Below are 57,671 nucleotides of genomic sequence, written 5' to 3'. Positions count from 1 at the left end.
CAAAAAGATCATGTTTTTACACAAGTAAACGGTCGATCAAAGAATGAGATTTTACAATACATTTCCGAGAAAGCTGAAGACCTTCACATTACAAACGATCAGTCAGGGTTATTAACAGATTTGTTGAAACGCGAAGACGAAGTCTCAACAGGACTTCAGCAAGGTTTTGCGATTCCTCATACAAAAAGCTCTGCTGTTCAAACGGCTTCACTTCTCTTTTTAGAACTTGAACAACCCATAGAATGGGGAAGCTTCGACGATTTGCCAACAAGCTATTTATTTACACTGCTCGTTCCACTAGAAGAGGCCAATGTCACACACCTCAAATTACTGTCTGGCATTGCCACAAGTTTAATGGAGCCTGCTTTCATCGAAAAGATTCAACCTGGTCAAACAGCAGACTATTATTACGAAGTCATTGAACAACAATTGAAAGAGGGGATTACACAATGAAAATTGTCGGTGTCACTTCATGCCCAGCAGGGTTAGCTCATACACCAATGGCAGCAAAAGCATTAGAGAATGCGGGTAAACAGCTTGGACACGAGATTAAAATCGAACAACAAGGAATTATGGGACAGGTGAATGGCATTACAGCAGAGGAAGCCAAGCAGGCAGACCTTTGCATCATCGCCTCCAATCAGCACATTAACGACGCTGAACGCTTCTCAGGTATTCCTACTGTACGTGTCGAAATCGGACGCGCCTTAAAAAATGCCGAGCAAATCATCACAAAAGCCGTTGCGCTGGTTGAAAAGAAAAAATCTGAATCCCAATAAACAGGAGCAATGCCATATAGAAAGGAGCAAAGCAGAATGAAAGCAAAATTAAAAGTCATTGAAGGCCACCTCATGACCGGTATTTCTTATATTCTTCCGGTGATCATCGGAGCTTCACTTATCGTTGGTTTAGCCAAACTAGTCGGGTTAGGTTTTGGTGTGTCAGATTTAAACGCCTATAAAGATGCAGGCGGCATTTTACATGGTGCCTATTTGATGGAACAGGTTGGCTGGACAGGCATTGGCTTAATGAACGTACTGCTCGCTGGCTTTATTGCCTATTCGATTGCGGATAAATCTGGTCTTGCGGCCGGCTTTATCGGTGGAGCTCTTGCCAGCTCAACAAATGCTGGTTTTATCGGCGCCGTCATTGCAGGTTTCTTTGCCGGATATGTCGCTCTCTTTGTGAAAAGAAAAATTCAAATTCAAGGCTCCGCAGCTGGACTCGTCCCTCTGCTCATCTTACCGCTCATTACTGTTGGCTTAACCGGACTTCTCATGTCCGTTCTGCTGGGCGGTCCATTAGGGGCTTTGAACACCGCATTAATTGAATGGATCAAAGGCATGGTCGCAGATGGAACAAGTACACTCGCACTTGCTCTCATTCTAGGTGCAATGATTGGCTTTGATCTTGGCGGCCCAGTGAATAAGTCAGCTTGGATGGCTGGTAACGCGCTCTTCCTATCAGGTGTCTATCTTCCTGCCATTCTCGTCAATATCGCGATTGTCATTCCGCCGCTTGGATACGGGCTTGCGACATTGATTCGAAAACGCAACTTCTCTCCTACGTTTAGAGAAGCCGGACGAGGCGGTCTTGTGATGGGGATTATCGGGATTACAGAAGGAGCCATTCCTTTTACACTCGTCAATCCTTTGAAATTGATTCCGCTGAATGTCGTCGCTTGTGCTGCTGGAAGCGGGGTCGCTGCCTTATTAGGTGTCCATGACATCATGCCGCCAATTGGCGGACTATACGGATTCTTCTCAGTAGGAAACTGGTGGGCGTATTTAATCGGCGCGCTAACTGGCGCACTTGTTATTGGAATTGGCGCCAACCTACTTGTGAACTTCTCTGAGAAAAAAGAACCCCAAAAGCCAGAACATGATCAGAAGCAGAAAGAAGAAGATGATTTTGACCTTGTGCTAGAAGGATAATTTGAACAAAGAAAGGTGTCGTTACACAATGACTGTCAATGTACATGTGATTCCACATACTCACTGGGACCGGGAATGGTATTTCACCACCTCCCGCTCCCGTATCTACTTAATGAAAAGCGTAATGGACATATTGGACACCCTCGAAACAGATGAACGATTCCATTACTTCATGCTCGATGCACAAGCATCCTTGCTAGATGATTACTTGAAATGGCGCCCAGAGGATGAGGATCGAATTAAACAGCTCGTCACAGCAAAACGCCTCATCATCGGTCCGTGGTATACACAAACGGATCAGCTCGTGATTTCTGGGGAATCGATTGTACGAAACCTGCAATATGGGATTGAGCGCTGTCAGCAGTTCGGACATGTCATGAAGGTCGGTTATGTCCCTGATTCCTTCGGTCAATCTGCACAAATGCCTCAAATTTATCAAGGCTTTGGTATTGTCGACACAGCCTTTTGGCGCGGCGTTTCTGATCATATGACGAATCACACAGAATTTAATTGGCGCGGGGCTGATGGCAGTGAAGTTTTTGCAGTGAATCTGCCATTTGGCTACTACTACGGAGGAAATATTCCTGAAAAGGATGAAGACCTGCAAGCCTTTCTTTCTGAAAAAATCGGGGCGCTGCAAGCAAAAGCCACGACAAAGAATGTCTATTTCCCAAATGGCTTTGACCAGGCGCCTATTCGCAAAAACCTGCCTGACTTATTAGAAAAAGCCAATGAAATAGACGAGCACCACTATCAAATCAGCAGTTTAGAAGACTACATTGCAGCAGTGAAAAAAGAGCGAACTTCTTTTGAGACATTAGAAGGAGAGCTCATTCATGCCAAGCATATGCGAATTCATAAGTCCATTTTTTCAACAAGAGCAGATTTGAAAATCTTAAACAATCAAATTGAAAACTATCTTGTCAATGTGATGGAGCCGATCCTTACAATCAGCTATTCACTTGGACACGATTATCCGCATGACACGGTGCGTGATATTTGGTACCTCATGTTTGAAAATGCAGCGCATGATAGCATTGGCGGCTGTAATAGTGATACGACGAATCAAGATGTCTTTTTCCGCTATAAACAGGCAAAGGAAATCGCCGAGAATCTTGTGGACTTACACATGCGTCTCATCGCCATCCGGCTGCAAACTGAGCAAGAAATCACGTTCACTTTATTTAATACACTGCCTTCAAAGCGCTCTGAAGTCATTGAAGTCGAAACCTTTATCACAGAACGTCCATTTACGCTAAAAGACGCTGATGGACGAACTCTTCACTACACAGTCAAAAGCAAAACCGATGTGACAGATTATGTCTTAGCACAGCAGATTTCACTTAACCCAAGCAAAGAGGTGTACATGCCAAAGCAAGTCTGGAAAGCTGTTTTACTCATTGAAGCAGTCGACTTGCCATCCGTTGGTTATACACAAGTCAGCATGGTGTTCGATGAATCTAGTGAATCCATTTGGGAAAAAACAGAAGGTCGTGTCATTGAAAATACGTTTTACCGCATTGTAGCAAATGACAATGGGTCATTAGAAATTACGGATAAACAGACTGGACGAACGTTCTCTGAGCAAATGATCTTTGAAGACAACGGAGATGATGGGGATTCTTATAACTATTCACCACCGCGTGAGGATCTTTATGTATCATCTAAAGATATCTCATCAGCAGACATCACCGTATCTAAAAGCAGTTTACAGGAAGAGCTCACCATCAAGCTTCAATTGACTGTCCCATATGATTTAGAGGAACGTTCGAAGCAAAAGGTGACGACTTCCCTCCCGATCACAGCGAAGGTGGCTTTAAATAAAGATGAAGCGGTCATCCGTTTTCATGTAAATGTGGACAACCATGCGCTAGACCACCGTCTACGGGTACTCTTTGATACAGGTATTGCATCAAACGTATCACTCAGCGATCAACAGTTTGGCACCATCGAACGTCCAACGGAGCTGACGCAAGAGCTAGAATGGTGGAACAATGAACATTGGGAAGAAAAACCGATTACCATTGAACCCATGCAATCATTTGTTGCACTTCGCGATGAAGCATATGGTGTCTCTCTTTTGACGGATTGCGTCAGAGAATACCAAATCACAGGCGAAGACTACACAACCATTGCTTACACACTCTTCCGCTGTTTCGGAAAAATGGGGAAAGAAAACCTTCTTTATCGTCCTGGCCGGGCTTCTGGAGAAAAAATCGTGGAAACACCTGACGCCCAGCTTCAAGGATCGCTATCATTCTCCTTTGGCATGCACTATAGCCAAGAAGCAGTGAATGAAGGACACTTGGCTCAGCTTGCTAAACGTTACACCACCCCGGTTCAGTGCTACGAGCGGGCAGACTTTTTAAACGGTCGTTTAATTTTCTCTTTCCGAGATGAAAAAGAAGACTTACAATCTACTTATAGCCTGCTTGACATTGAAACAGACGGGGCCGTTCTAAGCGCTTTGAAAAAAGAAGAGCATGGAACAGGCATTGTCATTCGTCTCTTCAATCCATATTTAACACGTCAAACAGCCGCTTCAATCAATAGTTCATCTCTACAACATGGAGAAACAGCGAATTTAGGCGAAACACCTGAAGGACATATACTGAAAGCACAACATGGATCATTACACATTGAACCGCTCACACCTTGTCAGGTACAAACCTACATTGTAAAGAAAAAATGAACATGTAGGGGCGGGATCCATTTGGATTCCGCCTCTCTTTAATGGAGGGCATTGATCATGCGAATTGGAGGCATTGAAGCAGGCGGTACAAAATTTGTCTGCGGCTACGGAACAACAGACGGAACGATTGAACATATGACTTCCTTTGCAACAGGGAATCCAGAAGAAACATGCCGGCAAGTGATCGAATACTTTACAGAGCATCCAGTCGATGCGATTGGCATAGGCGCATTCGGGCCTGTCGATGTAAAAGAGCACAGCCCCAGCTATGGAACGATTCTCGAAACACCCAAAACAGCTTGGCGCCAATTTCCATTACTCTCAACCTTAAAACAAGCACTCGGTCTCCCTATGAAGCTTGATACGGATGTGAACTGTGCGGCGCTCGGTGAAGCTCGTTTTTCAACAGAAACAGACAGACCAAATTCCTTGGTCTACATCACGGTTGGGACGGGAATCGGCGGCGGTGCCTATATTGAAAACCGCCTCATTCACGGACTGCTTCATCCAGAAATGGGACATATCACCGTTCAGCGCCACCCTCATGACACCTATGGGGGCTGCTGCCCGATCCACCATGATTGTTTAGAGGGACTAGCATCTGGACCTGCCATAGAAGGCCGCTATCATACATTGGCACAAATGCTGCCAGAGGAGCATCCAGCCTGGTCACTTCAAGCTTATTATCTCGGGCAAATGACCGCAAATTTATTACTCACCCTTTCACCAGAACGCATTATTTTTGGTGGAGGTGTCATGAAACAGCCGGCCTTGCTGCCGCTCATCCTTGAAGAAACAGACAAGCGGCTTCATGGTTACTTACAATTACCAAAGCCATTAAATGAAATCGTCACAAAGCCTTCCTTTGACGGATTATCTGGTTTAATGGGAGCCATCGCCCTTGGAGCTGATGCCTTAAAGGAACAAGGAGCGGCGCAATGATGATGACGGCAGATACTCGAACCTACCAGCTCATTCAGCGGCTATTTGAAACGAAAGGGTTCGTGAAGTTGGAGGAGCTCACTGCCTCTTTTCGCTTATCTGACCGCTCCATCCGCAATTTAATCAAAGAAGCAAACGAACTGTTAACACAAGCTGGAGCCATGATCAAGACCATCCGCGGGAAAGGGTATACGCTCTTAACAAGTGACCAAGACGCTTTCCTGCTTTGGCTTCATCAGCAAAAGCTTCCTGCCCGCTCTCTCGTACCCGTCATGCCAGAAGAGCGCATACGATTTATGATGAGAAAACTATTGCTTCAATCAGACTACTTAAAAATTGATCAATTAGCAGAAGAATTGTTCATCAGCCGTATGACGGTCAGCAGTGATTTAAAAAAAGGACGGGAGCTGTTAGCCCGTTACGGTATGACCCTTGTCTCAAAGCCTGGATTTGGCTTAAAAGTAGACGGAGACGAATTGCAAAAAAGGACGTGCTACGCAGACTTACTGCTTGAAGAAGAACCCGCCCTATCTCATATAACTGAGCGGGAACAGCTTCATTTCCCTGACATTTCACTTGAAACCATTCGCTCCATTGTTTTGACAAATCTATATCAAGAATCACTGCTCATTAAAGATATTGCCCTAAAGAATTTAGTGATTCACTTAGCGATTGCCATTCAGCAAACGCAAAAAAAACAGCGGATACCCGCCAGTACCACTCACCCACAAAGACCGCCAGTGTTAACAAGAATCGCTCAAAAGATCACTCATCAAATAAGCGACACGTTTCACGTCACCTTATCAGAGGATGAAACAGATTACTTGGTGATGCATCTCTTAGCGAATCAAACGTGGAAAGAAATCGATGAGCACCAAACGACCGAAGAAGTACGTCAGGCGGTGACACAATTTCTCCAGCACATTGAAAAAACAAGCGGTCATCGTTTTGTAGATGACGATATCCTGCGTCAAGATTTGATGCTGCATATGAAGCCATTATTAAATCGAATTCAATATGGCGTGTCTTTACAAAATCCGCTTTTGCATGAGATCAAAACATCTTACCCTTATCCGTTTGATTTGGCTGTCAGCGGACTCAATGCCTTACAGCTGGTGCGGACGCCAAATGAAGATGAGGCGGCATATGTTGCCTTACATATTGCTGCTTCATTTGAAAGAAGTCATCTTGACACCTCGCAAAAAAAGAGGGCCATTATTGTATGCGGGTCTGGACTAGGAACGGCACGGCTGCTTGAAATTAAATTGAAGGCGGCCTTTCAACATGAGCTTGAGATTGTTGAGCTTTATTCTTATCAGGATTACGCTTTTAGCACGACTTTGCCATGTGATGTGATTATTACAACCGTACCTCTCGCACCAAAGGGGAAACCAATCATTCAAGTGAATGCTTTTTTTGAACATCATGATGTCCAGCGTGTGAGTGAGGTCATTCACCTGTTAAACGGACACGGTTTCCCTTCGCAGGAGCTGATGGCTTTTTTCCAAGAACGATTGACCTTGTTGGATGTGAACCTTTCAAGCAAAGAAGAGGTATTAGATACGCTTTGCAGCCGGCTGGAGGCGCATCAGCTTGTTTCATCTTCTTTTCGTTCCTCCGTGCTGGAGCGGGAGCAAATGTCATCGACCTATCTTGGTAAGGGGATTGCAATGCCTCACCCGCTCATCACAAATGAAGGCACCTCCTGCGTGGCAATTGCACGATTGAAACAGCCGATTGATTGGCAGGGCGATCAAGTATCTCTTATTTTCTTGTTAGCCATTCAGAAAGATGACGCTGCTTGCATGAATCAATTTTTTGAACAAGCTGTCGATTTATTAGACAGTCCTGACCGCCTTCACTCCTTGAAACATGCAAAGACATTTGATGAGCTGATGCATGTCCTGTTTCAATAGCACATAAGGCCGCCCAAGTGAAATCGGGCGGCCTTTTATTCATCTATTCCTTACATACGAATCAATCGTATATGACATTTTTTCCTTCTTCCCTTAACTTTTTTAACGACGTCAGCATATGATTGATTTCTTCATCGGAATGTCTTTCCCACGCACCTAATTCTGCGACTATTTTCAAAGGAGATGTCGACCGGTAAGAACGGGTCGGGTTCCCCGGAAACCTTTGATCCGTCAAATTCGGATCATCTTCAAACTCGCCTGTCGGTTCCACAACATAAATTCTCTCTTTGGAATCAGATCGAGCTAATTCAGCTCCCCATTTGGCTGCGTTTAATGTTCCAGTAAAATAGATGTGGTTCGATTGTTTATCCTGATAATTGGACAAATGCAACGGTTCAAGCAGGTCCCCAATCTTCAATTCCGCTTTCGTCCCATGAAAAAACGGCCCAGGATCTAAAACATCTTTCTTGTCATTCATACAGCCACATCCCTTATCGTTTTTGACTTGCGTATAACAGTATACGGGCTGATGCGGGCGGAAAACAGTCTATAAATGAGATTAAATTCGGGGTATAATGATAGTAGAGAGTAAGGTGTGATTTGTAAAATCCAGCAAGTTGAAAAAACAGCAAGAATACATACAAAGCAGTCTTCTTGAAAGAGATAAAGAAACTAAAAAATTAATTGCAGCAACGGAGCAGGAGGAAAAGGAAGGAAGAAATTTTGGTGGCAGTTTTGGAAATATCGTATTGAAGGATATCTGATCAGGATTGAAGAAGATGAGGATAAAGTAGCCAAAGAGACGTTTTGATGTTTTATCTGGTTGGCGTGTTGGCACATAATCAATTAAATTCTTTAGGAAGGGTGTAATGAGATAATGAAAGATAGAGATAAGATTTGTCATATATATGCTCAAAAAAGTTGGCATATGGATTCTTATATTATTGGTAATCGTGAGGGTTTAATAGAATTAAAGAGTGCTATTGACCAAGCATTAAAAAGTAATGTTGGTCAAGCTGAATTGTTTCCATCAGATTTAGAGGATTATACAACTTACGTTGCTTTAGTTGATGATAAAGAAGAATTGGATTCACTTATTATGCCTTACACTGATGAGGATAATGATGATGAAAACTTGATACATCCAGTTGATATAGTTACAAGTCATGAAGAGAAAAAAACCCCTAAAAATTAGGGGTTTTTTAGTGTAATATTGTTTCTCCTGGACTTGCTTTGTATTTCTTTGGTACTGATGCTCTGAGAGCATGGTGTATTTTATCTTTTGGAGCTACATGAAAATGCCAATACCAAGTTGAGGTTTTTGGTATTAAAGGGATTTTTCCATTGTCTACAGCAAATACTCTTGTTGTTCTTTTCTTTCCTTTGTGTAGGACGACAACTAAACTTCTAAGTTGTCCTTTATCATTTCTTACATCCCATTTAATTTTGTAATTTTTACCAAATCCTTTTATCCGATTTTTTAGATATTTAAGTGCAGTTCTTGCGCCTTTTGATCTGATAGCCATTAAAGCAACTCTTCCTACGGTCATTGCGATAGGTATGAAGAATACTGGTAGTGCTTGTGTTGTTATTTCACTCTGATTACTTTTGGAGTCAAGTTGTTTCATTCGGTTTTCTAAAGCTAAAAATTCTTCATTGTTGAAATATTGATCGATCACTTTATTTTGTTCTGACTCTGTCATGTTTTCAAATTCTTTTTCTGTAAATGGAAGGTTTTCTATGTATTCCCCCATTTTCTTTTCAAGTTCGTCTAATTCTTTGTTAGCTTGTTCATTTTGTAGAACCGTCGGTGTTACTAATGCTTTTAACTCTTGTGAATTGATAGAGTGTGTTTCTGCTGATGCTTCTGATGAAAATGGAGTCCATATTGATATGACAAGAGCTAGGGTAATTAGGGTTAAAAGTGTTTTTTTGAACATTTTGATTATATTCCTCCTTTTGTATTAAATTCCAAAATAAAGGTTATCAAATCAAAATGAGTGTATCAATGGATTTAAGATAGATTTAAGGAAACTTCTATGGTAGACAAATGACACAAGCCGATAAAGTGAACGAACAAAGAAGCCAGTCACCCGCTAATAAGGTGACTGGCTTTTTTCTGTTACTTCCCGACGTTCTCTCCATTTTGCTCGATCAATGTTTCATACCAATAAGAGCTCTTTTTCCGAATTCTTTTGAGGTCTTTTAGGTCAAATTCATCACGGTTGACGTAGATAAAACCGTAACGTTTTGAGCAGCCTTGGTGTGTACTGATTAAGTCGATGGCTGACCATGGGCAGTACCCGAATACCTCAACACCGTCAGTGATCGCCCATTTGATTTGTTCAATATGTTTTTCTAAATAATCAATTCGATAATCATCCTGAATCGATCCATCCGCTTCTAACTTGTCAAAAGCGCCTAGCCCGTTTTCCGTAATAATAAGAGGTAGCTGATAGCGGTCGTAAATCTCACGCATCGTTGATCGGAAACCGGTAGGGTCAATCTCCCAGCCAAAGGCATTTTTACTTAAGAACGGGTTGTTCCCGCCTTTGTAGACGCCATCTTCACCAGATTTTAAATGCTGATCTCCACCGCGGGCAAATTCATCATTGCCATCTCCTTTACTCGCTTCAACCGTTTGAGATGTGTAGTAGTTAAAGGCAATGAAGTCTGGTTTTGCACTTTTCAAAATATCCATATCTCCCTCTTCAATCACAGGAAGAATGTCTTTTTCCTTCATGTATGCCCATGCAAGGTTGTTATAACGACCGAATACCGCCATATCAAGATACAGCCAGTTGCGGATCGCATTGTAATTAGCCGCAGCAATGACATCCTCAGGTTTTGGAGATGCCGGGTAAATAAGGGCGATGTTTGGCGCTGGTCCTATTTTCGCCTCAGGCAGCAAACGATGACAAAGCGTCATGGCTTTCGCCTGTGCCACAAGCATATGGTGGTTCTGCTGATATAGTTCTTTTTTCGGATTTTCTAAATTTGGATCCAGTGTACCTAGAGCTGATCCATGTAAGATCATCATGTTTTGTTCATTAATGGTCAGCCAATATTTTACCTTCTCACCATACTCCTGGAACAAAACCTCCGCATAACGTTCAAACGCATCGACTGTTGGACGATTTGACCAGCCGCCTTTCACTTGAAGCGCATGAGGTAAATCAAAGTGATACATCGTCACAATTGGTTCAATGTCATAGCGTCGCAATTCATCAATGAGAGAATGGTAGAAGTCAATTCCCTTTTGATTGATCTCCCCATCTCCATCTGGAATGATGCGTGTCCATGCAATGGAGAAACGATAAGCCTTCAAGCCCATTTCTGCAAACATCTTCACGTCCTCTTTATATCGATGATAGTGATCGCTGGCTACCTTAAAATCAGTTGTTCCTTCAGGATAGCTTTCTCTCATATCAATGACTGAAGGTCCCTTGCCATCCTCGTTCCATGCACCTTCTACTTGATAGGCGGAAGTAGATCCGCCCCAGAAAAAGTCTTTTGGAAATGGTGCTAGTGTTGAATATCTCATGATTATGTCCTCCCTTTTCTTAAACTAAGTGTAAAAATGATTGTCCTGGTGTCACTTGTTTTTCTTCTGTCTCAATGATATCGCTAAATTCACCGGAATTGGTAATAATCACAGGTGTTGTGACAGACAGTCCTGCTGCTTGAATGGCCTCAATATCAAACTCCGCAAGCAGTTCACCTTCTGTAATGGTTTGGCCCTGCTCAACCTTCGGCGTAAAATGACGGCCCCCAAGTTGTACAGTATCCAATCCAATATGAATGAGTACTTCTGCTCCGCTTTCAGAGGTGAGACCGTATGCATGTCCTGTTGGAAATACCGTTGTCACGACTCCAGTTACTGGTGCAAACAGCTTGCCTTCTGATGGAATAATGGCTGCGCCCTTACCTAAAGCGCCAGATGAGAAGGCCTTATCCTGCACCTCTTCTAGCTTGATGACTTCGCCAGATAAAGGACTTTTCACATGAGCTGCTTTGACACCATGTTCATTTTCAGATGCTGGTGCAGAACTAGCTGCAGGAGCATCTTCTTCATCCACAGGATCTTTGAATCCAATCAAATAGGTTAAGACGATTGAAAGGACAAATGAAACGGAAATTCCGATTAAGAACCCTGTAAATCCTTGACCATAGAAGATCGGAAGTGTCAGTAAACTCGGAAGACCTGACGCGATCGCAATACTTTGTGAATAACCGATAATGGCACCACCGACACCGGCAGAGATAACCGCTGCAATAAATGGTTTTTTCAAACGAAGTGTGACTCCGTATACAGCAGGCTCTGTAATTCCAAATACAGCAGAAACCGCTGTCGATCCAGCTAATGATTTCAGCTTTTTGTTCTTTGTTTTCAGCATAACACCGATGGAAGCACCGGCTTGTGAAAATACAGCTGGCGCAGTGGCCGGCTTAATATGATCTTTTCCATGAACCGCAATATTATTTAAAATGACTGGCACAAGCCCCCAATGGATACCGAAGATGACAAGAACCTGCCATGCCATCGCAATTAAAGCACCGGCAAGTGTAGGGCTAAAGGAGAATACTTTCAGCAGGACGGCTGCAATTCCGTTCCCTGCATACACACCAAATGGTCCAAATACGATCAGTGTCAGTGGAACGACCGTGACCAGTAAAATCAGTGGTGTAATAAAGTTTTTCACACTTTCATGAATGACTTTGTTAAAGAAACGTTCGATATATCCCATCACAAACACTGCCAAAATAATCGGGATAACCGTTGATGTATAAGACATTAAGACAACCGGAATGCCGAAGAACGACACATCTCCGCCGCCTTTTGTGAGCTCTTGAATAGTCGGGTAGATCAGTGCACCTGCAATCGTCACAGCGACAAATGGATTCGCTTTAAACTTCCTAGCAGAAGTGAATGCGAGCAGCAGCGGCAGGAAGTAGAACAAGCTGTCTGATGCGGCAAATAAAATTTGATACGACGTATCTTCAGGAGATAACCATTTTGCATTGATACAGATGCCTAGAAGTCCTTTTAAAATACCGGCACCCGCCATGACACCTAGAAGCGGTGTGAAAATTCCAGAAACAATGTCGACGAATTTTCCGAAAAGACTTGTACTTTCTTCACTTGATCTAGCAGATGAAGAAGTGGAATCCTCTAATAGATTCGTAAACTCTCCAATCTCTCGATATACCTCTGGTACGGTGTTGCCAATGACCACCTGAAACTGGCCGCCGCTTTCCATGACAGTCACCACACCATTTAATTTTTCAATGGCCGCTTTATCTGCTTTTGATCTGTCATTTAATGTGAAGCGAAGTCTTGTGGCACAGTGAACCAATGAATGAACATTTTTCTCTGTCCCGATATGTTTGATAATGTCTTCTGCTAATTGACGATGACTCATACAAAAACCCCCTTTTTTTCAAAAAAATACGTTTTTAGGCAAAATAAAAACCTAAACGGGCACCAAAAATAGTCGCAACTTGCTATTGCGCTTTTTCAGTGAACGTTTAGGTTTTGCCTGCCGAACAGTCACAATCCTCTAAGACGATCATTGTGAAACCGTATTCTTTTATGTTTATGAGCAAATAGTACCACTCACTTTTTATGATGTCAACGCTTTCTTTTAAAATTCTATCTTTATTTTTCTCGTTTGATGAGTCGATTCAAATGAATCGATAGATAGAGCATCTCCTCTGATGTTAGATCGCGATGATATGTTTGATACACATATTCCGCGATTTTCTTTGCGCATTCGTACGCCTTCGGATATTTCACTTTAATCAGCTGATATAAATCTTGATCTTCACTGACGAGTAACGTTTCGTTGATGAGACGCTGTACGAAAAAGCGTAAATGTGTGAGAAAACGATAAAAGTTGAGCGAGTCTTCATCAAATTCCATGTTCAAGTGATATTTCACAATGGTCAGTATGGCATTCACTTCTTTTGTGATATTGACCGTTGTATTCATGTCTTCATTGAGCTCTGCATTAATGATATGCATGGCAATAAAGCCCGCTTCATCTTCAGGCAGTTCAATATGAAGACGATCTTCAATCATCTCAAGGCATTCCTTCGCCACGAGAAATTCATCTTTGTATAAACGTTTAATCTCCCAAATCAGCGAATTCTCAATCAAGTGGTTTTTCTTTAATCGTTCGATGGCGTAATGAATATGGTCTGCCAGCGATACATGCAGACTTTCGTTTAATCTTCGGTTCAGCTTTGTATGTGCGTATTGGATCATTTCCTCGGTCACCTTGACGACATCATATGGAACCTCTTGAAGCAACATTTTCATCCGCTCATGTACGGAATGATCTTCTAGGCGGAACACTTTATCAATTAACGCCTCGTCCACCGGGTCGCCGGGACGTCTTTGAAAAGCGATGCCTCTGCCCATGACGACGATTTCTTTTCCTTGTTCATCTATCACACTAATGACATTATTGTTTAGAACCTTTTGAATCTGCATCTCCAAACACCTCCGTCTATAACCAGCCATCTACACTCAAAATATGCTCTCATCTTAACACAACTGTCAAATCACTTGGCGTTTTTATCTGACTTTTGAAATAGATTTAACGATATTTTCACTTCTTTCTTGCTGGTCTGATCCTCCCTCGGCCTGCATACAATACCCCGAGGAGGTGACCTTCGATGAAGGCTTTTTTCTGGTCAGCATCTTTTTTATTCATGTTCATTCTGACTCTCTTTATTCTAGGTATTGTTTTTTGGCTTAGTGGACAAGGCTTAGATCAGCTATGGAGATATGCGCTTATCTGTCTTGTGACAGCCACCGTTCTACACGGCGTTACCACTTGGCTAAAGCAACATGTCATGGATCATCCATCCAAATAAAAAGGCTGCCCTCAGTATTCAGGCAGCCCTTCCGTTATTCCTTAGATGAGGCGGCTTCTTTCTGAAAAGCACGCAGTTCATCGTTGATTTTTTTCGCATCTTCTAAAAACTCTGTTTCAAATCCACTTTTGAGTGCCCACATATAAAATAACAACGCCACAACTGCAATGAGCGCCATATCCCAGCCATAATGAATGACGTTATAACCGCCAAATTTATCACTGCCGAGACAGGAAATCGTCATCATCACAAGCAGATACACAACCATCCAAGCACCTGCTTTAAAGTGACGGCCAAAGCCCTTCCACTTCGCTTTTGCTTGATAGTAAAAATAGATTGGCAGACCGATGAGAATAATGAACAGCACCTGACCCGTCAGCGGCCATCTCGCCCAGTACAGTGTCAATGATGCAAAGACAAAACCAAGCGGGGCAATGATGCTGAGTCCTTTAATTCGCAGTGGACGATATAAATCTGTGCCCGTCTTTCTCAGCGTCATCACTGTCACAGGTCCTGTCAAATAGGAAATCAGGGTCGCCACAGAAATAATTTCAGCGAGAACCCCCCAGCCTCTAAACAAAAACAGAAAGATAAACGATACACCCAAATTAAAAAACATCGCTGGACGAGGCACACCGTAAATTGGGTGCAGACGGCCAAGTACACTCGGCATGTACTTGTTTTTTTCCATCCCATAAATCATACGAGACGTCGTCGCCGTATACGTAATCCCTGTGCCAGAAGGAGAAACGAACGCATCTGCATATAAAATAAGGACAAGCCAGTTAATCCCTAGCGCAATGGCAAGGTCAGCAAATGGCGAGTTGAAATTCAAATGCCCCCAGCCATTCACAATCATTGATGGATCGACAGCGCCAATAAAAGCGATTTGCAGCAGCACATAAATGACCGTTGCAATCAAAATCGATCCAACAATGGCGATTGGAATCGAACGCCCTGGATTTTTCGCTTCTCCTGCCATATTAATCGGGCTTTGGAAGCCATTAAAAGCAAACACAATCCCCGATGTTGCCACAGCTGTGAGCACACTCGCCCAGCCGTTCGGCGCAATACTTGTTCCAGAAGTAAAATTCTCACTATGAAAACCTACGAATAAGAGCGCACCAATTGTTAATCCTGGAATGACGATTTTAAAAATCGTAATGAATGTATTCGCCTTTGAAAACAACCCAACTGTCCAATAATTGAGCAGAAAATAAATCACCAGCAGCACACTTGCCACCATGAGCCCCTCAGTCGTCAAAACCCCTTTTGTGACCAAATGGCTTGTCCACTTTGCCCACTCCCAAGGCCATGAGCTCATGTATTGAACGGAGGCAACTGCCTCAACAGGAATCACTGAGACAATCGCGATCCAGTTCGCCCAAGCGGCGATAAATCCAATAAAAGAGCCATGTGAATATTGCGTATATTTGACCATTCCGCCTGCCTCTGGAAACATCGACCCGAGTTCACTATAAGACAATGCGATAAATAAAATAACAACCATCCCGATCAACCATGACAAAATAGCAGCAGGGCCGGCGATTTGAGCAGCCCGCCACGCACCAAAGAGCCATCCTGAACCAATGATTGAGCCAAGACCTACCATCATTAAAGCGAAAGTTCCCATCCTACGATGCAAATGATTCATGTTCATAACACCTTTCGATTAAAATACAGAGCATGTGTCGAGCAAGCGCCTTTCTTTTATAGCAGCTCACCTTTCATTCCATTGGCAAATACTTTCTGATCTGAACTTTTATCTTTGTTCATTTTTTGCCCGTTATATTATCTCTCAATTCTCCATTTTCTGAAATAGTCGAACATGCTTATTTCAAAAGAAAGCGCTTTTTCAACTGTTCAATCTATTAGACTGATTAACTACCTTTACCCTTATTTTGAAAAAAACAAAACAAAAAAGAAAGAGGAAATGACTTCCTCTTCCCTCTGAACACATATCATCCAAAGAAAAAAGGATAAAAGGGAAACCCTCTTATCCTTGTGAGATTGCTTGTTCTTTTTCAATGACAGCTAGTCTTTCTTGAACTTCTTCTTCAGATAAATTGTGCTGTTTCACATAAAGGTTACGTTCGCTTGTGCGGCATTCATGGCTGCAGCTGCGCATATATTTATGCTCGCTTTCTTCTGTTGCAATCATTTTGCGGTTACATGCAGGGTTCGCGCAGTTCACATAACGCTCGCAAGGTTCGCCAGTGAAGAAATCTTTTCCTACCACGACGTGCTCTGTTTGATTGACTGGAACCGTTAGGCGGTTATCAAACACATAACATTGACCGTCCCATAGCTTTCCTTGAACTTCTGGGTCTTTTCCGTACGTGACAATTCCACCGTCAAGCTGGGATACATCTTCAAAGCCTTCACGCTTTAACCATCCTGAGAATTTCTCACAGCGTACGCCGCCTGTGCAATACGTCAGAATTTTTTTCCCTTCAAGAATCTCTTTGTTGTCACGAATCCACTCAGGCAATTCACGGAATGTCTCAATGTCAGGGCGCACAGCACCTCTGAAGTGACCGACATCAAACTCATAATCATTACGTGCATCAATCACGACCGTATCAGGTGATTGCATTTGCTCGTAAAATTCAACTGGGCTGAGATGTTTTCCCGTTAATTCTAGCGGATTCACATCATCTTCAAGACTTAAATTCACCAATTCATTTCGATGACGGACGTGCATTTTCTTAAATGCATGACCATCTGCTTCGTCAATTTTAATTGGCATGGACGCAAAGCGTGGATCTTCTTTCAATGCTTGCATGTACTTGTCCGTCTGCTCAATGGTACCAGAAACGGTTCCGTTTATGCCTTCAGATGAAACAAGAATACGACCTAACAAACCAAGTTCCTTACAGAATGCTAGATGCTCTGCTGTAAACGTTTCTGGATCCTCAATGGGGACATATTGATAGTAAAGTAATACACGATATTGTTTTTCCATATATATAAACACCTCTTAAATTTAATCAAAACATACCATTTTATATCATACAGGAAATACATACCTTAAGGCAATGTCAGCAGTTAAATTCCATAAAACGGAAGGGTCTATGGTCTCATATTGTTCGATTATTTGACAGAACTTTCTGTAAAATGAGATGATTTAAGAACTATATGATTTCGTAAAGGAGCATAAGTCAATGATCCAGCCAGAAGAGATCGTCAGAAGCGGTCCTAACCAGTTTATTTCTCAAAAGGGGATTTATCATGAAATCGAGTCACTTGTTACTCCCTTTCAGTCACCAGCTATAGTGACAGGATATGACTCATATCAAGCCTTTTCACAGTACACAAAGCTTCCATCCGAGTGGCCTGTTGTTCAGCATAAAGGTTACAGTTCACCAAATGCGATCACACGAATTGCGGAAGAACTCAAGAGTTCAGACGTGATCATCGGGATCGGTGGTGGCACGATTTTAGATACAGCGAAGTCTGTTGCCGACGCTCTCCAAATTGAAGTGATCATGGTGCCGACGATTCCTGGGACATGTGCGGCTTCTACACCGCTCAGCGTCATTTATGATGACAAGGGAAATTTTATGAGGGTCGACTATCATAAGCGGTCCAGCTATCTCACGTTAATTGATCATACTTTTTTGCTTTCATCTCCTCTTTCCTATCTCCAAAGCGGAATTGGGGATACGCTGGCAAAATGGTATGAAGCGGAAGCCATTATTCGTAACACAAAAGGCACCTTGCCGCTCATGGTACATGCTGCATTAAAGCAGGCAGTGTACGTTCGTGACATTCTTCTGACTCATAGTGAAGAAGCCGTTAGCAGTTTAAAAACAGGCCAGCTTTCTCAAGCCTTTGCAGATGTAACAGATACGATCATTACGTTAGCCGGAACAGTCGGCGGCTATGGAGGACGTTATGGCAGAATGGCAGGAGCCCATGCCGTTCATAATGGATTAACATTTATTGATGAAACACATCATGTGTTACATGGACAAAAAGTGGCCTATGGCATTCTCGTCCAGCTTGCTGCAGAAAACCGTATGACGGAAGTAGAAGAATTACTTGAGCTCTATCAAACACTCGGATTACCTAGAACGATGCGTGATCTTGGCATCACATCTCAGCTAGAGGAAGCAGCACATACAGTGGCAAACCATGCTGCACGTAAAGATGAAACCTTTTGTTTGATTGGAGACTATACGAAAGAGCAAATTGTCGACGCCATTCAAATCATTGAGACCTATCAGCCTCAAAAAACGGTTTGAACATACGGGCAAATAAAAAGCACAGGCATCCCGCCTGTGCTTTCTTTCTATTAAAAATCGAAGTTATCTGGGTCTGGACCCGTGCGCTCATCTTCATTGAGCTGATCAATGACACTCATTTCATGGGCGGACAACTCGAAATCAAATACGTTTGTATTTTCGATGATTCGGCTCTTCGTCACAGATTTCGGAATGGTGATAATGCCATGCTGCAAATCCCAGCGAAGAATGACTTGCGCCACTGACTTCTCATGTTTTTTCGCAATATCTTGAAGCACCGGATGGTTAAGAAGTTTCCCGCTGCCTAATGGCGACCATGCTTCTACATGAATGCCTTTTGCCTTGCAGTAGTCACGTAAAGGCTCCTGCGTCAGCTTCGGATGCAGCTCAATTTGATTGACCATTGGTACCACTTCTGCCTCTTCTAATAAATCTTCTAAATGGTGCTGATGGAAGTTACACACGCCAATTGCCTTAACACGCCCATCCTTATACAGCTTCTCTAGCGCTTTCCACGTTTCTTTATATTTGCCTTCAACCGGCCAATGGATTAAATAAAGATCCAATATATCCAGACCTAGTTTGTTCATACTCGTTTCAAAGGCTTCAAGCGTTGACTCATATCCTTGATCACTATTCCAGACTTTTGTCGTAATGAACAGATCATCGCGAGAGATGCCTGATTGCTGAATGGCTTTGCCAACACCTTCTTCATTTTGATAGGCCGCTGCTGTATCTATACTGCGATAGCCCGCTTCAAGTGCGTCTTTGACTGCATTTACAGCCTCATCCCCATCTTTTACTTGCCATACACCAAAGCCAAGCTTCGGCATTTTCACTCCGTTTGCTAATGTGACTGTATCTGTTAATCCACTCATCAAACAAACCTCCGCTTCATTTTTGCTTACCATGCACTATACCCGAATGTGCGAAAGATCATGCATGAAGATAAACCATTCATAGACTGAATGATCTCAGATAGTTCTTTACTTTTTTAATTTATTAAAGTCTAGATAAGTCCAAAATACCCAAATTATGTGCAAAGAACGGAAAAACACCTGACGTCAAAATGTCAGGTGTTCCAAATTATTGACAAAGGGCTAAAATGAATTTGATTTTAGCCCTTTGTCTTTTTTTTTAGCGTGATAGAAAACCTTTGCAGCCCTAGGAAGGACGAGTACTGGCGCAGAGCGAATTTGACATTCGTGAGCACCAGCACGCAGGACTGACAAAGAATGCGAGGGTTTGTCTACACGCTGAAACCATTCATAGACTGAATGATCTTATTTGATGTATTGTCCCATATCGACTTGATTTGCATCAACGATTTGGTATTCACTGATTCGATTTTTTGTTTTAGAACCATCATATGTCTCTAAAAAGCTTTGGTCATAAAAAGTCAGACCATACATTTGCTTTTCGTTCTCGTACACTCTGATCCAATACGATTCTTTTGAGGCTTTTTTAGCCTCGTTTATTTTCTTTAATTGAATACCCGAAAATTTCTTCAGCAACTTTTGAATATCCTCTTTCTTGTCCACCACAACGCGCTCATCATCATGCTCAATTTGAATGGAAGTCACTTTATCTTTATCAATCGAGACCACATCATCAAAAGCATATGTTTTGGCATTGATCATAAAATAAAGACCTATTCCGATGAAAATAACGACTACTAAACCAATGATCCACTTCTTCAACCTAACTCCTCCTTCAATTCACGCCATCCCTATACAAACAGCGAGGTCCAATCATCCTCCTCAGAGAATACTTGAATCCCATGCTGTTTCAGCAAGGCAGACGTCACACCGTCCCCAGCCTTTGTCTTACCGTTAAATTCTCCCCGATAGATCATCCGGCTTCCGCAAGAAGGGCTGTACTCTTTTAACACGACGGATGTTGCGCCAAATGTCTGAGCCTGCTTAAGCGTGGCTTGTGCACCATTTACATACATCTCTGTCACATCTGTTCCATGAACATCAACAATAGAAGCCTGCCCCCGTAAGACATCATGACCATCTCCACCAATAATTTCTGCGGGAGGTCTTGGTGTAGAGAAACCGCCAAGCAGCTCAGGGCAAACTGTTACCGCCTTTCCTTCCTGCACAAGCTCCTCGATACGTTGATCTAATCGATGGCTGCCATTATAACGGACCTTTAATCCCGCAAGACAAGCGCTGACAACGATCATGTATGTTCCTCATTTCTATGTATTGAACGTTTTTTGCTGACTTTAAAATAAATCCATAAAGGCAAACAGAGTATCGTGTACATCAGAAAGGGCAGAGCACAATACAAAACAGCCGCCCACATGGACCCTTCAACTCCTGTGATCCCAAAAAAATAAACAAATAATAGCAAGCTGACAAACAATCCGACGAACGGCATGATAAATACATATTTTTTGAAATTTCCCATCATCTCTTCCACCAACACGGTTCCCTCCCTCAATCATCATCACGAACAACGTCAATATATGTTAATTTTACCATAAAAAAACCGAAAGCATCTAGTTTATAGAAAGCTTTCGGCCCGTTATTTATATCTTTTCCTTCCAAGCCTTTAAGAAGCGCTCAATAACCTGTAGTTCGTCTTCATTAAATTCATGGAGGAATTCTAAATAGGAGGAGACTGCCTGTTCATGAAGCTCATCATGCAGTGCCGCAAGCTGTGTGCCTTCCTCTGTGAGTGAATAATAGACGGATTTCTTGTCACCTTGCCGGTGGCAATAGTCGATCATGCCTTTTTCGATGAGCTTTTTCACAGCCTTTGTAATGGCTGGTTTTGATAGTTTTAGTTGTTGTGAAAGAAATGTATTATTGGATTCGTTAGGGTTTGCTTGAATCATAGATAAAATATGAAGCTGTGTAAGTGTCCAATCTTGCTTGAGTGTATCAGTCGTGGTAATCAGTGGATCTGTTGGATCGTTCCGTTTCTTTTCCCTATGCATAATCAAATCTTGAATCGCTTTTAAGACAATCTGCTCGTTTGTTTCCATCTGAACCTCCACTCTTAACTGGTTAATAAAATGGTACTAATAATCAATAAAGGAGTCAAAAGAAATGTGGGGATGAGGAAAAGAATGGGTCATCAGACCTGATAAATAAAAGAACTTTTTTACTAGATTGCAAGAGACGACACAATTTCCTTTTCTTTGCTATTATTTATGATAGGTACCCCTCAATCAAAAAAAGAAGGTGAGAGAATGAAAACAGAGCAGCAAATGGCCATTCGCCAGTTAGAAGAAAAAATAAATTTGTTTTCTTCTGTTGTCAACGGATCGTTCCTATCAACGGAGGATTTCGTTCTATCAAACACGCATATATCAACTGACACGTTCAATTTGTTATTACCCATTTCAGCGCACATACAAGATCAACAAAAAGTGGAAGCTGCCATCGAACAAATGCAGCAACAGCAGCTAGCATTCAGCACATGGATCACTCAAAGCCTGCTCCACCCCGATTGGTCGAATACCATGCAGAAATATGGGCTTCAAGAAGTAGAACGCAATACCATCATGATGCTTGAACATACAAACGACATCGATCAAAGGACCTCTCAATCGCTTACGATCAAGGAAGTGACTGACGATCAAACTTTTCTCGATTATCAACATTTATTTATCGAACTTTTCGAAGGATCACCTGAGGCAATCTCTTTAAACAGCTATTTCCAGCGCTTTTCGATTGAACGATTGAACCCGAGTACCCGCATGTTCGTTGGATATGAACACAACAAACCGGTCACAACGGGCTTATTGATTGAAACAACAGACAGCTATGGTATTTATGATGTCATCACAAAGGCAGAACACCGTGGAAGAGGACTTGGCAGTGACATGTTTCATTACCTTTTGACCCAGACAGATAACAAACAAAAGTGTGTGATGTTACAAGCCTCAAATGACGGCAAACATATCTATCAGCGTGCCGGATTTCATCCAATTGGAGAAATGGTTATTTTTGAATAGAAGATGACATTTTTCCTGACGTATCAAGGGCAAAGAAAGGCATCCTGTCTCTTCTTTGCCTCTAACATCTCATCACAAAATGAATGTACATTCATTCACCCCTTTGGTACATTTAAAAAAAGGAGCTGAAGAACAGATGGTTCGACCAGGCGATCAATTTCAAACAAGCAAAACCTATACGCATGAAGATGTGATCCAATTTGGCGAGATGACAGGTGATCTTGGCAAACATCATACCGAGCTAGATGATCAAGGCAGGCTCATGGTACACGGCTTTCTCACAGCAAGTCTAGCCACGAAACTTGGCGGGCAGTTTCATTTTATCGGTCAAGAGATGACATGTACCTTCATACGCCCTGTTTATACAGGTGACACCATTACCTGTCAGATGGCCGTCACCAAGGTAGAACCCCTTGAAAAATACCATCGTGTCCACCTTTTTTCCCGGTATATCAATCAGCATGGAGAAGAAGTCATTACTGGTAAAAGCGAAGGTGTGGTTTTCAAAAAATAAAAAGCTGCCTATGATGAGGCAGCTAAACGATCTTGTTCTCTTCTATTCAGCGTGATGCTGACGATCCATATAAAGCGGCGGTCTCTTTAATGATATCACTGCACAGCTAAAGGCAATCAGCACAAAAACAGCGCCGAATTTAGCCAAATCAACAGATGAACCGGTCATTGTAAACATGACGCCGCCCACTGCTGATCCAATGGAAATCCCAATTTGCAAAGCGGATGTGTTCAAACTCTGCTGAATATCAGACGTCACAGGGTCTGTTTGAATCAAATAGCTCTGCAAAGCAGGTGTCAGTGCCCAGCTAAGAGCACCCCATAGGACAACCATCACCATAAAGAGCATAAACACTCCCGCTGTATAAGGAAGGATAAACATCACAATGGCAAACGCCATGGTCACAAGCAAAATGGCTTTTCCTGATCCTAGTTTGTCACTCAGCCAGCCGCCAAACCCATTCCCGCCAATCGACGCAAGCCCGAAGACCAAATAACAAATACTAATCCAAAACGGAGTCATATGCAGAACTTCCATCAGAAATGGCGTGAAATAAGAATACAGCATATAATGACCAGCAAGCATGAACAAACTAATCAAATGTGCACTGAAAATTTTCGGATGCCCTAAAGAACGAATTTGTTCTTTAAGCGGTGTGACTTTTTCAACAGGCATTTTCTCCAATAGAAAATAAATGAGTACCATAGATATGGCTGACAGAATACTGATTCCTAAAAACATCACTCTCCAGCCAAAGCTCTCTGTAATAAAAATACCGATCGGTACACCGAGAACAAGTGATGAGCTAATCCCAATAAAAATCAGACCTAATGCTTTCGCTCGATGCGCCGGTTCCACCAGCTTGGCCGTAATCGTCAATGATAACACCACAACAAGCGCTGTACTCATGGCAATCAAGACCCTAGAGATCATGACAAGGGCAAAGGTGGAACTAAAATATGTGAATACATTGCCTAATGTAAAGACCAATAATGCGATTAAATAAAGACGCTTTCGTTCGATTTTGGCTGTGACGGTCAGTAGCACCGGTGCTGAAATAGCATACACAATCGCAAATACCGTGATCAGCTGCCCAGCTGTCGCAAGAGACACATTGAGATCCTCTGCTAAACTTGGCAAAATGCCCCCGACCACAAGCTCAACTAATCCAACCGCAAAAGTAGAAACAGCTAATAAATAAACTCTCCAGTTCATGTCTAACATCCCTTCTCTATATCATGGCTTTCACTTTTGATACAGGGTGCAGACAAACAAAAAAACCCTGATTACAAAAAAGGAAAGCGCGCTTTTGTAATCAGGATTTATCGGATCCTGGTAGAAACCCTCAAACCATATTATTGAGGTTATACAAGTCTATTTTTTTCTTCAAATATATTAGCATAGCCTTCCATAACGTGCAAGCTGCAAAAATAGAAAATATCTGCCAATGGCTCTTCGACATAAACGACCTCAGAAAGGCATGAAATGAACTTGCAGACCAACTTGCTTTCTCCCCCATTTACAGGTAAACTGATGAAAAATCAACGAACAAGGATCAACGTAGATCTGGAATAGTAGCTTGAATCGATCTTTAACAGAGAGGGAACGGTGCTGAGAAGTTCCTACTGACATCTTCAAGTGAACCTGCCGATTTAGTTCTGTTTCATACAGCGGTTCATACCGTTATCATGATCGAGTGTAAAGCTGTGCTTTAAATTAGGGTGGTACCACCAGGAATGGTCCCTAACTTAAAGCACAGCTTTTTTGTTTTTTTAAAAGGAGGAAAAAGACGATGTCAAAGAAACAATTTGTTGAGAAAATTACAAGCATGGAAGACGACTTTGCCCAGTGGTATACAGATGTTGTCACAAAGGCGCGTCTCGTCGATTATTCAAGCGTTAGAGGCAGTATGATCATTCAGCCATACGGTTTTAAAATTTGGGAGAATATTCGCGACGAACTTGATCGTCAAATCAAAGAAACGGGTCACGAGAATGTCTATATGCCGCTCTTTATCCCAGAAAGCCTTCTCCAGCAGGAAAAAGATCATATCGAAGGCTTTGCTCCTGAAGTGGCGTGGGTGACACATGGCGGTGATTCGGAATTACAAGAAAGACTCTGCGTCAGACCAACGTCTGAGGTGCTGTTCGCCGAGCATTATAAAAACATCATTCACTCCTATCGTGATTTACCAAAGCTATATAACCAATGGGCCAATGTCGTCCGCTGGGAAAAGACAACACGTCCATTTCTTAGAACCCTTGAATTCCTCTGGCAGGAAGGGCACACTTGTCACGAGACTGAGCAAGAAGCGATTGAAGAAACAGAAAGAATGCTCCATATCTATGCGTCTATTTGTGAAGAGCTTCTAGCGATCCCTGTCATTAAAGGCAGGAAAACAGAGAAAGAAAAATTCGCTGGCGCCCGCTTCACCTATACGGTTGAAAGCTTGATGCATGATGGAAAAGCCCTGCAAACCGCCACTTCTCACTTCTTCGGCAACGGATTTGCCAAGGCGTTTGGCATTGAATTTTTAAATCGCGAAGGAAAACTAGAGCATGTCCAGCAAACATCATGGGGCTTCACCACAAGAATTATTGGCGCTATGATCATGGTGCATGGCGATGACAGAGGACTAGTCCTGCCGCCAAACATTGCGCCAACCCAAGTACGTGTTGTGCCAATTGCTTCCCATAAAGAAGGTGTCCTCGATCATGCCTATGAATTAAAGGATCGACTCGCCCGCATCGCACGCGCTGACATCGATGCAAGTGATAAACAGCCTGGCTGGAAATTCAACGAATGCGAAATGCAGGGCATCCCATTACGCGTAGAAGTAGGACCAAAGGATATGGAAAAAGGCCAGGTGATGCTTGCAAGACGAGACACAGGTGAAAAGCAAGCCGTCACGTTAGATGCACTTGAACAAACAATCACGTCAACGCTTGAAGACATTCAACAGACGATGTACGAAAAAGCAAAAGAACGATTACATGAAAAAACATCAAACGCCCACACAATCGAAGACATCGAGCAGCTTCTTGCCGAAGAAAACAGGTTGATCAAAGCCATGTGGTGCGGCGATGAAGACTGTGAAAACGACATCAAAGAGAGAACAGGGGCGACATCACGCTGTATCCCGTTTGAACAAGAATCCGTTTCTGACACATGTGTCTGCTGCGGGAAACCTGCTTCTGATATGGTGTTCTGGGCAAAAGCCTACTAATCATGCTTCAAATTGTTGACAAAGGGCTAAAATGAACTTTATTTTAGCCCTTTGTCTTCTTTTCAGCGTGACGGAAAGCCTTCGGACTCTAGGAAGGACGAGTACTTGCGCGGAGCGAAATTAAAAATCATGAGCGCCAGCATGCAAGGCTGACAAAGAATGCGAGGATTTGTCTATACGCTGAAGCATCTTATACGATGCTTCTTTTTTGTTAAAAAGAGCCAAATATCCATTGACCTCATTCACACAATCCCCTATAATTCATATTAATATAATCGGTTTTTAAGACTTTAACTGGAGTGGTGATCTATGAAGCGCTGGCTCTCAATATTTAACGAACGTTGTCCAAAATGTAAAACAGCATTAGATGTCTCGAAGTCCAATGCCTTGCAAGGCAAAGTCGTGAAAACATGCCCCAATCTTCATTATCAAAAAGAGTACCACCCTGCACTTGAAACGTATATCGAGCACGATGACATAAAATAAAAAAGACCAACACATGGAAAAGAGCCCTTGCTCTCAGTTGTTGGTCTTTTTCTTATAATAAATCCACCCAGATTTTGATCGCTGTGGCTGTAATCATCACGGCAAGCGCCCACTGCAAATAAACGGCATTGATTTTCTGACCAATTTTCGCCCCAATCGGCGCAGCCATCAAACTGGCTACCATTAAGACAAGCGCAGGCATGAACATGACTTGACCAGTCAGCACTTTCCCAGCCGATGCGCCGATCGCAGAGAGAAACGTAATGGCCAGAGACGAGGCAATCGTCATCCGCACAGGGATTTTGAGAATTGATAGCATCACCGGCACTAAAATAAAGGCACCGCCTGCACCTAATACGCCCGATACACTTCCGATCACAAAGGCAATACCAGCCGCCAGTCCTTTATGAAATGTCGCCTCTCCATCCGCTTCTGCCCGCTGACCTTTTTTCGGAACAAGCATTAAAATGACAGCGACAATGGCAAGAAGACCATAGACTACATTGATGCCTTTCTCTGGAAGGAAATGTGATAAATAGCTGCCTAATAAACTCCCTGCCAATATACTGCTCCCCATATATAAAATCAATGGTCGATGTAAAAATCCGCTTTTTCGATACGCCAGCACACCGCCGAGTGTCGAAAATAGGACTTGAATAGCACCAATCCCTGAAACCTCGTGTGCCGATAATGCCATCACTCCGACTAGAGGCGGGATATAAAGCAGCATGGGATAGTTGATCACCGATCCTCCTATTCCAACCATTCCTGATAAGAAGGAACCAATAAATCCGATGATAAATAAAGTAATGAAAAATGCAAAATCCACGCTGGTCTCCTCCTTTGCAAAAGGAAAAGGGGCTCCCTCATAGATACCCCTCTCCCCTTTAGGACCCTTTTCTCACCCAGAACTTCAGCACATGCCCTTCATCCGTCTGCGTGATCAATTCATGTCCGCTTGACTTAGCCCATGCGGCCAAATCAGCTTTGGCTCCTTTATCTGTTGCATGTATTTCTAATACTTGGCCTTCAGCCAAGTCATTCATTTTTTTCTTCGTCCGAATAATTGGCATCGGGCATGCAAGCCCGGTTACGTCTAAAATGTGATCTGATGTCATCTGATCATCCCTCGCTTCTTTATTTTATTGAACATTATCGAATCGCACAACGGTTTGGACCAATTTCCATGTCTCGCTGCGCTTCCTCGTCTGGATGCAGCTTCCCCATATTCGTAGACCGAATGTCTTGATAAGCGTTTGGCTGTGCAGGGAGATCCTGCGTGACCATTTGTCTAAATACGTCTTCATCTTCAATGTTCAGCCCGTGATTTTCTTCAAACAAAGCGCCTAGCTCCTTCCAAACGCTCCCGTCTTCATTAAGCTCATCCACGATCATAAAATGTGCAGGCAGCACAATCAATTCTGCCGAAAGCGCCTTATATCGTGTATAAAGGGTTTCTCTCAAATCACCTACCCAGTCCTCCGCCATACCGGCTAGATCAGGTCTTCCGATCGAATCAATGAACAAAATATCACCTGAAAGGAGGTAACGGCCGTCTACGATAAAAGAGGTCGAACCAATCGTATGGCCCGGTGAATAAAGGGCATGAATATCAATCTCCGTCGCTCCAATCGTCACACGCTGTCCTTCTTCAAGGTGATTGTAATCAAATGTCACCTCTTCGGCGTCTTTTGGCGGTAGCCAATAGATAGCACCAGTCAGTTCAGACAGCTTTTTCCCGCCAGATATATGGTCCGCATGAAGGTGCGTATCAAACACATGCGTCACTGTGACTTGATGTTTTATAGCAAATTGCGTATAGACCTCCGTCATTCTAGCCGCATCAATAATCGCAGCTTCCCCATTCGACATGATCATATACGACAAGCACCCCTTGCCCATTCGCACAAATTGGTACAACTCTCCTCCGCCAGTTAAATCACCGATCTTCACTGGCTCTAAATGCTCACTCCATGCCTTCATGCCGCCTTGCAAATAATGGACCGTTCTGCCTGCCTCTGACAGCATCTCTGCCACCATAATAGAGGAGCCTTCTTTCGCACAAACGACCAGTACATCTAGGTCATCCGGTATGTTCTCCACCATATCCTCTACGCCATCAAGAAGCTCAAAGTAAGGCACATTTAAATATTCAACGGCTTTCCCTTCAATTTTCCAGTCCTGCACATCTGATTCGTTTCGTACATCCAACAAAAAGATCGGCTCTTTGTTGATGATCTTTTTTGTTAACTGTTCTGCTGTCATTGCTTTTACAGTCATTGGTTCATTCAGCTCCTATTTTTCAATCTCTCCTGTCCAGCTGTTCATGCCTGGCACTACATTGATCAATTGATGAAATCCTTTTTCTTTTAACTTTTGTGCGGCTAATTCACTTCTTCTGCCTGAATGACAGATGAGGTAAATGAGCGTCTCTCGGTTCAATTCTTCAGCACGTTGTTCCACCTCGCCAAGAGGGATGTGAACAGCTCCTGGAATATGACCCGCTTCATATTCATCCGGCTCTCGTACATCTAAAATAAACAATGACTGATCTTCTTTTACCTTCTGTTGAAACATGTTCAACGACATTTCCGAAATCATTGACTGCTCCTCCTGTTTCGCTCCGCCTTTACGAATCAAATGATGAAGCACCTGTCCTTCTACTTTTGTGCCTAAAAATTCATGACCGGCGCTTTTTGACCAAGCTGCTAAATCCGCTGTAGACCCTTTGTCAGTTGCTTGCACTTCAAGCACATCTCCTGGCAAGAGCTCATTCATTTGTTTTTTCGTTTTGACAATGGGCATTGGGCATGCCAATCCTTTTGCATCTAGAATTGCTGTTGGTTGCTGCATTGTTTTTCCTCCTTTTTATAGGGGTGGGGGTATATTATAAAGCCTATTTATACCTATAATCGCCAAGCATTCATGCCACCCTTGATATTCGTAATGTGGGTAAATCCCTGTTTTTTTAACAATTTAGCCGCCTGCATACTTCTCATCCCGCTTTGGCAGATCACATACACTTCTTTGTCTTTCTCAAGCTCATGCGCTCGATTCCTTAACTGTGGTAAGGGGATATTTTGAAAGCCTTTTATATGATTTGTTTGAAATTCTAAAGGTGATCGCACGTCTATCAGCTGTTGATGCCGACTATGCAATTTAGGTTTCAGATGAGCTGCGTCCATTTGTTTCACACCCCGTACGGGAAGAAAACGGCTCACAAGCAAAGCGATCACCATGATGAGCAAAAGCATTTGAATCATGTATGGACACCTCCCTAGATAAATAAGTTCACATTCCCGATTTCTGCCTCTGCTAAATACGCGGCCACACCGGCATATTGAATGTCTGCTAGTAATTCATTCTCCTGCAGCCCTAAAAGATCCATCGTCATCGTACATGCCACGAGGTTGATCTCTTGTTCCTTCGCCATATCAATGAGCTGCGGCAGGGTCATGGCATTGTGTTTATTGATCACATGCTTGATCATCTTCGGTCCCATTCCTGCAAAATTCATCTTTGACAGCCCCATTCGATCAGCGCCACGCGGCATCATTTTGCCAAACATTTTTTCTAAAAATCCCTTCTTCAGTGGCACCATCTCTTCCTGACGCAAGGCATTCAGCCCCCAAAAAGTATGAAAAATCGTCACCTCGTGATCATAAGCTGCTGCGCCATTTGCAATAATATAAGCGGCCATCGCTTTATCATAATCTCCACTAAATAAAACAATCGTCGTTCGTTTTTTCTGTTCCTCCATCATGATCCTCCTTATATATATTACCCGTGGGGGTATATCGAAAACAAAAAATATATACACATACCGGTAAGGGTATATTATAACAAGTAAAAAAATTCGTCAACCTCCAAAGGCTGAGGAATTTCTTACCGGCTTTTCACCAAGAGTTCAACCGCTTCTTTGACAAGCCCCTCTGTATCCTTGCCCTGCTCAAGACTTTCACGGACACATTGTTCAAGGTTTGTACTCACAATCACACCCATTGCACGATCAATGGCATTGCGTGATGCAGATAGCTGTGTTACCACCTCACGGCAATCCTTTCCCTGCTCCATCATCGCAAGAACCCCTTTAATCTGCCCTTCAATCCGGCGAAGACGATTCTTCATCTGCTGATTATATTCCACGTTTAACACTCCTTTCTCTTTTCCCTATGATCAGATAGTATACCCTGATAGGTATTTAGTCAAACATGATGATGGTATTAAAAAGAAGAACTATTGATATAAATATCACAACAGTTCCTCAATTTTAAGTACTTTATTCTTCCAAAGATCGGGTAAATTTAGATTTCAAAATCTACAGGATACTATAGGGTTATAAAATCTCATTCCTTTTCCATATCACTTATTAAATCATACTTAGATAGATAAATTCCCCCACCTATCGAAAAAACAATACAGAGAATAGGAACTATAATTAGTGTCATAATAATTGAGACAACTGGAGGTAAACCAAACATAGGATGCCTAATCAGCATAAATTCATTCCCAAGTAGCATTGGATTATCTGAGAAAATGGAAAGAAATAAAATACAGATACAAATTATGAAACTATAAATTGTTTTAAAAATTAATGTTAAAAAAGCAAAGATAAAAGTAAAAAGAAATGTGCCAGCTATATTTAAGAGAATTGAATAAACAATAATTTGACTATAAGAGAATTGAAAGGACGAATATCTTAAAATACTTTCGCCGTAATCTGTCAAGTTATTTACTGTCCCCCCACTCAATTTCCAAACAAACCAGGTAAGGGACAATATTAATATGTAGAAGATAAATATTGCGGCACAACAAAATAATAGTTTGCTTACCCACATTTTAAATATTGACTTTGTTCTAACTCTAATAAAGGCACTATGGGCAAATAGATCTTCTTTTATAAAAGTATTGACCAATATTGCACCACTTAATTGAAATATAATCCATCCAAAAGGAAATTCAATTGTTTGTTGTTCGACAAGTTCAAAGGGAACACCTGCAAAGGTTTTACCAATAACATCCCAAAATGCAACATTACTTTTAGTTAAACTAATATGCAGAAAATAAAGGTAGTATAGGAAATTAAACAACCCTAGAATAGATATAATGATAAAAGTTTTTGTAGTTCTATGAAACCCAAGAATCATATCTCTTTTAAAAAGTAATAATAAACCAATCATGTAAAAAAGCCCTCTCTTATCAACTAACTAGAACATAGCATAACATAGCATTTTAAATAAAAAAATACAAAAAAAGGTGTATTTTTCTTTATTTTATTGTATAATTCTCACGTACCGGTACAAATTATGGTTTTAGTGGGGAAAATAGTGAAAAATTTATTTACATTTTTTTTAATTTTAATAATGATATCTTTGATTAGTGCTTGTCAATCAAATAATTTCAATAACACCATAAAAGACAAAGCTCCAGATCCTTCTGTAAGTATAGAAGATTTGGATAATAGCACAAAGGATGATTCTAAAATATTCTATTTTGATACCGAACAAAAGCAAAGTCTTTTTAAAGTTATATTTTGGGAAAAGTTGAAAGAGGATCATTATTATCAAGGTCAGATAAAGAATAATGATGTGGCAATTGAAAATGTTTTCAAAGGAGAGGACATTGAAGTTGGACCACTTCCTAAAAATTATGAATTAGCGATGACCTTTAGTCAAAAAGAACCTCCCCCATCAAAAATCTTGGGAAAATTGAAAGATGATAGAGGAGTTACTCATCAATGGGAACAACCTTATGATAGATCAGATGTAGATCACGATTATTTAATTAATTTACCAACATTCAAAGGTCAGAAAGCAGAAATAGCATTAAGAATGATTTGGCTAAATAAAGATAATAATTGCATAGGTGTCGCAGATAAATACTTAATTGTAAGTAAACAATGAGGTGAAGACAGTTGAAAAACAAAATAATCATTAGCCTAACTTTAATTCTAGGAGTAACCTTTTCTACTATAGGAATTGTGCATGTCTATGCAGGAGAACCAAGTGGCAACTATAAAGATACTAATTATAATTTTAGATTTCTAAAAGGAAATCCATATGATGAGACAACATCTAGAACAAAATTTACTAAATCTTGGTATTATATGAACAGTGAAAAGAATAATACTTCTTATGTAGCCTGGGCCAGATCTAAAGGAAAAGATGTTTCAGATGGCCACTATTATACAATTAAGAAAAATTATAAAGGAGTACAACTCCTATACAATTTGGCAGTTGAAAAAACATTCTTGGGAATAGGATATCCGCCTGTTTCGATAGGTGCTAAGAAGAATGCAGCTGGTCATGCTAATGGCAAATGGAGTCCCGATTACGATCCAAAAAGCCCTTGATTCTATTAGGCTCTTTAAACTCAAAAGAGAACTATGTGACACAGCGACTCAGAATTAACTGAGTCGCTTCTATATTTAGTTTTAAATAAACGAAATGGAGAGAAACATGTTTTATTTGCTTATATTACGATTAATAAAGCGCCCTTCTTTTTACATATCATTAGCCATTGGTGCAATTTTAGCGATTGCTTATTTTTGGACAGAAGAAATGCCACTCAAAGAACATTTAGAACTTACAGGAGGAATTTCTTTTACCCCTTATACAAAATGGATGGGGATCGGTGGAATATCAGATTATCCAGCACTTTACATGTTCTTATTACCAATTTTGGCAACACTCCCATTTTCAGATCTGTACTCAAGAGATCGGTCAACTGGTTTTTTTCGCTTTTTAATTATTAGAGGAAAACAAAAACAATATTTCTTTAGTTTGTTTCTTATAAACTTTTTAGCAGGTATGCTCACAGCTGTCTTTCCCCTATTATTAAATATTTATTTGTCTTTCATGAGACTTCCAAATATAAAACCTGATAGAGCGATTAACAATGAGATGCCTTTAGACTCTGATAATACTTTCTTACCAGATCTATATTATACACATCCCTTTGTTCATATGCTTTTATATGTCATATTGATTGGTATTTTCTCTGGTATGTTCGCAAGTATAGCTTTGGGATTTGGAATGTTTATTAAAAAATCATTTGTTGTTCTAATTACACCTTTTGCAAGTTTATATGTCATAAACATGGTACTTTCAACACTAGGGCATCAGGAAATGATATCAACAAGCTTCTTGCAACAACAGGCTACAGATGGTGTGAGTCTAGCAAGTCTTGTTTTACACTTGTTTATCGGATTTATGTTAAGTTTTTCATTATACATTCTAGGGGTTAAAAAGAATGTTATTCGTTAAAGAACTACATATCGTTTTACTCGACATATGCCGTTATAAAGTGCGATTATTCATCTGGTTTTTTTGTTATTTGCTCTGTATTTTATATTTAGTCAAAGAAAGTATACCGCAACATGGAATAATGGGAATACCACAATCTTTAAATTTATTTTTCTCTTCCTATACATTTATTTTTCCCGTATTACCCCTTTTTCTAATGTTTTTTTCATTTGGAATCGTACCTTTTTTCGACTCTTCTCGTTTTGTTCGTTATCAAAAAAGAGAAAAAGTATTTTTATCGTTATTATTACGTGTCTTTTGGATCTGTCTAATATTCACTCTCATATACCTAATTGGTGGTTTCCTTCTGGGTGGCTTCCTGTCAGGAAGGTGGAACAACGTTTGGCTGTCTACAAAAGGAACTCCATACTTAATATATGGCGATCAACTACCTTTAGATGAATACTTTTCATCTAATATCATGTTAATTAGATATCTGATTACAAGTTTATTGGTATTCCATCTGATCGGACTATTTGTTGTGGTTTGCTATTTGTTAAGTAAAAATTATATATACAGCTTTATTATCATTTCATCTGCTGTGATTCTTGATAAAATGCTTAATATTTATTTTGGTTTTTCTTTCATTAATGACTCACTGTCATTAGAAATGACATCTTGGCTTATACCAGGTTTATTTTCTAGAATGATTTATTTATTTAGTGGTTTTGGATTACTTTTTACTTTTCTAGCATATAAAATTTTTATCAAACAAGATTTTTTAACTGAATACGGCAATGATCATGAAAAAGAATATTAATCGAGGTGAAACTCATGTCAGAAGAATATATTAAAATTGAGGCATTAAACAAATTTATTAAAAAAAACCAAGTCCTTAAGAATATTAACTTATCATTACAAAAGGGGAATATTTATGGTTTTCGTGGACCTAATGGATCCGGAAAAACAATGTTGTTTCGTGTATTATCCGGATTAGTAAAACCAAGTGATGGAAAAGTAACTGTAGGTGGGAAACAATTACACAGAGACATCTCATTTCCCGAAAATGTTGGAATATTAATAGAGTATCCTGGTTTTATCCCAGAATATACTGGTTTTGCTAACCTAAAATTACTCTCTATGATTCAGAATAAAATTAACGATAACGAAATTTCTGCTGTGATTTCTCGTGTAGGGCTTGATCCAAATGACAAAAGAAAGTTTAAAAAGTATTCTCTTGGGATGAAACAACGTTTGGGAATAGCTCAAGCAATTATGGAAAAACCGGATTTGCTCATTTTAGACGAACCTACTAATGCTTTAGATGAGAAAGCAGTCGAAATAGTACATCAATTACTCGTAACATTAAAAAATGAAGGTAAAACAATTTTGATCGCTAGCCATGATAAAGAAACTCTTCAAAAGGTTTCAGATACGATTTATGATATTGAATCTGGTGAAATTATAAAAGAAACGATTGTTGATAGGGATAAAGAAAAATGAGAAAAAAAGTAATAGTAATTTCAGTGATGACTATAATTTTTATCTTAATCAGCATGTTCCGCTATCAACAAGTGAATAGTGAATACTCCAACTATAAAGTAACAGAAAAAAACCTTACGACAAATGAAACGTTTGAATTTCTAAAAATAAGTCATACGTTTAAAAAAGCTAAGAAAATTAATACCATTGATGAAATGAGAAATAAAATAACTGAATACCGCATACCATTTACATTAAAAAATAAAACAAACGATAAACTTCCCCTACATCCTGAATTTTATAGAATGATGAGGGGAGAGGAAGAAACCCAGACCATAGACTTTATTAATAATAAAACAGGCAAAAGAGTTAAAGATATTAAGCCTCATCAATATATAAGCGGTACCGTCACCTTTACATTTGCAAATAATGGTGAGGGAAATTTAAAAACGCCTAAACTCCATATGATCGGGAGTGATGGAATATCAGTTGAGAAATTCATTGTGAAAATTGATTACTTCAAGTAGCATATACTATTCAAATCAAAAGAAATACGTCCTTTTGTCCTCTTCTACTTTAAGAGGATTTTTTATATAAAAAGGCGAAGTTTTACTAAAGTTAAAGTACGAAGGAAATTAATATATGAAAGCAGATGAATTCATGCCAAACAATCAAAAATCCACCCCACTCCACTGAAAAATCACCATACCTCCTTCAGCACAGCACACACACAATGCCTTCATCCAAATACAAATAACCAATTGCTACTATACTAGTTGTTTTTTAAAATCTACACAAAGTTAAAGAAGTATTCTTTGAATCAGCCCTATTCTTCTCTCCAAACAACAGCTACCCTTCAATTAAACGTTTCAACTTAAGCTCCGTTTCAGTATCCTCAACTGGAGTATAGACACTGCATCTTAAGTCAGTATCCCCGTACACTTGTAATGAAGTGAGATTAAACAACATTTTCCCTACCTTGGCATGACGAAATTCAATTAATACTTCAGGTGCATAACTGATCTCATTTTCATTCCATATTTTACGAAACTCAGGATATGCCTGCTCCATTTCTTCTATAAATTGCTCATACCAGTCATCCGCCACATACTGTCCATAATACGTTCTAAATATGGCGATATATCCTCTTACAAAATGCTCCCAATTCACGGCTAAACTTTTAAATTCCTTTCTTGCGAATAGTAAGCGGATGATATTTCTTTCTGCTGGGATGATTTGTTCAAAGTCCAAAAATACATTAGCTGCTGCTTGATTCCACCCAACAATTATATCTGACTTCTTCTATCAGATATAATTGTTGGGCAATAACGAAGTTCCTGCAAAATTTTCACTAAAGCCGGACTGATTTCCTTCTCATTCTCAATGATATAGGATTGTTTCACACCTTCCTCTAACGCTAAAGCGTACAAATATCTCCTTTCATCGTTATTTAATTGTAATGCACTAGAAATCGCATCTAATACCGAAGTAGATACTTTTATATCTCTGCCTTGCTCTAACCATGTATACCAAGTAAGACTCACACCGGCTAGTTGAGCTACTTCTTCTCTTCTGAGCCCTGGTGTTCTTCTGCGGGTTCCTACAGGTAAACCAACCATTTGAGGCGTGATTTTTGAACGTTGGTTTTTTAGAAATTCTGATAATGCTTGAAGTCTTGTTTCAGGTTTCAATATGATCACCCTTTAAAATATTATTCATTATACTAGGATAAACAACAACTTGTAATAGGATAACACAATGGATAAAGTTAATAAAAACAAGGAGGGAATGATCATGAAAAGAGTAGTCATTACTGGAATGGGAGTTATTTCTCCACTAGGAAATGATATAGATAGCTTTTGGAATCAACTCGTTAAAGGACAATCGGGAATATCTCTCATTGATTCTTTTGATACGACTGATTATAAAACAAAAATAGCTGGAATCGTTCGTGATTTCGATGCAGATGAAATATTAGGGAGAAAAGAAGCAAAACGATTAGATCGTTTTAGTCAGTTTGCCTTAGCAGCAGCCGAACAAGCATTAGAACATTCACAATTACAGTTAGATCAAGTAGATCTTGAACGTTTAGGCGTATATGTTGGTTCAGGAATCGGGGGCATACAATCGCTTGTTGATAATGTGAATGTATTAGATAAACGAGGTCCATCGAGAGTAAGCCCCAGCCTTGTCCCCATGATGATTTCAAATGCAGCTGCGGCCCAAATCAGTATTAAATTAGGCGCACAAGGGCCATCATTGTCACCAGTCACAGCTTGCTCTATTGGGAACACCTCTATTGGTGAAGCTTTCAATGCGATCCGAAATGATGAAGCAGATATTATATTTGCCGGTGGAGCAGAAGCTGCTGTCAATCAGATATCTTTGGCTAGCTTTGGAAACGCACATGCACTATCTACTAGAAACCAAGACCCAAGTCGTGCCAGCCGCCCATTCGATACAGATAGAGATGGCTTTGTTATGAGTGAAGGCGCAGGTATCTTAGTATTAGAATCATTAGACAACGCAATTCTTAGAGATGCGCCGATATTATGTGAAGTAGTGGGATACGGGGCTAGTTCAGATGCACATCATATGGTCGCTTCACACCCAGAAGGTAGGGGTGCCTACTTAGCCATGAAGAAAGCATTGAGAAGTGCAGATATATCAACAAGTGAAATCGATGTTATTAGTGCTCATGCAACAAGTACACAAGTAGGTGATCGTTCAGAAGTTCTAGCGATTAAGAAATTATTTGGTGATCGTTCAGGTGAAATTCCAACAACGGCAAACAAATCAATGACTGGGCACATGTTTGGTGCTGCTGGCGGAGTAGAAGCGATTGCTTTAGTGGAAAGTTTGAGACGAGGATTGATTCCGCCAACTATTAATGTAGAGAAACAAGATCCAGATTGCAATTTAGATGTTGTATTAGAAGCGAGACAGCTTCCATTGAAATATGGGCTATCCAATTCTTTTGGTTTTGGAGGACATAATTCAGCCATCTTGTTAAAACATTACGATTGAAGTGGTGAAAAGGTGAAATAATGACAAAACAAGGGTTTATAGTCCTTGATTTGTCATGATGGGAATACCTCACAGACAATTGATCACGGACCTCAGCTATCTGATATATTCATTATATTCCTGTTTAGACGGTTTTGAGGATGAAGATAAGGATGAGAACGCCCATAACATTTTAAAAGTAAGGAAACTATCTTATTAGCCTCCTTACTTTTATATCAATACACTATTATTGAATACTAAATAGCATTAATCCCATTTTTCCATATGTACTTTTAATTCTGGTATACTTAATATCCTTTGTATCTCTGTATCATTTTCCGTATCTATATAACTTTCTTCTTCATGAGAAGATGTAACCAGCCATTCTTCTCCATTTTTGAAGAAGGACAAGTCTTCTGGTAAATTTGGTTGCTCCCAATCATATAAAGAATTTGCGAATTCTTTTAGAATACTCTTCGCATTTTCATCTGTATAATAGTAATAAACTTTTGCTGTATTGTTAAATAGCATTGTGCTAGCCCATTCTGATTGTTCTTTCATCTCTTTCAATGAACTTTCAAGTCTTTTTAGGAAGGGATCAAAAGATTTTAAAGATCCCATATCTTTTCTTAAAACTAAATGAAACTCATCACAAATGTCGAAAGCCAAATCAATTAATTTGGAGTACTGCTCACCTTTTGGATTTTGATCAATAACTAACATATTTACACCTTCTCATATACCCATTTTTTAGATTTTTTGAATGTAAGTTCTTTTATGCTTCTTAAACTCAGATTATGCAACATAAGTAACTCCTGTAATAGTCACCGCTAGACCTATTGAAATTAAATGTGCTAAAAGTGCTTCTCCACCAAACGAAGAGATTACTAGAATGAATAGTATATATTTATTTCCAACACCACTTTTAACACATATTTTCATAAAAACACAAAGCTATTATAACAGCTTGTTATTATTGATTAAATACACACAAGATAAATATAGTAATAAATTCCATTTAAAAGGTATTAATATAGGTTTTCATAATTAATGAAGTGAATAAAAGAATTGAAAACAAATCTATCGAAAGTTAAAATTTCCACAGCAGTCCCTATAAATCTTTGACCTAATTATAGTTTTTTGATTTTTGCTCAGTTTCAAAATAAAGAACTATCGGTTATTATCCTACGTAACTTTTTTGAAGTAGTACTATCTAAATTCAAATGAAATTCCTTAAGCCCATCACCCTTTACACTCAAAAAGATTTGATCAATTATTTTATTTACTCATTTGATAAATAAATATAAAAGGAGGAGATTCCATGTCTACTAACAATAAACCGAACAGATTAATCACTGAAAAATCACCCTACCTCCTTCAACACGCCCACAACCCAGTTCACTGGTACCCGTGGGGGCAAGAAGCATTCGACAAAGCGAAACGTGAAAATAAACCGGTGCTTGTCAGCATCGGCTACGCCACTTGCCACTGGTGCCACGTCATGGCACACGAAAGCTTTGAAGATCAACAAGTCGCTGACATCCTAAACGAGCATTTCATTTCAATCAAGGTCGATCGTGAGGAGCGTCCAGACATTGACTCGATGTATATGTCCGTTTGTCAGATGATGACGGGGCAAGGAGGCTGGCCGCTCAACGTGTTTGTCACGCCTGATCAAAAGCCTTTTTATGCGGGGACATACTTTCCAAAAAGAAGTGCTTACGGCCGTCCCGGCTTCATTGAAGCACTGACGCAATTGCTGGATGCGTATCACAACGATCGTGATCATATTGAATCATTGGCAGAAAAGGCAACAAATAATTTACGGATCAAGGCAGCAGGGCAGACAGAAAATACGCTCACTCAGGAGTCGATTCACAAAGCCTATTATCAGCTCATGAGCAGCTTTGATACGCTGTATGGCGGCTTCGGTTCTGCGCCTAAATTTCCCGCACCTCATATGCTCACGTTTCTCATGCGTTATTTTGAATGGACAGGGCAAGAAAATGCGTTATATGCCGTCACAAAAACATTAAATGGCATGGCAAACGGCGGTATTTATGATCATATTGGTTCTGGATTTACTCGATATTCAACGGATGAAAAATGGCTTGTGCCGCATTTTGAAAAGATGCTGTATGATAACGCCTTGCTGATAGATGCCTACACCGAAGCCTATCAAATCACTCAACACCTTGAGTACGAAAAGCTTGTCCAAGACCTCATTCAATTTATCAAACGAGACATGATGAATCGTGATGGCTCTTTTTATTCGGCAATCGATGCCGATTCGGAAGGAAAGGAAGGGCAATATTACGTTTGGACAAAAGAGGAGATCATGACTCATTTAGGTGATGACCTCGGCACTTTATTTTGTGCGGTCTACCACATCACAGAGGAAGGAAATTTTGAAGGACAGAACATCCCTCATACCATTTCCACCTCATTTGATGACATCAAGGCAGCATATTCAATCGACGACAAAACCCTTCATTCCAAACTGCAATCCGCTCGACACATCTTACTCACTGTAAGACAGCAGCGACCTGCACCGCTAATCGATGACAAGGTACTCACATCGTGGAATGCGCTGATGATCTCCGCACTTGCCAAAGCAGGGAGTGTCTTTCATGAAAAAGAGGCTATCCGCATAGCAAAACAGGCAATGTCTTTTCTAGAAACACACCTCGTCCAGCAGGAACGGCTCATGGTCCGCTACAGGGAAGGGGACGTAAAGCATCTAGGCTTTATCGAGGATTATGCGCACATGCTCACAGCGTATATGTCTTTATACGAAGCGACCTTTGACCTAGATTGGCTGACAAAAGCCAGAGCCGTTGCTGAAAATATGTTTGAACTGTTTTGGGATGAGCAAATCGGGGGCTTTTTCTTCTCAGGCTCAGATGCAGAAGCGCTTATTGTTCGTGAAAAAGAAGTATACGACGGGGCCATGCCGTCTGGTAACAGTACTGCACTCCAACAGCTTCTGAAACTAAGCAGAATGATCGGACGTCAAGACTGGATCGAAACACTAGAGAAGATGTTCAGCGCCTTTTACGTCGATGTCTCTTCCTATCCAAGCGGACATACCGCCTTTTTACAAGGACTATTAAGCCAATATGCCGTCAAACGAGAAATCATTATTCTCGGGAAAAAGGGCGATCCGCAAAAAGAACAGCTTCTACAAGCATTGCAAAAACGATTCATGCCATTTGATCTCATTTTAACTGCCGAAACAGGGCAAGAATTAGCAAGGCTCGCACCTTTTGCAAAAGATTACAAAACGATCAACGACAGCACGACGGTCTATATTTGTGAAAACTACAGCTGCCGCCAGCCGATCACCAATCTCGACGAAGCGATGGATCAATTATTCCAAACTTGAGCTGTCATATGATGACTATGAGAAGACAAAATGAGGACAAACAGATAAAAAACATGTCAATCCGCTAACAATTCGTCTATACGGTTTTATTTTTCCTCTAAAACGGTTAGAATGCGCACTAGATGTTCTCATACCGAAGGGAGAGAAAATAGTTGAAAAAAGTATCATATACACTCATTGCTTGTCTGTTATCAGTGGGGCTTGCAGCCTGCTCATCAAACGATGCGAAACAGGATAAGCAAAACGATTCAGCCAAAAGCAAGGAAACAACACAGGCTGACCAAAAAGAGCAGCAAAAGCAAATGGAAGAGATGCAAAAGAAATTAGACGCACAAAAAATTGATGATCAAAAGGTCGTTGCGACCGTCAACAAAGATAAAATCACAGGCAGTGAATACAATAGCGCCCTATCAACCATTCAAGGTCAACTTCAGCAGTCAGGACAAGACCCAACATCTAAAGAAGGCGCAAAAGCTGTCAAAAAGCAAACCATTGATGCGCTAGTAGGTCAAGAGCTCATCCTGCAAGATGCTGAGAAGAAGGGCTATAAAGCCTCTGACAAACAAGTCGATCAGCAGCTAAAAGAAGAAAAGAAACAATTTAAAGACAATGCTCAATTTGAAGAAGCACTCAAAAAGAGCGGACTGACAATGGATCAGCTGAAAAGTGATATTGCCGACAGCATCAAATACAGCCAATATGTCGACAAAGAAATTAAATCAGCCTCTGTGTCTGAAAAAGACGTCAAAGCGTACTATGACCAATACGCCGAACAAATGAAAAAACAAAAACAAAAAGCACCTGATTTCAAAGACGTCAAATCACAAATCAAGAAGCAGTTAGAATCTCAAGAAAAGCAAAAAGAAGTACAAAAAGAAATTGATCAACTAAAGAAATCTGCAAAAATTGATGTATCAATTTAACCACTATTAAAAATCCGCCATTGTGCGGATTTTTTTCATCACTTCAAGAACTGTTTTTCCAAAATAATGACAAAAGCCTCATCATAAACATCTACTCCATCCGATATGATGGGAGTACAAAAGAAAGCGTTATCAATTCTTTTGTCTCTGAAAAAGTACAAGATCAAAGACAGACCTCGTACTTTTGTTTCAGTCATATCTACAAGAGGAGGATGTTTATGTTCAAATGGTTTAAACCCGCTCCGCATATCGACAGGCTCGATGATGCCAAAACAGACGAAACCTATAAACGGCTGCGTCTGCAAGTCTTTTTGGGGATCTTTATCGGATATGCTGGCTACTATTTGCTGCGCAAAAATTTCGCATTTGCCATCCCTTATTTACAGGAAGAGGGGTTCACAAAAAGTGAATTAGGCTTTGTACTGGCGGCTGTTTCAATCGCTTATGGCTTTAGTAAATTCATTATGGGGATGATCTCAGACCGGTGTAACCCAAGATACTTTTTAGCCGCTGGACTCTTTCTATCAGCTCTTATCAATATTCTTTTTGTCTCATTTCCATGGGTGACATCCAGTGTATGGATCATGTTTTTATTCATGTTCTTAAACGGCTGGTTTCAAGGAATGGGGTGGCCGCCATGCGGACGAACGATGGCGCATTGGTTTTCGGTGAGTGAACGTGGTACGAAAATGTCCATTTGGAACGTCGCTCACAATATCGGCGGGGGGATTCTTGCACCGCTTATTACATTAGGAATTGTTTTGTTTGCGACGTGGAAAAGTATCTTTTTCTTCCCTGCCATCATCGCCATTATCGTCTCCTTCGTCATCATTCTTCTCGTACGGGACACCCCGCAATCCGCTGGTCTTCCGCCAATTGAAGAATACCGAAATGACTATCCGGCACAACAATATGAAGATCAAGAAAAAGAATTAACCGTAAAAGAGATTTTGTTTAAATATGTACTCAACAATAAATTCCTTTGGTATATCGCCATTGCCAACGTCTTTGTGTACTTTGTCCGTTACGGGGTCGTAGACTGGGCACCTACCTATTTAACAGAAGCAAAAGGATTCTCACCAGAGCATTCACGCTGGTCTTATTTCCTTTATGAATATGCAGGCATCCCTGGTACATTATTGTGCGGGTGGATTAGTGACCGCTTCTTTAGAAGCCGCCGCGCACCTGCTGGCGTCCTCTTTATGATTGGCGTATTAATTGCGGTTCTTGTGTACTGGTTAAACCCTGCTGGCAATCCAATGGTTGATAATATTGCCCTCATCAGCATCGGATTTTTAATTTACGGACCCGTCATGCTCATTGGACTGCAAGCCATTGATCTCGCTCCGAAAAAAGCCGCTGGCACTGCTGCCGGGCTGACAGGATTCTTTGGATATATTGGTGGCTCTGCTTTTGCTAATGCCATGATGGGTGTCGTCGTCGATCACTATGACTGGACAGGAGGTTTCATTTTACTAGTTGGTTCTTGTATCCTTGCGATTGTGTTCCTCGCCATGACATGGAATACAGGAAAGCGCGTAGAGCAAGCTTAATGAAAATCACATAAAAGATTCATCTCCGCCCAACATGCCCTTTACATCTATTTCTTATGATGGAGGCAGTTACCGTAAAAGGAGGATAAAATATGAAGAAAAGTAGATTACTTGCTTTCGTGTTACTCTCTTTTGCTTTACTGTCTTTTGGTTGGGTGCCGACCACCATATCGGCACATGAACATCTTTTATCTCCAGATCGCATTTTAACCGTTGCACACCGCGGAGCATCAGGGTATGCCCCAGAGCATACCCTAGCTTCCTACAAGCTCGCCACAAAGATGAATGCAGATTACCTCGAACTCGACCTTCAAATGACAAAGGATGGACACCTCATCGTCATGCACGATGAAACGGTTGACCGGACGACAAACGGAACAGGCTGGGTCAAAGACCTCACACTTGCCGAAATCAAACAGCTTGATGCCGGTGCATGGTTTAACGAAGCCAACCCCGACAAACAAAATGCCCACTTTATTGGACAGCAAGTCCTCACATTAGATGAGGTATTACGTTACTTCGGTAAACGAGAAAATTATTATATTGAAACCAAAAAACCAGACATCTATCCGCAAATGGAAGAAAAACTATTGGCCGTCTTAAAGAAACATCATCTTCTTGGAAAACATACGAGAAAAGGGCAGGTCATCATCCAATCTTTCAGCCAAGAAAGTCTATTAAAATTGCAGAAACTCGCCCCTCGACTTCCAAAAGTACAGCTTTTAGACAGGGCGCAAATGACATCTATTACAGATGATCAGCTCGACTTCATCAAAACGTATGCAGTGGGGATCGGACCGAATTTTAGAGCTTTGACACTTGAAAATGTACTGCAGGTCAGAAGCCATGGACTCCTCCTTCACCCATATACGGTAAACAGCGAAGCAGACATGACACGTCTTCTGCAATACGGCGTCACTGGTCTTTTCACCAACTTTCCAGATGTCTTTCAGCGTGTCAAAGCTTCTCTGTAAACGACAAAAGCCTTGCGGGTCCACTCCGCAAGGCTTTTGATTATTTCACCGTTTGATCAGAAGAAGCTGTTTCAATCGGTTTTCGTTTACCAATTCCGAAGATGAAGAAGCTAAGCGCTACAACAATCAAGAAAACAATCCCCACAATAAGAGAAATACGTGTATCCTGATTAATGAGCATAAACACAAGAACCATCAATAAAAAGCCAATCGTAAGATAATTAGAAACTGGTGCTAGCGGCATCTTGAATGGATGCTGATCAAGCGCTGCCCCCTTCGCTTTTCTGAAGCCAATGTGACTAATTAAAATTACAAACCAAGGCACCATACCAGGAAGGACACTCGCACTATACACATAAACGAAAATGTTTGGCGGAGAAACGTAATTTAAGACCACCCCAACCGCTAAACCAATCAGCACAGCAAATGTCCCAAAATACGGTACACCATTCTTCGAAATTTTTGTAAAGAAAGCAGGTGCCTGTCCATTCACACCTAATGTATAAAGCATACGTCCCGCACTGAAGATTCCACTATTACAGCCGGACATCGCTGCTGTAATGACAACAAAGTTAATAATACCTGCTGCTGCCGTAATTCCAATTTTCGCAAACGTCGCCACAAATGGACTGCCGAGCGTATTCAGCTGATCCCACGGATACACCGTCACGATGACAAAGATCGCACCGATATAGAAAATCAAAATACGCCAGATGATGCTTTTGATGGCATTTGTCAGCGTCTTTTGCGGATTTTGCGCCTCACCTGCAGTAATCCCAATGAGCTCTACCCCTTGATAGGCAGCAATCACTAGGGACAATGCAAACAAGAAACCGCTAAATCCACCTGTAAAGAATCCGCCATGCGCCCAAAGGTTAGACAAACCAATCGCTGTTCCACCATTGCCAAACCCAAAGAAAATAATGCCTAAACCTGCAATGATCATTAAAATAATCGTCACAATCTTGATCATCGCAAACCAGAATTCAAACTCACCGAATGACTTAACCGAAATCAAGTTGGCCGCACCTAAAATGATCATGGCGATTAATCCGGGAATCCACGCCGGTAACTCCGGGAACCAATATTTCATATAAGCGCCTACAGCGATAATCTCAGACATTCCAACAATGACCCACTGGAACCAGTTACTCCAAGCTGTCATATACCCCGCAAGCGGATGAATATATTGATGCCCAAATGTAGCAAACGATCCCGTACTCGGTTCAAGATACAACATTTCTCCCATCGCACGCATAATAAAAAAGATAAAAATACCACACACTGCGTACGCTAGAAGAACCGATGGACCTGTCCATTGAATGGCTTTAGCTGACCCCATAAATAAGCCAACACCAATTGTGCCGCCAAGCGCAATCATTTGAATATGACGAGCACTTAACCCTCTCTTTAATTCCTTTTGAGCCACTTCTATTCCCCCTCATCAACAAACAACATAAAAAATAAAAAATCAGAATTTTCATTCTGATTCAAAATCTTCAATCTTTCGATGTATATTATCATAATAAATCTACCCTTAAAAAACAATTGTTTTTTTGAGGAAAACACCGTTATTATAATATTCAGATATTTAAAATCCTTAAATTTTGTTATTTGCATATAAAAAGTTAGGAACCTTTTATAACTAAACATATTTTTAAAACACGACCTTCTTCTACTAAATAAAGACCGAACAACGATAATCAAAAAGACATAATCAAATGACTATGCCCTTCAATCATATTCTCATAATATTTCTAAAACACCGTACGCTTAATAAAGACTCTACTGCTTTTTATCTTTTTTTTCTCTAGTAAGAATCTTTATTGTAAATAAGGAGACTAAGCCGATTAATATCAACACGACCTCCATCGTACCGGAAATATGACTAAACTTCAAAAAGGCTATAAGTAGAATAACCATTCCAACACCTATATAAAAGATTAAATTATTATTTTTTTTTGATGAATTCGACATATACTAAATCTCCTTTTTTGTATATTTAAATAAATACAGTTAAAGATTTATATATACAAATAACAGCCGCAATCACAATTATTTGTACATTTGGTTTCTTCTCAACATATCTTAACCACAGACTAACAACAACTAAACCTAGATAAAAGAACGGATTGAAGAAGATATTCGTTGAGAAATTTTCTGCTGTCAAATTATTTGCGTTTGATAACACAATAGTGTCTAACACTTGGTTTACATTTAAAATGAGATTAAATAAACTAGCAATGAAAAAGCTTTTCATCATATTTACTCTAATGTTCATCATGACAGAGCTAATATGAATGAGTAAAGAAACAATCACAACATCTATTAATGACGCTAAAATTAATAGTATAATTGTCATTAAAATCACCGTATTTTCCCCTACATTGATAGATGATTTTTTTAATAAGGGGGCAGAAATAGCATCTGTAATGTAAAGCGATACAATGAAATGAATGAATATAATGACGCTCCAAATGAATAGTAAATTAAGCTTTTCTTTTTTTAACATGTCCATCTCCCTATAAACAAAAGAAGTTCACTATAATAAGAATTCAACCACTGCAGCTAATAACAATAAAGCTGTCCCATAAATAAAGTATCGGATGACTGTATAAATATCTCTCCAAAAATCAAATCTGTGATCAAAAACGAAATATTTCAAAAACAAACTGACTGGATAAATACCGATTTTAAAGAAAAAATAAATTGCAGGAAGTTCAATCACTCCATGCAAAATATGATAAAGAACGTATCCTATATCATGCCCTAACAATAGAGCTCCCTTCATTGTCACTCCAAGCAGATATGCATTTGAAGCGATGAGAAAGGTGGTGAGCAGGCCTGCTGTAACGACACCAACGACAAGAACCATACAGTATAAAAAATTGTTAGTAAAATAAAGGAACACACTATCCTCTACATACATGACATCCGAGGGTGCTTTTTTAGTTATTATAAAACCAATAACACCGAATACTACATGAAGGAGTATAAATGATAGAGTAGAGACTGCTGAAAGTCTAACTTTAATTTTATTTATGAACAATTTCTTCATACTGCTCCTCTAAATAAAAAACCTTATCACATATCCCTCTTAATGTTTCAATTTGATGTGTTGAGAATATAATCGAACATTGTTTGCTCGCAAGTTCTTTAAATTTTTCAATGATCACTTTTTGACTTTTCTCATCAATACCTGTAAGTGGTTCATCTAATAATAAATAATGAATATCTTCATTGATGAGTGCGGCACAAAGCGCCAATTTTTGTTTCATTCCGTGAGAATAATGTTTGATCAATTTATCCTTATTCGGATATAGAGTATAGTCCTTTAAAATACTATGAATCTTTGCAACATCTTTTTTCTTAGAAACAGATTGTATAAATACAAGGTATTCATATCCTGTTAAATATTCATATGATCTAGGTACGTCAGGCACAAACACTACATTTTCCTCGGCCTCTTTCACGATATCACCACTATGTAACTCATAAATACCAGCTAAACATTTTAATAATGTCGATTTACCCGAGCCATTAGAACCAACTACAGCAACAATTTCGCCTGGTATTAACTCTAAATTGATCTTTTCAAAGATCAAACTGTTTCCATAACTAAAAGATGCTTTCTTAATTTGCATTTTTCATTACATCCTTCACCTTGGTATTTCTCAAATACAAGATCGCGACGACGAGAATTGAAATTTGGATCACGATTAACGTCACTATGTACTTTCCTAATTGAAATGGCATCTCCAGACTAAAAATTTCCATAATGAATATAAAGGAAAGCAAAATAGAGATTATGTACAAATAAACATTTTCAAATACGACTGCCTTACTTGAGTTTCCTATTTCATAATCACTTTCTGGATTTATTTTCGGAAAGAGTATGGCACCAATCGTAGCAGCTAGCCCCATATTGATAAATACAAAAACAATTAAAAGAGCAACGCCAGTAATGAATGAATAAGGAATATGTAAGATGACCATAGTTATGACACTAAAGATTACTGGAATCCCAGATAAAATCAAATAGATATATACTTTCTGAACCAAGATTTCATTTAAAGAAATATTCAATGCAGTATTTGGTGGCAATGCAAAAAATTCAATATCAGGGCTAATCACCTTTTTTAAATAATCTGTTATAAAATTTGAGAAAGCCACAGCGATAAATATGATGGATAACAGAATATAGGAATCATTCCCTTTTAATAATAAACTAACCAATACCGGAACTATCGCTAAGGCACATACTTGTAGGACATATAAATATTTCAAAAACCTGAGTTTATTGTAGTAAGTTCTTTTTATAAGTAAGATATCTTTGTTAAAGAATACTCTCTTTTTAAACCCCACCTTATGCTGAACAACAGTTTCCTTTGCATTTAATTCTTCTTTACCAATTTTTCGAAACACCTTATGATGGTGAAACACCATAGACAAAATAAATAGAACTAAACAGGTAATTAATAGTTCAGTCAAGATGTTGAATAGATCAAATTGAAAATGATTATAGACTTGTATAATCTCCGATTTAAAATAATGGAACATGGCTAATAGTACGATATACGCAGTAAAACATACTAAAATGAGCTTGACTAACCGTATATTTTGGCCAATACCTTTTTGAAAGTAGCTTCTATAAAAATGATAAGAAGAAAAGTTCATCACTGTTATAATGATGATTATCACTAATAACACAAAATAAATAATGTTTAATTGATTCTCAACCATAAACATAGGCACAAAAAAAATCAAGGAGAATTTAAAGACAGTTTTACCGAAAAAATAAAAATAAATATGCCGATAAATTTTTCTAAATGATTCTGTTCTATCCACAATTACATTTTGATGTAACGTGTAAATCAAATAATTCTTTATAGGGAAATCTCTCGCATCTATAATTGCTAAGATGCAACATAACGTACTTATAAGGGTCATGTCTAATATACGAGCTTTTAAAACAAAAAATAAACCTATGCCTATTGCAGGATAAATGATGAAAAATCTTAAAGATAGAAATAAATATGTAGCATGACCTAACCATTGTGGTAATGATGCTTCATCTATTTTCTTCCTAAGATACATTTTTTCAAATAGTAAAGCTAATCTCATATATATCACCTAATATAGTGTATTGGGGGAGAAGACAAAGCTTAGTAGTTAATAACTGCTTTTCTTCCCTGTGCCTTTGCTATTGCTTTTAAAGCACCGATTGCTCCAGCTAGAGCAAGTCCTACACCTGTGGCTGCGCCAACAATGCCAATAATAGATGCAATTGTTCCGCCTGCCATAATAAGGTCTGCAATTTTTTCAGCTGTACTTAGTTCAATGCCAAGCTTCGCTACTAAAAAGTTCTGATTAATACTCATAAAAGCAACAGAAGTTACAGCGACTGTTGCGATTAATGACATAAAACCTAATCCAAATAATTTTTTACGTGTTGTTAAGCTCATAAGTTTTCCCCTTTTCTTTGATTATTTTCTCCCCCTTATTTATATCTTGTCATTTAAATTGTATAATTTCAACATTAAATACAAATTATATTATAATTAGTAAATTAATACTATTTCGCTAGATCTATCAATTAAAATGGAAATAAGAATAAAGACCGTTCTTGAAATAGGAGACATTGTAAAAAATAAACCTAAAGACCCCGAAATCATTTCATCAAAAAGATTGTCTACACACTATAATTCTAGTATTTACTACTAGGTCCAGCTCACAGTAGCCTTTTATAATACCTAAAAAAGTTGTAACACGGATTAGTTAATTTCAATCAGTTACATAAGGTAGATCATATCAAAAAAACTCGTAGAGAATCTTTGTTTCTCTACGAGCTGAGACCGCTCACACGGTCTCCTCAAGCTCAAAATGCAAATTCATCGGCACATCTGGCAGAGCCGAAGCCTCCACCATATTCGTTGTAGGTGTTTTCTCATTCACTTCCTCAAATCGAAAACCGTCAGCCCAGACTGTTCCATGACCGCTGAGCAGCACTCCAAAATGAATGGATTCACTGCGCGTAGGAACATCTAATACGATCGCATATTGATTCCATTCCGTAGAATCTGTCACAGGTCGATTCTGCATATTATCAAACTGCACCGTATCACCCTTTCCGTCATCTACCCGCATCCAAATTCCTGCTGAAGATACATTCTCTGTTTTCAAGAAAGCAGAGAGCTTCAACCGCTTGCCTGCATACTCTTTTGCTTGAAACCCTTGCATCATTGTCGCAAACTGTCCTTCTTGTACGCCTTCTTTAGATGATAAAACACCTGATTGCTTTCCCGTATGGAACTCTGCTGTATCAACACCCATCTCATACATATGCGGATGTGAACCACTCAAACCCCAGCCAGGTACTGCTTCATGTAATGTCATCGAATCTTCCTCCTTTTTCATTTGCATGTCTCTCATCATCGACCTGTACATTCCGGGAGGTAAGGAATACAGATGCTTAAAAGCACGCGTAAAGGCTTCCTGCGATTGGAATTGTAACGAAAAAGCGATGTCTAAAATCCCCTGATCCGTATACAAAAGAAGCTGTGCAGCCGTAGCTAATCTTCGTTTCCGCACATATTCCCCCATCGACAGCCCGGTTTCTCGTTTAAACACACGCAGCAAATGAAAATGTGAATATCCTACTTTCTCAGGCACCTGTCTCAGCGACAGCTCATCCATCAAATGCGACTCCAAATAAGAAATCACCTCTTGCGTCACCCGACTATACATCATCTCCCTCACCTCTTCTTGATCATAAAACAAATCAGTTCACTCGTTTTGATCAAAATTGCGATGTTTCATCTGTCCAGCTGAGGAGGAAAACCGCTAACGTGAGCGCTCGTTGTTCGATAGAAACTCCCTCACATCATCTGCGATTTCTTTTGATTTCGTATGATGCAAATAATGGCCGCCTTTGAAAGTAACGACTTTTCCGTGGTCTACATGTTTCAGCAGCTCTTCATGCATTGGTTTCCAGCTTGGTGTTTCTTCCTCCGTTTGATCCGCTAGATAGAAAGCAACAGGGAGCTTCTTAGGGAAATGTAGGCGTTGAGCGTTTTTAAAATTGTTTCTAAAGTTTTCTGCCTCACTCGCTTGGCTTTCATCCAAGAAATTTCGGAAAGTCAGCATTTTAATCTGAGCTTTCGTTTGATCATCTACTTTAGGCATCACCAGTTGATCTGGATTCATTTTCACTATCAATCTGTAAAAGCCGGATTGATGAAGCAGCTGTAAGCTGGAGACTGGCAATTCATCCGTTTCCTGTTTAGGAACACTCGTATCAATGCCGACAAAGGCTTGGACTTCTTTTTCGTATTGATTCACATATTCTAATCCATAAATGCCAGCAATCGAATGACCCATCAGCGTATATTTTTTAATGTTGAGTTTTTGCAAACATTCATGAATCTCATCCACAATGTTTTGACTTGTCCTTACTTTATCTGTGTCGTCACTTAAACCATAACCAAACGGTTCAATCACAACGACTCTATAATCTGGCGATAACTCCTTGACTAACGGTTCAAAATCCAGCACAGGTGAAGCAGTTCCATAGCCTGGGAGAAGGACAATCGTTTCTTTCCCATCGCCTTGAATGAGCACATTCATTTGCTTCCCATCTACCAAGACCTTTTGCCCATAATCTTCTATTTTCCCCTGTTCTCTTTCATTACTAATTAGATTCACAACATAAACACTGGCTACAAATACAACCAAGACAGTCAGAATGGTACATAGAGCAATCAGCATTATTTTCAGTAATTTTTTCATTATTTTTTCTTCCCTTCATGATGAAGTACCCTAGCTTGCATCCGCAGATAAAAGATTAGTATTTTCTTTCACAATAGATAATGCCAATGGTATTTGCACAAACACTTGATACATACATAAACGTAATCGCTATATAAAACCATTCCGTTGGAGATGATAATTCATGAACAAAAGCTTGAATGACAGCAACCAATATATAGGCTAATGCCACACCTACAATTGAAAAACTTCCGGCTTTCGCTAAAATAAATTGACCCCGTTCATCCTGTTTATATTCACGGCTTTTCTTAAATTGAAAGACCGTACTTAAGATAGAAAGGATAATCAGAGAATAAAGTATGATCGTTGTCATCATCGCTGTTGTTCCTCCTTGTCGACCTCTTGAAAAACGTCATATAAATCAACTTCAAATGTTCTCGCAATTTGAAATGCTAGTTGTAAAGACAAAGAATATTTACCATTTTCAATCGCTGCCACAGTTTGACGAGTCACACCTAACTTCTCTGCCAAATCCTTTTGTGTCCAGTCTTTTTCTGCCCGTAATACCTTAATTCTATTTTTAATCTCCATTTCAAATTCCTTTCTTAAAGGATGATTTATTTAACAATATGTTAAAAATAATTAACATTATGTTAAATAAAAATAACCTCTTTTCTTCTGTATGTCAATTTCACCGGATGCAAAAAAGAATCATCCATTTTGAAAGACCTACCTCAAAATGAATGATTCTCTATAAATGATGTGATCATCTGATTTAAAACACTTTCCTCTGGTAAATCGCAGTAGAAAATCCCCAAGATAGCAAGTAGATGAGCATAATCAGTACAGTTGACCCCGTATATACAATAGGGATAGATAAATTCATGATAAAATCAGTGATCCCACTGAATTGCTCTGCTAAATAGAGAACAACAGGCGGTCCCATAGCAGATAATACGATAAAGCCAATGATCACTGCCGTTGTGATATAACCAGGCTTTAAGATATAAAACAATGGAAACGTACATGCTGCGAACAATAAAAACAACCCGCTGCCAATCGCAATATCTGACAGCGAAAACAGCTTCCCAAACACAAATAATGCAGCACTTGTCAGCACGATCGCAATACTCATATAGAAAATGGCGCCAAGATAACGTGATGCGATAATTTCTTTACGTGTATAGGGCAAGGAATTTAATAGAATATTCGTTTCTGCCTTCTCATCATAAGCATATGTGTTAAATGGAATGAAGACACTAGCGACTAGAAACGTTAATACTGGATGGACATCCATGAAAATGAAAAATAAGATAAACGGAATAAAAATAAGTAACTGCTTCTTTTGCAAAATCACATCACGCTTAATTAAATGAAACATGCGCAACCCCGCCTTTCAAATAAAACATGATATCCTCAAGCGACGCCGGTTCAATCACAACAGCATCCCCAAAAATAAGTTTCACCTCATCAATCCGATCTGTTAATGCTTCAAATCCGGCTGCCGTACGCTGAATATGGATAAACGCCTTTTCTGTGTCTCGATCCAGCAAATCCAGGCTCCCCTTCACCAGCACATAATTCTCCGCCACCTCATGAATCGACTGTTGAAAGACCAATCTTCCATTTTGTATAAACGCAATATAATCCGCAATGCGATCTAAATCAGTCGTCATATGCGTTGAGAAAAAAATCGTTCGATTTACATCAATCATCAATTCTTGTAACGTACTTAGCAGCTCTCTTCTAAATACCGGATCTAAACCAGCAGTTGGTTCATCCATGATAATCAGCTCTGCATGATGCGACAGCGCAATCGCAAGCGATGCCTTCATCTGCATCCCTTTTGAAAATGTTTTAATCGCTTTATGAAGCGGCAGGCCAAACTGTTCAATATATTGATAAAATAGTCTATCATCCCAGCGTTTATAGGCAGGTGCCACAATTCGTTTGATGTCTTTTAAATTCAATCCTGGGAAAAAAACGTTAGCATCGTAAACAAAGCCAATTCGTTCCTTAATCTCTTTTTCATGGGTGCGATAATCTAATCCAAAAATTTTAACCTCACCAGAATCTGGTTTTAACAAATTCATGATCATTTTAATCGTGGTCGACTTACCGGCTCCATTTTCTCCAATAAACCCAGTAACAAAGCCCTTTTTGACCTGTAAATCAAGATTCTGCACAGAAAAGTCTTTGAACCGTTTTGATACTCCTTTGAATTCAATCACGTGCTTCACTCATCTCACTCCTCATACAAGAACTTTAATAACTGCTGCAATTCATCAAAAGATAAGCCTAATTCCTTGCCGTTTGTAACAACCGCTCCAAGCTGTTCCTCAATCACCTTCAATTTTTTCTCTCTCATGACCTCTAGGTTTTGCTCGGCAACAAACGATCCCTTCCCTACAATCGAATAAATAAATCCTGCCTTCTCTAACTCTTCATATGCACGTTTTGTTGTGATGACGCTGATTTGTAAATCCTTCGCCAGCTTTCGGATAGACGGCAGGGCCGCACCTTCTGCAAGCTCCCCCGTTAAGATCAACGATTTGATTTGCGTCGTAATTTGCTCATAGATAGGCTCCTTAGAATGATTAGAAATCGTAATTTGCATATAAAAAACCTCTTTTTTCTGTACTGGTATTCGCAATGAAATATTGTATATACTCTATATATACATTATATACACACTAAAAAAATATTCAACTCCTTTTATGAACTTTTTTGAATGCGATCCAAATAAAAAACCGCACAGCTCTTCAGCCATGCGGTTCCTCAACAAATCAATTTATCTCCAATATACCCATTTTCCCATAAGCCATTCCACAGGCCCTCTTCTCCATTTTTTCAAATAGAGATAGCTGATGAAGAGCTGTGCTGTGTAAAGTCCGACAGCAAGCAGCAATCCAAACATTGAGCCCATTTGTCCAAATAAACCAAGTCCGTAAGAATAGAAAATCGTTGTACAAATAATAGATTGAGCCAAATAGTTTGATAAAGACAATCGGCCCAGTCCTGCAAGCAGACGTTTCAATCCTTGTGCAACCTTTGAATAGTAAAAGACAATAAAAGCTTGAATATAACCGATCGTCAGGACATAGGCTCCTAACGTCATCACCATTTCACTCCAAGGGGCATCAATAAACGTCGCACATTTTAAAGCGAGCCCGATCAAAATCATCCAGATCCAGCCTTTACGATACGCCATTCCTCGATCTTCTTCTGTCAGATGACCTTTTTTCCCAATGGCCATGCCAAGCAGTGCAAATGGCCCCACCATGATCGTACCGAATAGAAAACCTAAGATCGGCATCAACGTAATGGTCACGATCGCCATAATAATGGTCACAATCATCATATCGTCTTCAATCGTCACCCGGCTCAATAAAATATCACCGTATGCACCCTTCGCATACACATCAGTTAATAAATCATCATTTCCATAAACAAAGGTCATCAGATATGGTAAAACCACTAATGACAAAGCACCTAACACACCTGACCAAATCAGCATTGTTTTGATCCGGCTGCTTAAAAACATCATCAAGAAAAACGTACATGCTCCATAATATAAGAGAATATCACCATTCCAAATGAATATGTAATGCAACATCCCAAGCACAATAAGACCAAAGCCGCGGCGAACGACGATGGCATTCGTATTCAGCCCCTTTGCCTTTGTGGATTCAATCAACTTGATAAAAGAATACCCAAACAAAAAGGAGAAAATCGGATAAAATGACCCCTGGAACAAGATCTCCGTCACATATACCCCAAACTCCTGTCCCCATATGCTCGGATCAAACATCTTCTCAAAATCATAATCATATTGAAAATTAAGCATATTCACAATCAAAATACCTAATAAACTAAAACCACGTAAACTATCAATAAATTCAACCCTAGATCCCTTCAACACGACAGCTCCTTCGGAAAATATAAATACAACCATACAATATAATAACCCATATATGTAAAAAGAGGTTATAAAATCCCCAAAAGTTATAAACTATCTTAAATTGTACTTAACAATAAGACAAGTAAGATTAGTGAAATAATCATACTCTTAAAAATAAAACTTAATTTATACATCATTTAACTAATATAATTATCTTTATATATACTTTATTCGCCCCTCTACAAAACAAAGACTTATTTACTACATGAAAATGAAATCCAATAAAAAACCCGAAAAATATAGTTCATAAGCTTCAATTTATGTAAAATATGAAAAAATATGAAAAATTGTTTTATTTAGGATTATTTTGATTTGATATTTAATACACAAATTAACAGGGGGTGAAAACAATGGTAGCTTTCTTGAGGCTTGTTGCTCAACTTGGTACTAAAGCAGCTAAATGGGCTTGGGACAACAAATCAACTGTTATCAACTGGATCAAGAACGGTGCAACGTTCCAATGGATCAGTGATAAAATTGACAGCATCATCAATGGCTAATTCTGAGATTATCTTTCAAAGTAGTTTGGTGGAGGTGAAAACAATGGTAGCTTTCTTGAGGCTT

61 protein-coding genes, 1 pseudogene and 1 riboswitch (1 of these 63 running past the window's edge) are annotated in these 57,671 nt (G+C 39.8%); of the genes and pseudogenes, 26 read left to right on the top strand and 36 right to left on the bottom strand.

Annotated features, from left to right (window positions below):
• The 6 genes in view from BA79_RS12335 to BA79_RS12310 are tightly spaced (at most 57 nt apart) and all read left to right on the top strand, a layout consistent with a single transcriptional unit that may run on beyond the window.
• On the top strand, positions 1–453 hold the 3' portion of the coding sequence (locus tag BA79_RS12335; RefSeq protein WP_024719036.1) for a PTS sugar transporter subunit IIA. It extends 6 nt beyond the left edge of the window; 453 of the gene's 459 nt are visible here — the last part of the coding sequence; its start codon lies off the left edge, out of view; the stop codon is at positions 451–453.
• Positions 450–779 (top strand): PTS fructose transporter subunit IIB, encoded by a 330-nt coding sequence (locus BA79_RS12330; RefSeq protein ID WP_007498438.1) that lies wholly within the window; start codon positions 450–452, stop codon positions 777–779. Before BA79_RS12335 ends, BA79_RS12330 begins: the two co-directional genes overlap by 4 nt.
• A 36-nt stretch (positions 780–815) precedes the next feature.
• Complete coding sequence (locus BA79_RS12325; protein WP_017358746.1) at positions 816–1,934, top strand: PTS fructose transporter subunit IIC; 1,119 nt, start codon at positions 816–818, stop codon at positions 1,932–1,934.
• 28 nt (positions 1,935–1,962) lie between these two features.
• Positions 1,963–4,626 carry a mannosylglycerate hydrolase gene (gene mngB / locus BA79_RS12320; RefSeq protein WP_035703035.1) on the top strand — a complete coding sequence of 888 codons (2,664 nt, stop codon included), beginning with the start codon at positions 1,963–1,965 and terminating at the stop codon, positions 4,624–4,626.
• 57 nt (positions 4,627–4,683) lie between these two features.
• Complete coding sequence (locus tag BA79_RS12315) at positions 4,684–5,568, top strand: ROK family protein (protein WP_035703033.1); 885 nt, start codon at positions 4,684–4,686, stop codon at positions 5,566–5,568.
• Entirely contained in the window at positions 5,565–7,484 is a 1,920-nt protein-coding gene (locus tag BA79_RS12310) for a BglG family transcription antiterminator (protein WP_035703031.1), read from the top strand. The genes BA79_RS12315 and BA79_RS12310 overlap by 4 nt, the downstream gene beginning before the upstream one ends.
• Before the next feature lie 61 nt (positions 7,485–7,545).
• Here BA79_RS12310 and arr read toward each other — a convergent pair whose 3' ends face one another.
• Positions 7,546–7,962 carry an NAD(+)--rifampin ADP-ribosyltransferase gene (gene arr / locus BA79_RS12305; RefSeq protein ID WP_017366526.1) on the bottom strand — a complete coding sequence of 139 codons (417 nt, stop codon included), beginning with the start codon at positions 7,960–7,962 and terminating at the stop codon, positions 7,546–7,548.
• Between the two features lie 139 nt (positions 7,963–8,101).
• Between arr and BA79_RS19395 the strand changes: the two genes are divergently transcribed.
• Together BA79_RS19395 and BA79_RS12300 are read left to right on the top strand one after the other, a co-directional pair.
• Positions 8,102–8,248: a hypothetical protein gene (locus BA79_RS19395; protein WP_155758902.1), complete on the top strand. Its 147-nt coding sequence runs from the start codon at positions 8,102–8,104 to the stop codon at positions 8,246–8,248.
• Positions 8,249–8,361: 113 nt separating this feature from the next.
• Entirely contained in the window at positions 8,362–8,679 is a 318-nt protein-coding gene (locus tag BA79_RS12300) for a hypothetical protein (RefSeq protein WP_035390595.1), read from the top strand.
• Between the two features lie 7 nt (positions 8,680–8,686).
• On the opposite strand, the gene BA79_RS12295 is transcribed toward BA79_RS12300, so the two are convergent.
• The 4 genes from BA79_RS12295 to licT form a co-directional block, all read right to left on the bottom strand.
• Complete coding sequence (locus BA79_RS12295; protein ID WP_035703028.1) at positions 8,687–9,424, bottom strand: hypothetical protein; 738 nt, start codon at positions 9,422–9,424, stop codon at positions 8,687–8,689.
• 182 nt (positions 9,425–9,606) lie between these two features.
• Positions 9,607–11,028, bottom strand: a complete 1,422-nt coding sequence (locus BA79_RS12290; protein WP_035703025.1) for a glycoside hydrolase family 1 protein — start codon at positions 11,026–11,028, stop codon at positions 9,607–9,609.
• A 19-nt stretch (positions 11,029–11,047) separates the two neighbouring features.
• Positions 11,048–12,907, bottom strand: a complete 1,860-nt coding sequence (locus BA79_RS12285; RefSeq protein WP_008343857.1) for a beta-glucoside-specific PTS transporter subunit IIABC — start codon at positions 12,905–12,907, stop codon at positions 11,048–11,050.
• 236 nt (positions 12,908–13,143) lie between these two features.
• A complete protein-coding gene (gene licT, locus BA79_RS12280) occupies positions 13,144–13,980 on the bottom strand; it encodes a BglG family transcription antiterminator LicT (protein WP_008343858.1) in 837 nt (278 codons plus the stop codon).
• A gap of 185 nt (positions 13,981–14,165) precedes the next feature.
• Between licT and BA79_RS12275 the strand changes: the two genes are divergently transcribed.
• On the top strand, positions 14,166–14,366 hold the full coding sequence (locus BA79_RS12275; protein WP_008343859.1) for a hypothetical protein: 201 nt from the start codon (positions 14,166–14,168) through the stop codon (positions 14,364–14,366).
• Positions 14,367–14,400: 34 nt separating this feature from the next.
• On the opposite strand, the gene aimA is transcribed toward BA79_RS12275, so the two are convergent.
• Positions 14,401–16,020, bottom strand: coding sequence for a glutamate/serine transporter AimA (aimA, locus tag BA79_RS12270; protein WP_035703024.1), 1,620 nt, complete (start codon positions 16,018–16,020; stop codon positions 14,401–14,403).
• A 342-nt stretch (positions 16,021–16,362) separates the two neighbouring features.
• On the bottom strand, positions 16,363–17,331 hold the full coding sequence (trhO, locus tag BA79_RS12265; protein ID WP_007498459.1) for an oxygen-dependent tRNA uridine(34) hydroxylase TrhO: 969 nt from the start codon (positions 17,329–17,331) through the stop codon (positions 16,363–16,365).
• Between the two features lie 199 nt (positions 17,332–17,530).
• On the opposite strand from trhO, the gene BA79_RS12260 reads away from it, so the two are divergent.
• Positions 17,531–18,613 (top strand): iron-containing alcohol dehydrogenase family protein, encoded by a 1,083-nt coding sequence (locus BA79_RS12260; RefSeq protein WP_035703021.1) that lies wholly within the window; start codon positions 17,531–17,533, stop codon positions 18,611–18,613.
• A gap of 50 nt (positions 18,614–18,663) precedes the next feature.
• Here BA79_RS12260 and BA79_RS12255 read toward each other — a convergent pair whose 3' ends face one another.
• From BA79_RS12255 to BA79_RS12235, 4 genes are all read right to left on the bottom strand, one after another.
• Positions 18,664–19,491 carry an aldo/keto reductase gene (locus BA79_RS12255; RefSeq protein ID WP_035703019.1) on the bottom strand — a complete coding sequence of 276 codons (828 nt, stop codon included), beginning with the start codon at positions 19,489–19,491 and terminating at the stop codon, positions 18,664–18,666.
• 405 nt (positions 19,492–19,896) lie between these two features.
• Positions 19,897–20,313, bottom strand: coding sequence for a DUF5301 domain-containing protein (locus BA79_RS12250; protein WP_007498466.1), 417 nt, complete (start codon positions 20,311–20,313; stop codon positions 19,897–19,899).
• A 29-nt stretch (positions 20,314–20,342) separates the two neighbouring features.
• Complete coding sequence (locus BA79_RS12245) at positions 20,343–20,804, bottom strand: 2-thiouracil desulfurase family protein (RefSeq protein WP_035703017.1); 462 nt, start codon at positions 20,802–20,804, stop codon at positions 20,343–20,345.
• Between the two features lie 348 nt (positions 20,805–21,152).
• Entirely contained in the window at positions 21,153–21,611 is a 459-nt protein-coding gene (locus BA79_RS12235; RefSeq protein WP_035703013.1) for a MarR family transcriptional regulator, read from the bottom strand.
• 207 nt (positions 21,612–21,818) lie between these two features.
• Here BA79_RS12235 and BA79_RS12230 point away from each other — a divergent pair, with 207 nt between their 5' ends.
• Positions 21,819–22,586 carry a GNAT family N-acetyltransferase gene (locus BA79_RS12230; protein WP_035703010.1) on the top strand — a complete coding sequence of 256 codons (768 nt, stop codon included), beginning with the start codon at positions 21,819–21,821 and terminating at the stop codon, positions 22,584–22,586.
• 136 nt (positions 22,587–22,722) lie between these two features.
• Positions 22,723–23,100: a hotdog domain-containing protein gene (locus tag BA79_RS12225; protein ID WP_008343876.1), complete on the top strand. Its 378-nt coding sequence runs from the start codon at positions 22,723–22,725 to the stop codon at positions 23,098–23,100.
• Between the two features lie 42 nt (positions 23,101–23,142).
• Here BA79_RS12225 and BA79_RS12220 read toward each other — a convergent pair whose 3' ends face one another.
• Positions 23,143–24,315: an MFS transporter gene (locus BA79_RS12220; RefSeq protein ID WP_017358727.1), complete on the bottom strand. Its 1,173-nt coding sequence runs from the start codon at positions 24,313–24,315 to the stop codon at positions 23,143–23,145.
• Positions 24,316–24,392: 77 nt separating this feature from the next.
• Positions 24,393–24,492: riboswitch (purine riboswitch) on the bottom strand.
• Between the two features lie 400 nt (positions 24,493–24,892).
• On the opposite strand from BA79_RS12220, the gene proS reads away from it, so the two are divergent.
• On the top strand, positions 24,893–26,326 hold the full coding sequence (proS, locus tag BA79_RS12215) for a proline--tRNA ligase (protein WP_035703007.1): 1,434 nt from the start codon (positions 24,893–24,895) through the stop codon (positions 26,324–26,326).
• A 309-nt stretch (positions 26,327–26,635) separates the two neighbouring features.
• Entirely contained in the window at positions 26,636–26,812 is a 177-nt protein-coding gene (locus BA79_RS19610; protein WP_164071373.1) for a hypothetical protein, read from the top strand.
• A 52-nt stretch (positions 26,813–26,864) separates the two neighbouring features.
• Here the strand turns inward: BA79_RS19610 and BA79_RS12210 are convergent, their stop codons facing one another.
• The 8 genes from BA79_RS12210 to BA79_RS12175 form a co-directional block, all read right to left on the bottom strand.
• On the bottom strand, positions 26,865–27,641 hold the full coding sequence (locus BA79_RS12210; protein ID WP_035703005.1) for a sulfite exporter TauE/SafE family protein: 777 nt from the start codon (positions 27,639–27,641) through the stop codon (positions 26,865–26,867).
• A 58-nt stretch (positions 27,642–27,699) separates the two neighbouring features.
• Positions 27,700–27,930: a sulfurtransferase TusA family protein gene (locus BA79_RS12205; RefSeq protein WP_008343881.1), complete on the bottom strand. Its 231-nt coding sequence runs from the start codon at positions 27,928–27,930 to the stop codon at positions 27,700–27,702.
• Between the two features lie 34 nt (positions 27,931–27,964).
• Positions 27,965–29,092 carry an MBL fold metallo-hydrolase gene (locus BA79_RS12200; RefSeq protein WP_035703003.1) on the bottom strand — a complete coding sequence of 376 codons (1,128 nt, stop codon included), beginning with the start codon at positions 29,090–29,092 and terminating at the stop codon, positions 27,965–27,967.
• 15 nt (positions 29,093–29,107) lie between these two features.
• Positions 29,108–29,665: a sulfurtransferase TusA family protein gene (locus BA79_RS12195; RefSeq protein ID WP_008343883.1), complete on the bottom strand. Its 558-nt coding sequence runs from the start codon at positions 29,663–29,665 to the stop codon at positions 29,108–29,110.
• A 53-nt stretch (positions 29,666–29,718) separates the two neighbouring features.
• The gene (locus tag BA79_RS12190) at positions 29,719–30,075 is read right to left on the bottom strand and encodes a rhodanese-like domain-containing protein (RefSeq protein WP_035703001.1); all 357 of its coding nucleotides are present in this window, start codon (positions 30,073–30,075) and stop codon (positions 29,719–29,721) included.
• A gap of 14 nt (positions 30,076–30,089) precedes the next feature.
• Complete coding sequence (locus tag BA79_RS12185; RefSeq protein WP_035702998.1) at positions 30,090–30,572, bottom strand: DsrE/DsrF/DrsH-like family protein; 483 nt, start codon at positions 30,570–30,572, stop codon at positions 30,090–30,092.
• Between the two features lie 125 nt (positions 30,573–30,697).
• Positions 30,698–30,958 (bottom strand): metal-sensitive transcriptional regulator, encoded by a 261-nt coding sequence (locus tag BA79_RS12180; RefSeq protein ID WP_003217059.1) that lies wholly within the window; start codon positions 30,956–30,958, stop codon positions 30,698–30,700.
• Between the two features lie 200 nt (positions 30,959–31,158).
• On the bottom strand, positions 31,159–31,992 hold the full coding sequence (locus BA79_RS12175; protein ID WP_008359322.1) for a hypothetical protein: 834 nt from the start codon (positions 31,990–31,992) through the stop codon (positions 31,159–31,161).
• Positions 31,993–32,139: 147 nt separating this feature from the next.
• On the opposite strand from BA79_RS12175, the gene BA79_RS12170 reads away from it, so the two are divergent.
• The 6 genes from BA79_RS12170 (at position 32,140) to BA79_RS12145 (ending at position 36,065) form a co-directional block, all read left to right on the top strand.
• A complete protein-coding gene (locus BA79_RS12170; RefSeq protein WP_230677064.1) occupies positions 32,140–32,715 on the top strand; it encodes a hypothetical protein in 576 nt (191 codons plus the stop codon).
• Between the two features lie 11 nt (positions 32,716–32,726).
• Positions 32,727–33,164 (top strand): hypothetical protein, encoded by a 438-nt coding sequence (locus BA79_RS12165; RefSeq protein WP_008359326.1) that lies wholly within the window; start codon positions 32,727–32,729, stop codon positions 33,162–33,164.
• A gap of 106 nt (positions 33,165–33,270) precedes the next feature.
• Positions 33,271–34,077, top strand: a complete 807-nt coding sequence (locus tag BA79_RS12160) for a hypothetical protein (protein ID WP_008359329.1) — start codon at positions 33,271–33,273, stop codon at positions 34,075–34,077.
• Entirely contained in the window at positions 34,064–34,876 is an 813-nt protein-coding gene (locus tag BA79_RS12155; protein ID WP_035702994.1) for a hypothetical protein, read from the top strand. Before BA79_RS12160 ends, BA79_RS12155 begins: the two co-directional genes overlap by 14 nt.
• A gap of 14 nt (positions 34,877–34,890) precedes the next feature.
• On the top strand, positions 34,891–35,559 hold the full coding sequence (locus tag BA79_RS12150; RefSeq protein WP_008359334.1) for an ATP-binding cassette domain-containing protein: 669 nt from the start codon (positions 34,891–34,893) through the stop codon (positions 35,557–35,559).
• A complete protein-coding gene (locus BA79_RS12145) occupies positions 35,556–36,065 on the top strand; it encodes a hypothetical protein (RefSeq protein WP_008359336.1) in 510 nt (169 codons plus the stop codon). Before BA79_RS12150 ends, BA79_RS12145 begins: the two co-directional genes overlap by 4 nt.
• A 322-nt stretch (positions 36,066–36,387) precedes the next feature.
• Here BA79_RS12145 and BA79_RS12140 read toward each other — a convergent pair.
• A pseudogene (locus BA79_RS12140) lies at positions 36,388–37,229 on the bottom strand (helix-turn-helix transcriptional regulator).
• Positions 37,230–37,332: 103 nt separating this feature from the next.
• Here BA79_RS12140 and fabF point away from each other — a divergent pair.
• The gene (gene fabF / locus BA79_RS12135; RefSeq protein ID WP_035702991.1) at positions 37,333–38,565 is read left to right on the top strand and encodes a beta-ketoacyl-ACP synthase II; all 1,233 of its coding nucleotides are present in this window, start codon (positions 37,333–37,335) and stop codon (positions 38,563–38,565) included.
• 246 nt (positions 38,566–38,811) lie between these two features.
• On the opposite strand, the gene BA79_RS12130 is transcribed toward fabF, so the two are convergent.
• Entirely contained in the window at positions 38,812–39,267 is a 456-nt protein-coding gene (locus BA79_RS12130; RefSeq protein ID WP_035702989.1) for a hypothetical protein, read from the bottom strand.
• A gap of 598 nt (positions 39,268–39,865) precedes the next feature.
• Between BA79_RS12130 and BA79_RS19875 the strand changes: the two genes are divergently transcribed.
• From BA79_RS19875 to BA79_RS12110, 4 genes are all read left to right on the top strand, one after another.
• Positions 39,866–41,929, top strand: coding sequence for a thioredoxin domain-containing protein (locus BA79_RS19875; RefSeq protein ID WP_035702987.1), 2,064 nt, complete (start codon positions 39,866–39,868; stop codon positions 41,927–41,929).
• A gap of 152 nt (positions 41,930–42,081) precedes the next feature.
• The gene (locus tag BA79_RS12120) at positions 42,082–42,852 is read left to right on the top strand and encodes a SurA N-terminal domain-containing protein (RefSeq protein WP_035702985.1); all 771 of its coding nucleotides are present in this window, start codon (positions 42,082–42,084) and stop codon (positions 42,850–42,852) included.
• Positions 42,853–43,070: 218 nt separating this feature from the next.
• Positions 43,071–44,405 carry a glycerol-3-phosphate transporter gene (gene glpT, locus BA79_RS12115; RefSeq protein WP_008343899.1) on the top strand — a complete coding sequence of 445 codons (1,335 nt, stop codon included), beginning with the start codon at positions 43,071–43,073 and terminating at the stop codon, positions 44,403–44,405.
• A gap of 92 nt (positions 44,406–44,497) precedes the next feature.
• Positions 44,498–45,379, top strand: a complete 882-nt coding sequence (locus tag BA79_RS12110; protein WP_035702984.1) for a glycerophosphodiester phosphodiesterase — start codon at positions 44,498–44,500, stop codon at positions 45,377–45,379.
• A 40-nt stretch (positions 45,380–45,419) separates the two neighbouring features.
• On the opposite strand, the gene BA79_RS12105 is transcribed toward BA79_RS12110, so the two are convergent.
• The 14 genes from BA79_RS12105 to BA79_RS12030 form a co-directional block, all read right to left on the bottom strand.
• On the bottom strand, positions 45,420–46,808 hold the full coding sequence (locus tag BA79_RS12105) for an amino acid permease (RefSeq protein WP_035702983.1): 1,389 nt from the start codon (positions 46,806–46,808) through the stop codon (positions 45,420–45,422).
• Positions 46,809–47,381: 573 nt separating this feature from the next.
• Positions 47,382–47,891, bottom strand: a complete 510-nt coding sequence (locus tag BA79_RS12090; RefSeq protein WP_017366501.1) for a hypothetical protein — start codon at positions 47,889–47,891, stop codon at positions 47,382–47,384.
• A 30-nt stretch (positions 47,892–47,921) separates the two neighbouring features.
• Positions 47,922–48,437, bottom strand: a complete 516-nt coding sequence (locus BA79_RS12085) for a stage II sporulation protein M (RefSeq protein WP_017366500.1) — start codon at positions 48,435–48,437, stop codon at positions 47,922–47,924.
• Complete coding sequence (locus BA79_RS12080; RefSeq protein WP_051626190.1) at positions 48,415–49,023, bottom strand: ATP-binding cassette domain-containing protein; 609 nt, start codon at positions 49,021–49,023, stop codon at positions 48,415–48,417. Before BA79_RS12080 ends, BA79_RS12085 begins: the two co-directional genes overlap by 23 nt.
• Positions 49,013–50,503 carry a hypothetical protein gene (locus BA79_RS12075; RefSeq protein ID WP_035702979.1) on the bottom strand — a complete coding sequence of 497 codons (1,491 nt, stop codon included), beginning with the start codon at positions 50,501–50,503 and terminating at the stop codon, positions 49,013–49,015. Before BA79_RS12075 ends, BA79_RS12080 begins: the two co-directional genes overlap by 11 nt.
• Positions 50,504–50,544: 41 nt before the next feature.
• Positions 50,545–50,844: a circular bacteriocin, circularin A/uberolysin family gene (locus BA79_RS12070; protein ID WP_017366497.1), complete on the bottom strand. Its 300-nt coding sequence runs from the start codon at positions 50,842–50,844 to the stop codon at positions 50,545–50,547.
• Between the two features lie 394 nt (positions 50,845–51,238).
• Positions 51,239–52,129 (bottom strand): helix-turn-helix domain-containing protein, encoded by an 891-nt coding sequence (locus tag BA79_RS12065; protein ID WP_035702976.1) that lies wholly within the window; start codon positions 52,127–52,129, stop codon positions 51,239–51,241.
• 93 nt (positions 52,130–52,222) lie between these two features.
• Positions 52,223–53,167, bottom strand: coding sequence for an alpha/beta fold hydrolase (locus BA79_RS12060; protein WP_017366495.1), 945 nt, complete (start codon positions 53,165–53,167; stop codon positions 52,223–52,225).
• Positions 53,168–53,222: 55 nt separating this feature from the next.
• A complete protein-coding gene (locus BA79_RS12055) occupies positions 53,223–53,522 on the bottom strand; it encodes a hypothetical protein (RefSeq protein WP_017366494.1) in 300 nt (99 codons plus the stop codon).
• The gene (locus BA79_RS12050) at positions 53,519–53,737 is read right to left on the bottom strand and encodes a helix-turn-helix transcriptional regulator (RefSeq protein ID WP_035702974.1); all 219 of its coding nucleotides are present in this window, start codon (positions 53,735–53,737) and stop codon (positions 53,519–53,521) included. The genes BA79_RS12055 and BA79_RS12050 overlap by 4 nt, the downstream gene beginning before the upstream one ends.
• A gap of 184 nt (positions 53,738–53,921) precedes the next feature.
• Positions 53,922–54,527 (bottom strand): ABC-2 transporter permease, encoded by a 606-nt coding sequence (locus BA79_RS12045; RefSeq protein WP_035702971.1) that lies wholly within the window; start codon positions 54,525–54,527, stop codon positions 53,922–53,924.
• The gene (locus BA79_RS12040; RefSeq protein WP_035702969.1) at positions 54,511–55,386 is read right to left on the bottom strand and encodes an ABC transporter ATP-binding protein; all 876 of its coding nucleotides are present in this window, start codon (positions 55,384–55,386) and stop codon (positions 54,511–54,513) included. The genes BA79_RS12045 and BA79_RS12040 overlap by 17 nt, the downstream gene beginning before the upstream one ends.
• Positions 55,387–55,391: 5 nt before the next feature.
• Positions 55,392–55,763 carry a GntR family transcriptional regulator gene (locus BA79_RS12035; protein ID WP_017366490.1) on the bottom strand — a complete coding sequence of 124 codons (372 nt, stop codon included), beginning with the start codon at positions 55,761–55,763 and terminating at the stop codon, positions 55,392–55,394.
• A gap of 174 nt (positions 55,764–55,937) precedes the next feature.
• The gene (locus BA79_RS12030) at positions 55,938–57,065 is read right to left on the bottom strand and encodes a DUF418 domain-containing protein (protein WP_017366489.1); all 1,128 of its coding nucleotides are present in this window, start codon (positions 57,063–57,065) and stop codon (positions 55,938–55,940) included.
• A gap of 392 nt (positions 57,066–57,457) precedes the next feature.
• Between BA79_RS12030 and BA79_RS12025 the strand changes: the two genes are divergently transcribed.
• Positions 57,458–57,607 carry an aureocin A53 family class IId bacteriocin gene (locus BA79_RS12025; RefSeq protein WP_035390638.1) on the top strand — a complete coding sequence of 50 codons (150 nt, stop codon included), beginning with the start codon at positions 57,458–57,460 and terminating at the stop codon, positions 57,605–57,607.
• Positions 57,608–57,671: the final 64 nt, after the last annotated feature.

The organism is Bacillus altitudinis 41KF2b (assembly GCF_000691145.1).
GTDB lineage: Bacteria > Bacillota > Bacilli > Bacillales > Bacillaceae > Bacillus > Bacillus altitudinis.
This window is presented reverse-complemented; position numbering and strand designations above follow the sequence as displayed.

Coding starts and splice junctions, on each gene's coding strand:
- BA79_RS12330 (WP_007498438.1), top strand. CDS start 450: ATGAAAATTGTCGGTGTCACTTCATGCCCAGCAGGGTTAGCTCATACA.
- BA79_RS12325 (WP_017358746.1), top strand. CDS start 816: ATGAAAGCAAAATTAAAAGTCATTGAAGGCCACCTCATGACCGGTATT.
- mngB (WP_035703035.1), top strand. CDS start 1,963: ATGACTGTCAATGTACATGTGATTCCACATACTCACTGGGACCGGGAA.
- BA79_RS12315 (WP_035703033.1), top strand. CDS start 4,684: ATGCGAATTGGAGGCATTGAAGCAGGCGGTACAAAATTTGTCTGCGGC.
- BA79_RS12310 (WP_035703031.1), top strand. CDS start 5,565: ATGATGATGACGGCAGATACTCGAACCTACCAGCTCATTCAGCGGCTA.
- arr (WP_017366526.1), bottom strand. CDS start 7,962: ATGAATGACAAGAAAGATGTTTTAGATCCTGGGCCGTTTTTTCATGGG.
- BA79_RS12300 (WP_035390595.1), top strand. CDS start 8,362: ATGAAAGATAGAGATAAGATTTGTCATATATATGCTCAAAAAAGTTGG.
- BA79_RS12295 (WP_035703028.1), bottom strand. CDS start 9,424: ATGTTCAAAAAAACACTTTTAACCCTAATTACCCTAGCTCTTGTCATA.
- BA79_RS12290 (WP_035703025.1), bottom strand. CDS start 11,028: ATGAGATATTCAACACTAGCACCATTTCCAAAAGACTTTTTCTGGGGC.
- BA79_RS12285 (WP_008343857.1), bottom strand. CDS start 12,907: ATGAGTCATCGTCAATTAGCAGAAGACATTATCAAACATATCGGGACA.
- licT (WP_008343858.1), bottom strand. CDS start 13,980: ATGCAGATTCAAAAGGTTCTAAACAATAATGTCATTAGTGTGATAGAT.
- BA79_RS12275 (WP_008343859.1), top strand. CDS start 14,166: ATGAAGGCTTTTTTCTGGTCAGCATCTTTTTTATTCATGTTCATTCTG.
- aimA (WP_035703024.1), bottom strand. CDS start 16,020: ATGAATCATTTGCATCGTAGGATGGGAACTTTCGCTTTAATGATGGTA.
- trhO (WP_007498459.1), bottom strand. CDS start 17,331: ATGGAAAAACAATATCGTGTATTACTTTACTATCAATATGTCCCCATT.
- BA79_RS12260 (WP_035703021.1), top strand. CDS start 17,531: ATGATCCAGCCAGAAGAGATCGTCAGAAGCGGTCCTAACCAGTTTATT.
- BA79_RS12255 (WP_035703019.1), bottom strand. CDS start 19,491: ATGAGTGGATTAACAGATACAGTCACATTAGCAAACGGAGTGAAAATG.
- BA79_RS12245 (WP_035703017.1), bottom strand. CDS start 20,804: ATGATCGTTGTCAGCGCTTGTCTTGCGGGATTAAAGGTCCGTTATAAT.
- BA79_RS12235 (WP_035703013.1), bottom strand. CDS start 21,611: ATGGAAACAAACGAGCAGATTGTCTTAAAAGCGATTCAAGATTTGATT.
- BA79_RS12230 (WP_035703010.1), top strand. CDS start 21,819: ATGAAAACAGAGCAGCAAATGGCCATTCGCCAGTTAGAAGAAAAAATA.
- BA79_RS12225 (WP_008343876.1), top strand. CDS start 22,723: ATGGTTCGACCAGGCGATCAATTTCAAACAAGCAAAACCTATACGCAT.
- BA79_RS12220 (WP_017358727.1), bottom strand. CDS start 24,315: ATGAACTGGAGAGTTTATTTATTAGCTGTTTCTACTTTTGCGGTTGGA.
- proS (WP_035703007.1), top strand. CDS start 24,893: ATGTCAAAGAAACAATTTGTTGAGAAAATTACAAGCATGGAAGACGAC.
- BA79_RS19610 (WP_164071373.1), top strand. CDS start 26,636: ATGAAGCGCTGGCTCTCAATATTTAACGAACGTTGTCCAAAATGTAAA.
- BA79_RS12205 (WP_008343881.1), bottom strand. CDS start 27,930: ATGACATCAGATCACATTTTAGACGTAACCGGGCTTGCATGCCCGATG.
- BA79_RS12200 (WP_035703003.1), bottom strand. CDS start 29,092: ATGACTGTAAAAGCAATGACAGCAGAACAGTTAACAAAAAAGATCATC.
- BA79_RS12195 (WP_008343883.1), bottom strand. CDS start 29,665: ATGCAGCAACCAACAGCAATTCTAGATGCAAAAGGATTGGCATGCCCA.
- BA79_RS12190 (WP_035703001.1), bottom strand. CDS start 30,075: ATGATTCAAATGCTTTTGCTCATCATGGTGATCGCTTTGCTTGTGAGC.
- BA79_RS12185 (WP_035702998.1), bottom strand. CDS start 30,572: ATGGAGGAACAGAAAAAACGAACGACGATTGTTTTATTTAGTGGAGAT.
- BA79_RS12175 (WP_008359322.1), bottom strand. CDS start 31,992: ATGATTGGTTTATTATTACTTTTTAAAAGAGATATGATTCTTGGGTTT.
- BA79_RS12160 (WP_008359329.1), top strand. CDS start 33,271: ATGTTTTATTTGCTTATATTACGATTAATAAAGCGCCCTTCTTTTTAC.
- BA79_RS12155 (WP_035702994.1), top strand. CDS start 34,064: ATGTTATTCGTTAAAGAACTACATATCGTTTTACTCGACATATGCCGT.
- BA79_RS12150 (WP_008359334.1), top strand. CDS start 34,891: ATGTCAGAAGAATATATTAAAATTGAGGCATTAAACAAATTTATTAAA.
- BA79_RS12145 (WP_008359336.1), top strand. CDS start 35,556: ATGAGAAAAAAAGTAATAGTAATTTCAGTGATGACTATAATTTTTATC.
- fabF (WP_035702991.1), top strand. CDS start 37,333: ATGAAAAGAGTAGTCATTACTGGAATGGGAGTTATTTCTCCACTAGGA.
- BA79_RS12130 (WP_035702989.1), bottom strand. CDS start 39,267: ATGTTAGTTATTGATCAAAATCCAAAAGGTGAGCAGTACTCCAAATTA.
- BA79_RS19875 (WP_035702987.1), top strand. CDS start 39,866: ATGTCTACTAACAATAAACCGAACAGATTAATCACTGAAAAATCACCC.
- glpT (WP_008343899.1), top strand. CDS start 43,071: ATGTTCAAATGGTTTAAACCCGCTCCGCATATCGACAGGCTCGATGAT.
- BA79_RS12110 (WP_035702984.1), top strand. CDS start 44,498: ATGAAGAAAAGTAGATTACTTGCTTTCGTGTTACTCTCTTTTGCTTTA.
- BA79_RS12090 (WP_017366501.1), bottom strand. CDS start 47,891: ATGTTAAAAAAAGAAAAGCTTAATTTACTATTCATTTGGAGCGTCATT.
- BA79_RS12085 (WP_017366500.1), bottom strand. CDS start 48,437: ATGAAGAAATTGTTCATAAATAAAATTAAAGTTAGACTTTCAGCAGTC.
- BA79_RS12080 (WP_051626190.1), bottom strand. CDS start 49,023: ATGCAAATTAAGAAAGCATCTTTTAGTTATGGAAACAGTTTGATCTTT.
- BA79_RS12075 (WP_035702979.1), bottom strand. CDS start 50,503: ATGAGATTAGCTTTACTATTTGAAAAAATGTATCTTAGGAAGAAAATA.
- BA79_RS12070 (WP_017366497.1), bottom strand. CDS start 50,844: ATGAGCTTAACAACACGTAAAAAATTATTTGGATTAGGTTTTATGTCA.
- BA79_RS12065 (WP_035702976.1), bottom strand. CDS start 52,129: ATGATGTATAGTCGGGTGACGCAAGAGGTGATTTCTTATTTGGAGTCG.
- BA79_RS12060 (WP_017366495.1), bottom strand. CDS start 53,167: ATGAAAAAATTACTGAAAATAATGCTGATTGCTCTATGTACCATTCTG.
- BA79_RS12055 (WP_017366494.1), bottom strand. CDS start 53,522: ATGATGACAACGATCATACTTTATTCTCTGATTATCCTTTCTATCTTA.
- BA79_RS12050 (WP_035702974.1), bottom strand. CDS start 53,737: ATGGAGATTAAAAATAGAATTAAGGTATTACGGGCAGAAAAAGACTGG.
- BA79_RS12045 (WP_035702971.1), bottom strand. CDS start 54,527: ATGTTTCATTTAATTAAGCGTGATGTGATTTTGCAAAAGAAGCAGTTA.
- BA79_RS12035 (WP_017366490.1), bottom strand. CDS start 55,763: ATGCAAATTACGATTTCTAATCATTCTAAGGAGCCTATCTATGAGCAA.
- BA79_RS12025 (WP_035390638.1), top strand. CDS start 57,458: ATGGTAGCTTTCTTGAGGCTTGTTGCTCAACTTGGTACTAAAGCAGCT.